Genomic DNA, 57,671 nt, shown 5'->3' with positions numbered 1-57,671 from the left:
GGACATCGACTACGTCAACGCGCACGGCTCGGGCACCAAGCAGAACGACAGGCATGAGACCGCGGCGTTCAAGCGCGGCCTCGGTGACCACGCCCACCGTGTCCCGGTCAGCTCCATCAAGTCGATGATCGGCCATTCGCTGGGCGCGATCGGTTCGATCGAGATCGCCGCGTCGGCGCTGGCCATCGAGCACGACGTGGTGCCGCCGACGGCGAACCTGCACCATCCCGATCCCGAATGCGACCTGGACTACGTGCCGCTGACCGCCCGCGATGTGCGTACCGGCGCGGTGCTCACCGTGGGCAGCGGGTTCGGCGGGTTCCAGAGCGCCATGGTGCTGCGGGCTCCGCGCGGGAGGGGCGGAACATGACCGGGACGGTACTGGTGACCGGCGTCGGTGTGGCCGCGCCCACGGGCCTCGGCACGGCCGACCACTGGACGGCCACCCGCCGGGGACGCGCCGCCATCGATCGCGTCACCAGGTTCGATCCGGAGCGGTACCCGTCGCGGCTGGCCGGCGAGGTGCCCGGCTTCACGGCCGAGGAGCACCTGCCGAGCAGGCTGATCCCGCAGACCGACCACATGACCCGGCTCGCGCTGGTGGCCGCGGACTGGGCGCTGGCCGACGCGGATGTGTCCGAAGGCGACCTGAACGAGTTCGACGTCGGCGTGGTCACGGCGAGTTCGTCGGGCGGCTTCGAGTTCGGCGAGGGCGAGCTGCGGAACCTGTGGAGCAAGGGCGGCCAGTACGTCAGCGCGTACCAGTCGTACGCCTGGTTCTACGCGGTCAACACCGGCCAGATATCCATCCGCCACGGTCTGCGCGGGCCGGGCGGGGTGCTGGTGAGCGACCAGGCCGGCGGGCTGGACGCCATCGCCCAGGCCCGGCGCAGGATCCGCAAGGGCGCCAAGCTGATCGTCTCGGGCGGCGTCGACGCCTCACTCTGCTCCTGGGGCTGGGCGGCCCTGCTGACCAGCGGGCGGCTCAGCGCCGCCGACGACCCCGAGCAGGCCTACCTGCCCTTCGACCCCCGGGCGCGCGGTCATGTGCCGGGCGAGGGAGGCGCCCTGCTCATCCTCGAGGACGCCGCTTCGGCACGCGAGCGCGGTGTGTCCGGCTGGTACGGCGAGATCGCGGGATACGGGGCCACCTTCGACCCGCGGCCGGGCAGCGACCGCGAGCCCGGCCTGCGCAACGCCATCCGGCTGGCACTGCGGGACGCGCGGGCCGAACCCGGCGAGATCGACGCGGTGTTCGCCGACGCCGCCGCGACACCCGAGCTCGACCGCGTCGAGGCCGAGGCGATCGCCGCCGTCCTGGGACCGCGCGCGGTGCCGGTCACCGCCCCCAAGACGATGACCGGGCGGCTCAACTCCGGCGCCGGGCCGCTGGACCTGGCGACCGCGCTGCTGGCGATCCGCGACGGGCTGGTCCCTCCGACCGCCAACGTCGACCCCGATCCCGGATATCCGATCGACCTGGTGGTCGGCGAGCCGCGCCCGCAGGACGTGCGCAGCGCGCTGGTGCTGGCGCGCGGCCAGGGCGGGTTCAACTCCGCCGTCGTCGTCCGCGCCCCGGAGCCGGGTCACGCGCGCGCGCCGTGACCCGTCCACCACGACCCGTTCACCACGAGTCCCCTGCTCACCATGACCCCTCGACGAAAGGAGGAGACGGAGATGAACCAGGCGGAATTCAAGATCGACGATCTCCGGCGCGTGCTGACCGAGGCCGCCGGCACCCCCGAGGAGGTGGATCTGGAGGACGACATCCTCGACATGGAGTTCGACGTCCTCGGCTACGACTCGCTGGCCCTCCAGGAGACCGGCAGCCGCGTCGAGCGCGCGTACGGCATCGAGCTGGAGGACGAGGCGATCGTCGATGCCAGGACTCCCCGCGAGTTCCTGTCGACGGTCAACATGCGGCTCGCGGACATGGACGCGGGCTAGCGAACAGTCCAGCGATTGGAGAGGGCAATGCCGGACAACGGCAAGGCAGGCAACGGCAAGCGGGTGGCCCTGGTCACCGGGGCCACCAGCGGAATCGGGCTCGCCATCGCGCGGACCCTGGGGGCCGCCGGGCACCGGGTGTTCATCTGCTCGCGGACCCCTGAGAACGTCGAGGCGACGGTCAAGGTCCTGCGGGACGAGGGCCACGAGGTGGACGGGGCGGCGTGCGACGTGCGTTCCCGCGACGACGCCGAGGCGTTCGCGCGGACCGCCGCGGAACGGTTCGGACCGGTCGACGTGCTGGTCAACAACGCCGGCCGCAGCGGCGGCGGGCCCACCGCCGACCTCACCGACGAGCTCTGGGAAGACGTCATCGACACCAACCTCAACAGCGTGTTCCTCATGACGAGGGCGGTGCTGAACCAGGGCGGCATGCGGGACGGGAACCGCGGGCGCATCGTCAACATCGCCTCGACGGCCGGGAAGCAGGGCGTGGTCCTGGGTGCCCCGTACTCGGCGTCCAAGCACGGCGTCGTCGGCTTCACCAAGGCGCTCGGCAACGAGCTCGCCAAGACCGGCATCACCGTCAACGCGGTCTGCCCCGGCTATGTCGAGACCCCGCTGGCGCAGGGCGTCCGGCGCGGCTACGCCGCCGCCTGGGACGCCTCCGAGGACGAGATCCTGGAGAGGTTCCAGGCCAAGATCCCGCTCGGCCGGTACTCCACGCCCGAAGAGGTCGCCGGCATGGTCGGCTACCTGGTCTCCGACGGCACCGACTCGGTCACCGCGCAGGCCATCAACGTCTGCGGCGGCCTCGGCAATTTCTGACCGGGCGGCAGGCCCGGCGCCGAACCGTACGCGGGAACCCGTACGCAGGAAGGGAGTGAACGTCATGGCGCCACCGGACACACGCGAGGTGGAGCACGAGATCACGGTGCGCGCGCCGGCCTCGGAGGTCTACCGGCTGATCGCCGAGGTGGAGAACTGGCCGCGCATCTTCCCCCCGACCGTCTACGTCGACCCCGAGGAGCGCCACGGCAAGGACGAGCGGATCCGGATCTGGGCCACCGCCAACGGCGAGGCCAAGAACTGGACCTCCCGCCGGCGGCTCGACCCGGACGCGCTGCGCATCGACTTCCGCCAGGAGGTCTCCAGGCCGCCGGTCGCGGCGATGGGCGGCGCCTGGGTGGTCGAGCCGTCCGCCGACGGCGGTGCGCCGGAGACCCGGGTACGGCTGCTGCACGACTACCGCGCCGAGGACGACGATCCCGAGAAGCTCGCGTGGATCGACCGGGCGGTGGACGGCAACAGCCACGCCGAGCTCGCCGCCCTCAAGGCCCATGCCGAGCTGGACCCGGAAAGCGGCGGGCTGCTGACCTTCAGCGACGAAGTCCGGGTCGACGGGCCGGCCGAGGACGTCTACGACTTCCTCAACGAGGCGCAGCACTGGCCGCGGCGGCTGCCGCACGTAGAGAAGGTGTCCCTGCAGGAGGAGACTCCGGGGCAGCAGTTGCTCACGATGGACACCCGGACCAAGGACGGCTCGGTGCACTCGACCACCTCGGTACGGGTGTGCATGCCGCACACCAGGATCGTCTACAAGCAGATCCACGTTCCCCCGCTGATGACGATGCACACCGGGGAATGGGAGCTGATCCCGGACGACGGCGGTGTGCGGGTCGTCTCCTGGCACACCGTGAAGATCAACGAGGCGAACGTCACGAAGATCCTCGGCGGCGGGGCCGGCCTGCCCGACGCCCGCGACTACGTCCGCAGCGCTCTCAGCGCCAACAGCCTGACCACGCTGCGGCACGCCAAGGAGCACGCGGAGCGGCGGGGCTGACCGGCCATGGCCGAGAAGGCGTCAGGGACGGATCCGGGCACCCGGGTGATCGTCGTCGGTGCGGGACCGGTCGGGCTGATGCTGGCCGGAGAGCTCCGGCTCGGCGGCGCCGGAGTCGTGGTCCTGGAACGGCTGCCGGAACCGACCGGGGAGTCGAGGGCCTCGCAGCTCAACTCCCGCACGATGGAGGTCCTCGACCAGCGAGGGCTGGTCGAGGCACTGGGCGGGACCGAGCCCACCGGCCGGGGCCACTTCGGCGGTCTCGCGCTGGACGCGAGCCGGCTGCCCGGCCGGTATCCCGGCTACTGGAAGATCCCGCAGTTCCGCACCGAGGCGACGCTGAGGACGTGGGCGTCCGGGCTGGGCGCCGACATCCGGGCCGGCCGGGAGGTGCGGGCGCTGGCGGCCGGCGACGACGGGGTCGAGGTCACCGCCGACGGCCCCGGCGGGCCACTGCGGGTGTCCGGGTCCTACCTGGTCGGCTGCGACGGAGCGGACAGCACCGTGCGGCGGCTGGCCGGGATCGGGATGCGGGGCACCGCCGCATCCCGCGAACTGCTGCGCGCGGACGTGGCCGGCCTCGAGATACCCGACCGGCGCTTCGAACGGTTCGAGAACGGCCTGGCCATCGCCGCGCGCCGCGGCGATGGCGTCACCCGGGTGATGCTGCACGAGTTCGGCCGCACGGCCGCCCGCCGCTCCGGCCCCCCGGACTTCGCCGAGGTCGTGTCGGGCTGGGCGCGGATCACCGGCGAGGACATCTCCTCCGGCACGCCGATCTGGGTGGACGCGTTCGACGACGCCAGCCTCCAGGCGACGCGGTACCGCGAGGGCCGGGTCCTGCTGGCCGGGGACTCCGCGCACGTCCAGCTTCCGGCCGGCGGCCAGGCGCTCAACCTGGGGCTCCAGGACGCGGCGAACCTCGGCTGGAAACTGGCCGCGCAGGCCTGCGGCCGGGCCCCGGCCGGCCTGCTGGACACCTACCACGACGAGCGCCACCCGGTGGGCGAGCAGGTGCTCGCCAACGTCCGGGCGCAGGCGCACCTGCTGCTCGGCGGCCCGGAGGTCGAACCGGTGCGCGCGGTGATGCGCGAGATGCTGGCGCTCCCGGAGTGCAACGACCGGCTGGCCGCCACGGTCGGCGGGCTGGACGTCCGCTACGAGGACGGCGGGCACGGACTGGTCGGCGGGCGCATGCCGCACTGCGATCTCGTGACCGGTTCGGAGCACACCAGCACCACCCGGCTGCTGCATCCCGCCAAGGGCGTCCTGGTCGATTTGAGCGGCGAGGACGCCTCCCCGGGCGGCCCCGGATCGCCGCAGGCGATCGCGGCGCACTGGGGTGATCGCGTCCGTGTGGTGCCCGCCAAGACCGGCTCGGACGGCCCGCTGCGCGGTCTCGGCGCCGTGCTGCTGCGCCCTGACGGGCACGTCGCCTGGACGACACCGGACGGGGGCGACCTCCGTGCCGCGCTGAGCCGCTGGTTCGGGCCGCCCGCGACGACATGACCCTCCGATGAGACACCGGAGCTCAACCATGAAGGCACTCGTACTGTCCGGGGGGAAGGGAACGCGGCTGCGCCCCTTCTCCCATTCCCTGGCCAAGCAACTCGTGCCGGTCGCCGGCAGGCCGGTCCTGGTCCACGTCCTGGAGAGGATCCGGGACATCGGCGTCCAGGAGGTCGGCATCATCGTCGGGGACAACGCCGAAGAGATCGTGGAACTGCTCGGCGACGGATCCGCCATGGGCCTGGACATCGTCTATCTCCGCCAGGAGGCCCCCCTCGGCCTCGCGCACTGCGTGGCCGTCGCGGCCGACTTCCTCGGCGACGAGGACTTCGTGATGTACCTCGGCGACAACGTCCTGCCGGACGGCATCGAGACCGCCGCCCGCGACTTCGCCGAGCGCAGGCCCGACGGGCTCGTGCTGGTCACCAAGGTGGCCGACCCCTCGCAGTACGGCATCGCCGAGCTCGGCGCGGACGGCTCCGTGCGGGCCCTGGTGGAGAAGCCCGCCCGGCCGCGCAGCGACCTGGCGATCATCGGGGTCTACTTCCTGACCGCGGCCGTGCACGACGCCGTACGGGCGATCCGGCCGAGCCGGCGCGGCGAACTGGAGATCACCGACGCGCTCCAGCACATGGTCGACGAGGGCAGGCCGGTCACCGTCCAGGAATATGCCGGCTACTGGGCCGACGTCGGCAGCATCGACGTCCTGCTGGACTGCAACCGGACGATGCTGGAACGCCTGGTTCCCGAGGTCCGGGGACGGATCGACGCGGCGAGCGGCGTGCACGGGCCGGTGGTGGTGGAGGCGGGGGCCGAGGTTGCCCGCTCCCATCTGGAGGGCCCGCTGATCGTCGGGTCCGGAACGGTCGTCAGCGGCAGCAGGATCGGGCCGAATGTCGTGGTGGGCCACGGCTGCACCGTCCAGGACGCCGCGCTGGAGGAGTCCCTCCTGCTCGACGGGGCGAACGTGCACGGTGTCCACGGGCTGACCGGCTCCATCATCGGCCGCGGCGCGGAGGTGACGGCCCCGCGCGACGGGGACGGCACCCGCCTGATCGTCGGAGACCATTCACGGGCGGAGGTGGCGGCATGAGGGTCCTGGTCACCGGAGGGGCCGGGTTCGTCGGCTCCTGCTACGTCCGCACGCTGCTGGCCGACGGCTATCCCGGGTTCCGCGGCGCCGAGGTCACCGTGCTCGACAGCCTCACTTATGCCGGCAACCCCGGCAATCTGCCCCTCGACAACCCCCGGCTCACCATGGTCAAGGGCGACATCCGCGACCACGAGCTGCTCAGGCTGCTGCTACCCGGGCACCACGCCGTCGTCCACTTCGCGGCGGCCTCGCACGTCGACCGGTCGCTGACCGACCCGGGCGAGTTCACCAGCACCAACGTCCAGGGCACGCAGATCCTGCTCGACGCCTGCCTGTCCGCCGGAGTACCGAGGGTGCTGCACGTCTCCACCGACGAGGTGTACGGGTCGATCGAGAGCGGCTCGTGGACCGAGCGGGAGCCGCTGCAGCCCAACTCGCCCTACGCCGCGTCCAAGGCGGGCGCCGACCTGGTCGCCCACGCCTACTGGCGGACCCACGGCATGGACGTGCGGATCACCCGCTGCACCAACAACTACGGGCCGTACCAGCATCCGGAGAAGCTGATCCCCCTGTTCACCACCAGCCTGCTGGAGGGCGAGCCGGTCCCGCTGTACGGGGACGGCCGCAACGTGCGGGAGTGGGTGCATGTGGAGGACCACTGCCGGGGCGTCCAGCGGGTCCTCACCCACGGCGCCGAGGGCCAGATCTACAACATCGGCGGCGGCACCCCGCTGACCAACCGGGAGATCACCGCCCGGCTGCTGGAGCTGTGCGGCGCGGACTGGTCCCTGGTCCGCCGGGTGCCCGACCGCAAGGGGCACGATCTGCGGTACGCGATCGACGACTCCAGGATCCGCCGCGAGCTCGGCTACGCGCCGCGCCGGTCGTTCGACGAGGGACTGCGCGAGGTCGTGCGGTGGTACCGGGACAACGCGGGCTGGTGGCGGCCGGCCAGATCCGGAGGTGCGGCGCATGCACCCGCATGAGCGGCCGGCCGGGCTGCGCGCCACGCGGGAGGCGGCCCGCCGGGGCCCGGACCCCGCGGCCACCGACCGCCAGCACGACAAGGGCAAGCTGACCGCGCACGAGCGGCTGGAGCTGCTGCTGGACGACGGCACCTTCACCGAGGTCGAGCCGTTCCGCCGGCACCGCGCCACCGGCTTCGGGCTGGAGGACCGCCGCCCGCACTCCGACGGCGTGGTGACCGGCTGGGGCCTGGTGCACGGCCGCACGGTGTTCGTCTACGCGCAGGACTTCCGGATCTTCGGCGGGGCGCTGGGCGAGGCGCACGCCGCGAAGATCCACAAGCTGATGGACCTGGCGGAGGCCGCCGGAGCACCGGTGGTCGGGCTCAACGACGGCGCCGGCGCGCGGATCCAGGAAGGGGTGACGGCGCTGGCCGGCTACGGCGGGATCTTCCGCCGCAACACCCGCATGTCCGGCGTGGTCCCGCAGATCAGCGTGATGCTCGGGCCGTGCGCCGGCGGCGCGGCGTACTCCCCCGCACTGTCGGACTTCGTGTTCATGGTCGGCGGGATCGCGCAGATGTTCGTCACCGGGCCGGATGTGGTGCAGGCGGTCACCGGCGAACGGGTGTCCCACGACGGCCTCGGCGGCGCGGCCGTGCACGCGGCCACCTCCGGAGTCGCCACCCTGACCTATGAGGACGAGGAGTCATGCCTGCACGACGTCCGTTTCCTGCTGTCCTTGCTGCCCGCCAACAACCGCGAGCTGCCGCCCGACCAGCCGTCCACCGATCCACCGGACCGGACCGGCGACGCCCTGATCGACCTCGTCCCGGCCGACTCCTCCCGCACCTACGACGTCCGTCGCGTGCTCGCGGAGCTGGCCGACGACGGCGAGTTCTTCGAGGTGCAGCCCACCTGGGCGGCGAACCTGGTGTGCGCGCTGGCACGGCTCGGCGGCCAGGTGGTGGGCGTGGTGGCGAACCAGCCCGCACACCTGGCCGGCGTGCTGGACATCCCCGCCAGCGAGAAGGGCGCCGGGTTCGTCTCCTTCTGCGACGCGTTCAACATCCCGCTGGTCTCCCTGGTCGACGTCCCCGGCTTCCTGCCCGGCGTCGACCAGGAGCACGGCGGCATCATCCGGCACGGCGCCAAGCTGCTCTACGCGTACTGCAACGCGACGGTCCCGCGGGTGTCGGTCGTGCTGCGCAAGGCCTACGGCGGCGCCTACATCGTCATGGACTCCCGTTCGATCGGCGCCGACCTGGCCTTCGCCTGGCCGACCAACGAGATCGCGGTGATGGGCGCCGAGGGGGCCGCCGACGTCGTCTTCCGCAGGCAGATCGCCGCGGCCGACGACCCCGCGGCCATGCGGGAACAGAAGACCAAGGAGTACCGGGCCGAGCTGGTCCATCCGTACCACGCGGCCGAGTGCGGCCTGATCGACGACGTCATCGACCCGCGCGACACCCGGCCGGTGCTGATCCGGTCGCTGGAGATGCTCCGCTCCAAGCACGCCGAACTGCCCCAGCGCAAGCACGGTGCCCCGCCGCAGTGAACGTCCGAGCCGACCGAGAGCACGCCCCCGGAGCCGTACGCGAAGGAACGCCCCCTGTGACCCGTCCAGACACCGCCCGTCCCACCCCTCTCATACGGATCGAAAGGGGCGGCGCCCGACCCGAGGACCTGGCCGCGATCGCCGTGGTGCTGCTGCTTCGCGCCCGCCGCGCCGCGGCCGGGCGGGGGCGCGGGCAGGACCGCCGGGCGACGGCCGCGTGGCGGTCCCCCGCGTTCCGGCCGCCGCACAGCTGGCGGGACGGGCGGCGGGCGAGAGAGGTGCGCCATGACACAGCACAAGGTGACGCTGCGGAAGGTCCTGATCGCCAACCGTGGTGAGATCGCGGTACGCATCGCCCGGGCATGCAAGGACGCCGGGATCGCGAGCGCCGCCGTCTACGCCGACCCGGACCGCGGGGCGCCGCACGTGCACGCCGCCGACGAGGCGTACGCGCTCGGGGGCGACACCCCCGCGGCGAGCTACCTCGACGGCGCCAAGGTGATCGAGGCGGCGGCGGCCGTGGGCGCCGACGCGATCCACCCCGGCTACGGCTTCCTGTCCGAGAACGCCGGGTTCGCACAGGCGGTCCTGGACGCGGGCCTGACCTGGATCGGCCCGCCGCCGGAGGCCATCAGCGCGCTCGGCGACAAGGTGTCGGCCCGCCGGATCGCCGAGCGCGCCGGCGCCCCGCTGGTGCCCGGTACGCCCGGCCCGGTGTCGGGCGTGGACGAGGTGCTCGCGTTCGCCGGGCGGCACGGGACGCCGGTCGCGATCAAGGCGGCGTACGGCGGCGGCGGGCGGGGCCTGCGGGTCGCCCGTACCCTGGCGGAGATCCCCGAGCTGTACGAGTCGGCGGTGCGGGAGGCCACCGGCGCCTTCGGCCGCGGTGAGTGCTTCGTTGAGCGCTATCTCGACCGGCCCCGGCACGTGGAGACCCAGTGCCTGGCCGACGCGCACGGCGGGGTCGTGGTGGTCTCGACACGGGACTGCTCGCTGCAACGCCGCCATCAGAAGCTGGTCGAGGAGGCCCCCGCGCCGTTCCTGAGCGAGGAGCAGACCGACCTGCTGCGCGTCTCGTCCGAGGCGATCCTGCGCGAGGCCGGGTATGTGGGGGCGGGCACCTGCGAGTTCCTGGTGGCGGACGGGACGATCTCGTTCCTGGAGGTCAACACCCGGCTGCAGGTCGAGCACCCGGTCACCGAGGAGGTCACCGGCATCGACCTCGTCCGGGAGATGTTCCGCATCGCCGAGGGCGAGCGCATCGGGTACGGCGGCCCGCCGGTGCGCGGGCACTCCATCGAGTTCCGCGTGAACGCCGAGGATCCCGGGCGCGGCTTCCTGCCCGCGCCGGGCACCGTCACCGCCATGCGGGCACCCGCGGGCCCGGGGGTACGGCTCGACAGCGGAGTGCGGCCGGGCTCGGTGATCGGACCGGCCTGGGACCCGCTGCTGGCCAAGCTGATCGTCACCGGCGCGACCCGCGAAGAGGCCCTGCGCCGTGCGGCCCGCGCGCTGGACGAGTTCGAGGTGGAGGGCCTGCCCACGGTCATCCCCTTCCACCGCGCGGTGGTCCGCGATCCCGCCTTCGCCCCGGAGCGGCACGGCTCCGGCGGCCCGCTCGGCGTCCACACCCGGTGGATCGAGACCGAGTTCGGCAACGAGATCGCGCCGCACCCACCGTCACCCGGCGGCGAACCGGATGCGGCGGACGAGCCCCGCGAGACGGTCGTGGTCGAGGTCGACGGCAGACGGCTGGACGTCTCCGTGCCCGCGTCCCTGGGGCCGTCCGCCGGGCAGGCACCCCATCCGGAGGGCGGCGCGGCGAGGCCCCGGCGCGCCTCGCCGCCGGTTCCGGCGACGGGCGGAGGGGAGGTTTCCGGCGAGGCGCTCACCGCGCCGCTGCAGGGAACCGTCGCCAAGGTCGCGGCCGAGAACGGCGCCCGCGTCGACGAGGGCGACCTCATCGCCGTGCTCGAAGCCATGAAGATGGAGCAGCCGCTGTACGCCCACCGGCCGGGCACCGTCGCCGGCCTGACGGCCGAGCCCGGGGCGGCCGTCTCGGCCGGCGACGTCATCTGCGAGATCCGGGATTCGTGATCCGCCTGATCACCTGATCAGGAGCCGTAGGGCGTCCGCGCCCGCGCCTCCCGGAGGGCGCCGGCCCACCAGGCGAGCTGGTCGAGCATGATCTTCGCGGCGCCGTTGCACGTCTCGGGGTCGACGGGGTCGCCCGCGCCGTCGAACCGGTCAGGGTAGTTGTAGAAGCTCACCGAGTCCCTGACGGTGACCGCGTGCAGCTCGGCGAACACCAGGCGGAGCTGCTCCACCGCGCGCAGTCCGCCGGCCACGCCCCCGTAGGAGACGAATCCGACCGGCTTGGCCTGCCATTCGGTGAGGAACCAGTCGATCGCGTTCTTGAGGCTCGCCGGGAAACTGTGGTTGTACTCGGCGGTCACCACCACGTACGCGTCGGCGGCCTCCAGCCGGCGGCCGACGGCCTCCACCTCTGGGGGCCGGTCCGCGGTGAGCACCGCGGGGAGCCGCTCCTCGGCGAGGTCGATGACGTCGATGTCCATGTCCCGCCGCTGGCGGGCCTGCCCGAGGAACCAGCGGGCCGCGGTCGGGCCGAACCGCCCTTCCCTGGTGCTTCCCACGATCACGGCGAGCCGCGTTCTTCCTCCGTTCATGATCTACCTCCTCGATGGGTTCTCGATGGGTTCGGCCGGTCTTCAGATGTGCGCCGCGGTGGCGGCGCGCTCGACGGCCTCGCGGAACTCGGCGGCCACCGTGCGCACGTCCGCGTCCGCCAGGCTCTGGTGCACCGGGAGCAGCAGGGTGCTCTCGGCCGCCCGGTCGGAACCGGGCAGCTCGGCCGCGGACCGGTACGCGGGCACCTTGTGCAGCGGCGGGTAGCGGAACGTGGTGTAGATGCCGCGGTCGAGCAGGTCGGCCGCGACCCGGTCCCTGATCGCCGGGGGCAGCTGCACCCAGTAGAAGTAGCCGGACGTGGTGTGCCCGGCGGGCGGGCGCGGTGGCAGCCGCACCCCGGGGATCCCGGCCAGCAGGTCGTCGTAGGCCTCGACCACGGCCCGGCGCCGGCGCTGGAACTCGGGCAGCCTGCGAAGCTGCACGCCGCCGATGGCGGCCGTGAGGTCGTTGCCGATCATCCGGTGCCCGAAGTCGCGCACGCTGAGCTCCCACCACCGGTGGGGCACCCTGGACGACCTCGACCGGCCGCTGAACTGGTCCAGGCCGTGGTAGGCCAGCGCCCGGACCCGCCGGGCGTGGTCGGGATCGCGCGCGTACAGCATCCCGCCGTCTCCGGTGACGAGGATCTTCATCGCGTCGAAGCTCCACACCGCCAGATCGCCGAAGGTGCCGCACGCCTGGCCGTCGACGGCGGAGGTCACGGCGCAGGCCGCGTCCTCGATCAGCGTGATGCCGCGCTCCCGGCACAGCCGGGCGATCTCGTCGATGGCGCCAGGGTGCCCCCCGTAGTGGAGGGGCAGGACCGCCCTGGTACGCGGTGTCAGGCTGCGCTCGACGTTCTCGGCGGACGGGTTGAGGGTGTGCCGGTCCACATCGCAGAACACCGGCCGGGCGCCGGTCGCGGCCACGGCGTTCGCGGCGCCCACGAAGCTGATGGACGGGAGGACGACATCGTCCTGCGGACCGCAGCCGAGCAGCTCCGTGGCCAGGAAGAGCCCGTCGGTGGCCGAGCTGATGAAGACCACGTTGTCCGCCGGGACACCGATGTGCCGGGCGAACGCCGCCTCGAAATCCTTGGTGCGCGGTCCGTGGCCGAGCCAGTCGCTGTCGAAGACCTCCGCGACGGCGGCCAGCTCCTCCTCGCCCAGGCTGGGCTGGAATACGTTGATCATTTACTTCTCCTCGGGGCTCTCCGGGGACTCGCCGGCGACCGGCGTCCCCTCGCGCGGCCGCCGGTAGAGGGCCCGGCACTCCGCGTAGGACGGCAGCGCGCCGGAGTGTTCGGCGGCTTTCAGGGTCGGCGCGGCGGCGTCCTTGTCCGACAGGACCGGCTCGATGCCGCGCGGCCACTCGATCGCCAGGTCCGGGTCGAGCGGGTGGATCGCATGCTCGCGCCGCGGCGCGTAGCCCTCCGAACACAGGTAGACGACGGTGGCCTCGTCGGTGAGCGCCATGAAGGCGTGCCCGAAGCCCTCGGCCATGTAGACCGCGCGTCCCGACGCGGAGTCCAGCCGTACGGTCTCGGCACGGCCGAACCACGGCGAGCCCGTGCGAAGGTCGACGACGGCGTCCATGACCGCCCCGCTCACGCACATCACGTACTTCGCCTGTCCGGGCGGCACGTCGGCGTAGTGGACGCCGCGCAGCACACCCCGGCGCGAGACCGAGCGGTTCGCCTGGGCGACCCGGAGTGGCCGGCCGGTCGCCTCCGCGAACCCCTCGTCGCGGAACCACTCGTGGAAGGCGCCGCGTTCATCGGTGTGGATGTCGGGCTCCTGGAGCCAGGCGCCCTCCAGGCCGAGCGGTCGCATCCGCCGACCTCCCTTCGTCATGGGCCGTTCGTCACCGGACCGTTCGGTCGAGGTGGTATCGCTGGAACCCGAGCGGCTTCACGCCGGGCATCTCCTGCACCAGGCGCCACTGCGGGCTCTCGGGGTGGGTGTCGTCCATGGCCGCGCGGTGGGCTCGTTCATCGGCCCACTCGGCGTAGTTGAGGACTCGCTTACCGTCCGTGCTGATGTGCAGATGGGCCGACAGTCCGCCGGCGTGCCCCTCGCTCTCCAGCGCCGCGATGACGGCGTCGGACCACTGCCGCGCCACCGTCGCGTCCCGGGTCTCGACGCTGACCGCCACGACGCAGCCCGGGACACGCGAGGTCTCCGGCGCGTGGCTGCGATAGAGGACGTACTCGGTGTACTCGACTCCGAGCGCCCGGAACAGTCCCGCGACGCGCTCGTCTCCCGTCGTCTGCGCGTAGAGCAGGACGCTTTCGCCGTCGACGCTCACGAACCGGCTGAGCGACAGCAGGCCGGGAGTCCGTTCCCGGAGCTCGTCACCGAGCGCGGTGTCGGCGGCGGCCGGCTCCCCGACCAGCACGGCACCGGCGTCATCGCGCGTGACGTCGGGGAGGTCCCCGGAGACGCTCCCGGTGACCGTCCCGCCGGGAGCCTTCTCGGGGGCGTCCTCGGCCCCCTCGGGAGACTGCCCGGCTCCGGGAGGTGCGGCGCGCAGCAGCGCCACGGTGAGCAGGGCCAGGACCGCCGCGATCACAGCGCAGATCAGGGCCACCACTTGCAGGCCGTCGGTGAACGCGTCGCGGGAGACGTCCGTCACCCGGGCCGAGAGATCGGCGGGCAGGCCCTGGGCCACCGAGATCGCGGCGCCGAGCGTGTCCTGCGCGGCCTGTGCGCCCTCGGCCGGGACGCCCGCGGGCAGGGAGTCCTCCACCCGGCCGCGGTAGACGGCGGTGCCGGCGCCGCCCAGGACCGCGATGCCGAGCGCCTGGCCGAGCTCGTTGCCGGACTCGGAGATCCCCGAGGCGGAGCCGGCCCGTTCGGGCGGCGCCGCTGCGACGATCATGTCGGTGCTGAGCGCCACCACCGGGCTGAGGCCGAGGGCGACGACCACGAAGCCGGCCACGACATAGGTCAGGGTGGACCCGTCCGCCAGGCTCAGGACCGCGAAGCCGCCCGCGGCCAGCAGCAGGCCCCCGCCCATCACGTGTGCCGGGCGGATCCGCTGCGCCAGCAGCGGCGCCGTCATGGAGCCCGCCACCAGCGCGAGGGCCGTCGGCACCAGCCACAGCGCCGCCTCCAGGGGCGACAGGGCCAGCACGAGCTGCAGGTACTGAGCGACGAGGAAGAACGTCCCGCCCATGATGAAGACGCCCAGCGCCTGCGCGGCCAGCGCGCCGCTGAAGACGCGGTCGGCGAACAGCCGCACGTCGATCAGCGGATCGGCGAGCCGGACCTGGCGGCGCAGGAACACCGCCCCCACCGCGAGACCGGCCAGGATGGCCGCGGCCGCCGCGGATCCCGGCCCGTACTCGGCGATCTGCTTGAGGCCGTACACGACGGCCAGCACCGCGCCCAGCGAGAGGGCCGCGCTCGGCAGGTCGAGCCGGCCCCCACCCGGATCGCGGTACTCCGGCAGCAGAACGGGACCAGCGGCCAGGAGCGGCACGATCGCCGCCACGCCGGGCAGGAACACCGAGCCCCACCAGAAGTGCTGGAGCAGAACTCCACCCAGCAGCGGGCCCAGCGCGCTGCCCACGGAGAACGCGGTGATCCACACCGCGATGGCGAGCTTCCGCTGCCCGGGATCGTGAAACGCGGCCCTGATCAGCGAAAGCGCGGATGGCAGCACCATCGCCCCGGCGATCCCCAGCAGCGCCCGCGCGCCGATGAGCATCTCCGCGCTCGGCGCCAGCGCGGCGAGCACGGACGCACCGCCGAAGGCCGCCGCGCCCCACAGCAGCAGCCGGCGCCTGCCGATCCGGTCGCCCAGGGTGCCCATCGTGATCAGGAATCCGGCGATCACGAATCCGTACACGTCGGTGATCCAGAGCAGCTGCGCGGCGCCCGGACGCAGGTCCGCGCTCAGCTTCGGGACGGCCAGATGCAGCACGTTCAGGTCGGCGGAGACGACCAGGATGAGCAGCGCGACGACGGCGAGCCCCGCCCACTCGCGCGCTCCGGCGCGGCCGGTTCCCGCCTTCGCGCCTTCGGAGGTGTCCATGCTCATGGGGTTCCCCTAGCGGCGGTGCTCAACGGTGAGGTCCTCCAGGATCGGGACCGCATCGCGCGGTGACGGCGTGGCCGCCAGATCCGCGCGCAGCTCACCGGCCCCCCTCCGGAAGGACGGCTCGTTCAGGATGCGTACGAGCGATTTCTTCACGTCGTCGACGGTGAGCAGGCCGCTCTCGACGGTCGGCATCGACAGCCCGGCGCCCCGGAGCGCGACGTGGTCGCCCACCTCGACCCGCTCCGCGCCCTCGGTCGGGATGACGAGCTGCGGCACCCGCGCGGACACGGCCGCGGCGAACGTGCCGGCGCCGCCGTGATGGATGATCGCCGAGCAGGTCGGCAGGAGCTGGGTGAGCGGCACGTAGTCCACCACCTTGACGTTGGGCGGGACGCGGTCCACCGAGGCGAGCTGCGCGTCGTTCAGCGTGGCCACCATCTCGATGTCGAGGTCGGCCACCATGTCCAGCAGGTCCCCGACGGGAATCCCGTAGTTCTTCGCGAAGAAATGCCGCGAGCTCAGGCCCAGCGTGAGGCAGACCCGGGGGCGGCTCGGCCGCTCGTACAGCCATTCCGGGAGGACGTCCGCACCGGTGTAGGGAACCATCTGGACAGGTACGTAGCGCAGGTCGACGGGCAGCCGCATCCGCGGCGGCATCAGGTCGACGGTCCACTGGCCGACGATCAGTTCCTCGTCGAAGTCGTGGCCCAGCCGCCGCAGGGTCGGCTTCATCATGCTCGCCATCGGGTCCAGGGGGTCCTCGCGCGGCCGGCTTCGCGGACTGTCGAGCCGGTCGAGGCCTTCGAGCCGTTCGAGGAGCCTGCTCCTCGTCCAGCCCATGTGGTCGATGGCCCACAGCACCCGGGCGTGGGCCGCCCCGCATGCGCGCGCCGCGACGGGCGAGGGGAAGGAGAGCGGATCCCAGAGCACCAGGTCGGGGCGCCACGACCGGGCGAACCCGATCAGGTCGTCCACCATCGGCCTGCGATCCGGACCGGGTGGATCCTCGGGGTAGTACAACCCGAACGCGCCCAGGACGTAGTGACCGATCGCGGTTTTGAAGTTGGCGTCTCCGGGGCCGAACGGCAGCGCGTCGACGATGCGCCGCAGCCGCTCGTCCTCGCCGGCCGCGCGCACTGCCCCGGCCAGGTCCTCCTTCTCACCCACGGCCACCGCGGTGAGCCCGGCCTTGACGATCGTGTCGGCCATGTCGGGATGGCTGGCCACGCGGACCTCGTGGCCCGCGCTCTGCAGTGCCCACGCCAGCGGAACGTAGGGATAGAGGTGAGCCGCCGCCGGCATCGTCGTGATCAGAACCTTCATCGTTTCGTGCACTCCGTTCAGGTCGGTCGGGCCGGCGCCCGATGACACCGGCGAGCGCGGCGAGGAACCCCAGGGTTCCGACGGCGGTGATGAGACCGATCGCCGCGTGGTGGCCGTGGGCGGAGGTCGCGGGGAGCGCCAGAGCGGTCAGCCAGACGGCCAGCGCGCCCCCGAGCTGGACCGAGCTCTGGTAGACGCCGCTGACCGGTCCCTTGCGGGATTCGGGCACTCCTGCGGTGGCCTGGATGTGCAGTGCGGCGAAGCACAGCACATACCCGGCCCCCACCAGCAGCACGGTGGGCAGGATGTCCACCAGGTAGGAAGGGGTGCCGTCCAGCCGCAGGAGCAGGGCGTATCCGGCAGGAGGAGCCGCGGCCCCTATGGCGATGAGCCGCGCCGGCCCGTACCGCTCCGCCAGGCGCCCGCTGTACGGGACCGACAGGAGCAGGAGCACGGTGGCGGGCACGAACGCCAGGGCCGTCTGCAGGGCCGTCCAGCCCGCGACCGCCTGCAGGTGCAGGCTGCCCACCAGCAGCAGTCCCCAGAACGACCCGTTGAGCGTGGCGGCCCCCAGGCACGACCGGATCAGCCGCCCCCTGGCGAGCACGCCCCCGTCCCCTTGCCCACTTCGTTTCCTATCGGTCCTCCCTGCCTGCGCGCCGCCGGGGACGCCCGCGTCACGCGGGACGAGGCGGAGGCCGGCCAGGAACAGCACGAGCGCCGCGGGCGCCGGTGCGGCGAGCGTCCACCTCCAGCCGAGCACGGTGGTGAGCACGCCGGACACCACCAGCCCGCAGGTGAACCCGCCGGCCCCGAACAGCGCGTAGACGGACATGGCCCGGGTCCGGGCCGTGCCCTCCGGGAAGGCGGCGGCGATGATGGCCAGCCCGACCGGCGCGGTGAAGGCGGCGCACGCTCCCTTGATGACGCGGGTGGCCATCAGCAGGGGGCCGTCGCCCGCCAGGCCGCCGGTCACCGAGGCCGCCGCGAACACCAGCAACGCCAGGAGGTACGGGCGCCGGCTGCCCACCCGGGCGACGGCCCTTCCCGCGACCAGGATCAACCCTCCGAACGCGAGGGCGAAGCCGCTGATGAGCCAGTGGGAAGAGGCCGGCGGCAGCCCGAGGTCGTCGCCGACCGCGGGCAGCGTCACCGCCGCCGTCGACACTTCGAGCGCGTCGAGCAGCATGGTGCCCGACAGGACGAACAGCAGCGCCCGGCCGGCCGGGTTCAGGGTCGTGGTGGACGGCTCTGTCGTGGCGGTCGGCATGATTCAACTAGCCCAGCAGGGTGCCACCGGTGGCGTCGAGGAAGGCACCGGTGACCCAGCGTCCTTCGGGAGAGGCGAGGAAGCCGACCACATCGGCGACGTCCTCCGGCTGTCCCACGCGGCCGAACGCCGACATCCGGGCCATCTGCTCGACGGCCTCGGGCATCTGGAAGACGGGGCCGCCGTTGTCGGTCAGCCCGGGTGCGACGCTGTTGACGGTGATGTTCCGCGGGCCCAGGTGGCGGGCGTAGTGCAGGCTGATCATCTCGACCGCGCCCTTGGTCATCGCGTACGCGACCTCGTCGGGGTTGGCGAACCGGGTCAGGCCGGAGGAGATGTTGATGATGCGGCCGCCGTCGGGCATGATCTCCAGCGCCCGCTGCACGATGAACAGCGGCGCCCTGGCGTTGACGGCGACCAGCCGGTCGAAGAGCTCCGGCGTGATCTCCTCGGGCGGAACGCCGCCCATGATGCCGGCGTTGTTGACCAGGATATCCAGCCGCGCCCGTCCAGTGGATCTTTCCAGTTCGTCGGTCAGTCCCGCGAACAGCTCGTCCACATCCCCGGGGGTTCCGAATTCGGCCTGGACCGGAAATGCACGGCCACCTGCCCTCCGCACCGCGGAGACCGTTTCCTGCGCAGCCTCCTTATTGGCCGAATAATGTACGGCCACCGTCGCTCCGTCGCGGGACAGACGCTCGGCGACGGCCTTTCCGATTCCCCGGCTGGCGCCGGTCACCAGCGCGGTCTTGTCCGTGAGATCCGCCATGGTCGCTCCTTGTCCTCGTTTCGCGGGCAAGTAAAGGAGAAGCCCACAGCAAGTCAATCAATAGACGGCCCCGAACCGTCAATGGGCGAGCTGTAAGATCGACGTAAGATTACGTAAGATGATTGAGAGCGGCCGCTCGTACGGAATTCAGCCGTGGCCGATCCCGAATCCGACACCGCGCGCCGTCTTGATCCACGAACCCGCGCCGAGCTTGCCGCGCAGGCTGCTGACATGCATGTCGAGCGTCCGGCTCGACCCCACATGGTGGTCGTCCCAGACCTCGGCCATGATCTGTCTTCGAGGAATGATCTTTTCGGGGTGCCTGGCGAGCAGATGAAGGAGATCGAACTCCTTGCGTGTCAAAGTGATCCGGCGCTCGTTCACCCGCACCTCACGCAGATCGGTGTCGATGTGCAGGGAGCCGCGGGAGATCTGCCGTTTCCGGTGGCGGTCCGGGCGGGCGCGCCGCATGACCGCCTCGATGCGGGCGATGAGCTCGCGGAACCCGAGTGGGACCTCCAGGCATTCGCGCTTGTCCAGGCAGTCGTCCGAGCCCGCCTGCAGGACGAGGACCCGGTGGACCCGGTCATCACGGTCGGTGACGACGATGATCGGGGTGTCCCCCTCGTTCCGGATGGCCCGGCATACCTCGAGGCCGTCCAGGTCGGGCAACTCCAGGTCCAGGAGCACGAGGTCGACCCGGTCGTAGTTCCGCAGAGCCTCGGTTCCCGTGTCCACGCTCTCGGCGTCGTATCCATGCCGCCGCAGTCCCGCGGTAATGGAATCGGCGACGGCGGGCTCCTCGTTCACAACTAGTACGCGCATGGTCTGGCCGTGATTTCCCTGTGATTGTGACCCGTCTCCACCGAAATGACCACGATCAGTCATTCGCTGGAAGCGGCCTCCGGTGATCTCCTGCCCGGAACGCTGAATGGGCTCTCCACCGGGGGCCACGGGCCATGGCCGCCTCGGAGGAATGTCAGCACCCGGCTGGACTCCCCTGGGTACAGGGGCATCGGTCGCGGTTCCGCGCCTCGAACGGTCCGCATGGCTTCCCGTCGGTCAATACGATCATGCAAGGTTCCCCGCGTCTTCCGATTTAAACACATGACGACACCGACGCAAACTCGCCACCATGCGCCACTACGATGCACCACTACGCCGAATTGGGCGCTAAGCACCGACGATATCAGCGGCACAGCCGCCCACCCGGCCGAATTGGACCGTGCCAACACGGCATCCATTCAAGGACGACTTCAGCACACTCGATCACCCCGTCCACACGAGCACCGATCTCACCACGGTTCGTCGCCCTGCGAGATGCGGCCCGGCGGACGAACCGGAGGGGCGGGAGCCGCGCGGCTCCCGCCCCTCCGGTTCGGTGTCGGTCAGCGGGCGAAGGCCTGGAGTTCGGCCGCCCGGACCATGCCGGCGCGGGGCGAAGCGGTGGCGCAGTCGGTGCTGGAGCGCGGGTCGTTGTCCTGCTCTCCGGCGTAGGCCGGGGCGCCGGTGCACTGGCTGGAGAGCACCTGCAGGCGCAGGTGCGTCGCGGTGAAGTTCCGCGTGTTGAAGGAACGCAGGGTGATGTCGGGTGCCGTGGGTCGTGGCCGGTCGGCGGGGAAGGCGTCGTCCGGGCTGGTGTAGACGGCGCGGTAGCCGCCGTCCTGCGAGCAGTCGGACTCGGTGGCGTCACAGGCCAGCAGCCGGAAGGAGCGCAGTGCGGTGAACCGGTTCTGGGACGTGTCGGGCCCCTCCGGGTCGCCGTCCACGGTAGGACGCAGCATCGCGCTGACCTGCACCCGGCCGACCCTGACCGGGCGGTCGCCGGCCAGGTCGACGGTCACCTGGCGGTCGGCCACGGGGGCGTCCACCGACTGCCAGTTGGTCGCCTCGGTCTCGTCCAGCAGCGCCTGGTGCGACAGTCCGTCGCCGGTGGCGGTGGCGCCGTTCGCCGCCGCTGCCTGGTTGCGGTGCATCGTGACCGGCAGGGTCCGCCGTGACCCGCCGATCGTGGCGGTGAACTTCTTGTGGCCGAAGCCCTCGCCGACCGCGACGAAGGAGTAGCGGCCGGGCGTCATGGCGAAGGTGGCGCCGAGCGGGGTCGCCGGGTCGGTGTCGGCGACCGGGACGGCGCGGGCCTCGTAGTCGCCCACATAGAGGCGGACCTTCCCGTCCCTGGCGTCGCCTCGGGGCTTGAGCGTGACCTCGGCGTCGCGCGAGACCGGGGAGGCGAAGCTCGGCGTGGGGTCGGCGTCGGCGGGGCCTTCGCTGGCGGCGCCCTCCCCCAGGCCGTGCTGGGCGAAGGCCTTCCAGATCAGGTCCTGGTTCTTGCCGCCGAAGCGGATGACGTCGGCGGCGAGCAGGGCGTCGCGGTGGTCGACATAGCTGACCGCGCCGGTGGCCATGAGCAGCAGCGCGTCGAAGGACAGCTGCGCCCACCGCCGGTTGCCCGGGCATCGGGCCACCGGCACCTCTCCCTCGGCGCACTTGCGCTGCAGTGAGGTGCTCCCGTCGCCGTAGCGCCGCACGAACGCCTGGCGGAGGTCGAACTGGGTGGCGGTCCAGATCTCGCCGTCCGCGTGGACCTGCGGGCCGGTCAGGTCGTAGCCGAGGTCGCTGTAGTTGAGGGGGCTGCGGCTCATGTCGTAGTTGCGGATTCCGGTGCGGGGCTCGCCGGTGACGTAGCCGCCGATGACGTACGGCGTCCGGCCGGGCGCGCGCAGCCCGTACTCGCGCAGGTACTCCATGGCGAGCAGGTCGGAGGTGCTCTCGTTCATGGCGCCGGCCTGCGGGCCGTTCCAGCCGGCGTCCGGTCCGGCGACCATGCGGCCGGAGATGGCGTGCGCGTACTCGTGCCCGATGACGCTCATGTCGAAGTCGCCGTCGACGCACGGGGAGTAGAACGCCCCCGCGATCGGCTGCCACAGGTACATGTTGGTGATGGCGGCGACGCCGTCGGGCGGGGTGATCTGGTTCGCGTTGTCGCGGATGGAGGGGAACCTGGCGCCGGCCTGCGCGTTGCCCTGCTCGGGGTCGCCGCCGAGGCCGCCGCGGTCGCCGTTGTCGACCTGCATGTTCCAGGCCGACTCGGTGAAGCCGAGCCGGTAGGACCAGTCGTGCAGCCGGTTGTGCTGGACGAAGAGGTTGGAGATGGCCGCCTCGACGTCGGCCTCCTGCGGGCTGTCCAGCGTCGCCGGGTCGCACTTGCTGGTGTACCACTGGTTGGCCCACGGGTAGCTGTAGTTGCGGTCCGGCTTGGGCGCGTTGGTGCGCGTGCCGACGGTGAAGGGGTCGTCGCTCGCGCGGTTCTCGTAGGTGCGGGCGGCGTTGCCCAGGCTGGTCGTCGTCGAGGCGCCGGTCCCGGGGTCGGCGTCCCACGGCTTGCCGGTGGAGGGGTCGCCGCCGACGACGGACCGGCAGCCGCGCGCGGGGACGAAGCACCAGGTCTCACGGGTGTCGCGGGACGAGTAGTCGCCGCGCGGGGCCGCGGGGAACACCGACCAGCGCGGGTCGTCCCCGTCTTGGTACCCGTGCCCGTTCTGATGCCCGTGCTGGTGCCGGTCGACGAGGTTCTCCCGCACGAGGACCGCACCGGAGCGGGCGTCGACGTGGGAGGTGACGGCCTTGGGCTCCGCGCCGGAGGAGTCCATGAGGACGACCTGGTAGGCGCTGCGGACGCCCTCGGCGGTGGGGACCGCGACGAGGCGCACCCTGCGGGCCGCCTCGGCGGAGACGGCGATGCCGGCGTCCCGACCGGCCGCGGCCACCGCGTCGTCCTGGGAGAGCGTGGCGGGCGGCGGAGGGTCGTCGTCGCGGGACAGGGTCGAGGTGACCGAGACGACCTCGCCGCCGGTCACGCCGACCGCCACGAGCCCGTCGTGACCGGCGGGAAGGTCGCCGAACCGCTGGCGGAGCAGCACGGCCGCGCCCTCGCCGATGGGGTTGACGGCGACCTTCTCGAGGCCGGCGACGGCGGCGGCGTCCAGGCCGAACAGGTCCTGGTGGCCGGCCAGGTACGCGCGGGCCGCCTTCTCGGGGTCGTCGGCCAGCCCGCCAGCCAGGGGCTCGGCGTCGGTCACCGAGGCGGGCGTGCCGAGCCGGTTCCACCGGACGGTCACGCCGCGGGCGGCCCCCCGCTGCCGGGTGGTGGGAGCCAGGCTGCCGGTGCGGGCGTCCTTGTCGGGCAGTTCGGTGTGCTCGCCGGGGGGCTGCGAGCGGGGAGGGAGTGTTCCGGCCTGTCCGGGGACCGTGAGTCCCGAGGCGAGGAGCGTTCCGGTGACGGCGACCGCGGTCGCGGCGATCCAGCGTGTCCTGGACACCTTTGCCTCCTGGAGGCGGGCGGATGACCCGTGGGGGTGGTGGCCGGTCGAACACCCGGCCGATGTTGAGACAAGCACCCCACCAGAAGTGCAACTAGGGCGATTAAGACACGAAGTACGCATCGGTCAGGGGCGATCATCGCCCTTGACAGTGATCGCTCCCCATGGATGCCGTGACCGGACGGTCGGGACGTCGCCGCTCCGGTGGGACCGGGGCCCCACCGGAGGGCGGCGTGCTCAGTGGCGCTCCAGTTCGACCTTCGGCAGCAGCCTGGCCATCGGCGCCGGCAGCCACCAGGCCCGGCTGCCCATCAGTTCCATCGCCGCCGGAACGATCAGGCAGCGGATGATGACCGCGTCCACGAAGATCGCCACCGCGAAGCCGAACCCGGCCTGCTGGAGCATCCGGTCCGGGCTGAGCGTGAACGCGGCGAAGATCACGATCATGATCGAGCCCGCGGCGGTGATCACCGAGCCGGTGTGCGCCAGTCCCTCCCGCACGGCGTGCGAGGGATCCTTCTGCCCCGAGCGCGTCCACTCCTCGTGCATCCGGGAGATCAGGAAGATCTCGTAGTCCATGGAGAGCCCGAAGACGATGGCGAAGAGCATCACCGGCAGGTACGCCTCGATCGGGCCGCCCTCCATGCCGAACATGCCGTCCTGGAAGACGAGCTTCATCGCGCCGAGCGCGGCGCCGATGCTGAGCAGGTTCAGCACCGCGGCCTTCAGCGGGATGAGCACCGAGCGGAACACCGCCATCAGCAGGAGGACCGAGAGGCCGACGACGATGGCCATGAACAGCGGCATCCGGTCACCGAGCATGGCCGAGTAGTCCTCGAGCGTGGCCGTGGCCCCGCCGACCATGTACTGCGCGCCGCTCTGCGCTGACACCTGCGGCAGAACGTCGTCCCGCAGGGTACCGACGAGTTCGGAGGTCCTCTCGTCCTGCGGCGAGTAGGCGGGGAAGGCCAGGACGGTCGCGGCCTCGCCATCCGGTGTGGGGATCGGTTCCGCGGCCGCCTGGACTCCCGGGGTGTCGTTCAGCGCCGTGGCCGCCGCCGCCGCGGCCTGCGGGCCACCGTCGGTCACCACCAGCAGCGGGCCGTTGAACCCGGGGCCGAAGCCTTCGGACAGCAGATCGTAGGCCTGCCGGCTGGTGCTGCCGGCCGGGTCGCCGCCCGCGTCGGAGAATCCGAGCCGTATCCCCAGCGCCGGAACGGCGAGGGCGCCGAGGATCACCGCGCCCGCCAGCAGGGCGGCCAGCGGACGCCGCTGCACACCGGCGCCGAGCCGCCGCCAGCCGGCGCCGTCATCGGCCTTGCCCTTGGCCTTGCGCCGCTCGGCGCGCCGGGTGAACTGGCGGGCGAAGCGGGGGCCGAAGATCCCGAGCAGCGCGGGCAGCATGGTCAGGGAGGCGAGCATGGTCACCAGCACGGTCAGCGCGACCGAGAGCGCCATGCCCTGGATCGAGCCGATGCCCAGGGCGACGAGGCCGAGCAGGGCCAGCAGGACGGTGCAGCCCGCGAAGAACACCGAACGGCCGGCGGCGTCCATCGCGGTCACGGCGGCCCGCCTCGGATCCGAGCCGCGCACCAGCTCGGCGCGGTACCGCGCGAAGATCAGCAGCGCGTAGTCGATGCCGACGCCGAGGCCGACCAGGATCATCACCGGCGGGGTCCACTCGGCGATCGTGAAGACGTGCGAGGCCACGATGATGCCCCCGACGGTGGAACCCACAGCGAACAGGGCGATCACGATGGGCAGCCCGGCCGCGATGAACGAGCCGAACATCAGGACCAGGATGACCAGCGCGGCCAGGATGCCCGCGCCCTCCGCGGCGCTGGTCCCGCCCTCAGCCAGCAACCGGGCCGCGTCGCCTCCCAGCTCGACCTGGAGCCCGTCGCCCGCGGCCTTCTGGGCGGTGTCGTAGATGCGCTGGGTGTCGGCCTTCGGCATGTCCTGCGACGGGACGTCGAGCGTCACGGCGGCGAAGCCGACCGTGCCGTCCTGGGAGATGGCGCCCCCGCCTTCGTACAGGCTCTGGACCTGGCCCACGTTGTTCAGCCCGGCGACGTCGCGGAGCATGGCCCCCACGCGCTGCTCGACGCCGGGTTCGCGCAGGCCGCCCTCGTCGTGCAGGACGATCTCGATGGTGTCCCCGGCGTGGGCGGCGCCGTGCTCGGCCAGCAGGTCGGCCGCCTGCTGCGACTCGGTTCCGGGCAGGGAGTAGTCGTTGCGGTAGTCGTTGCCCGCGGCCGACGCGGCGGTCCAGACGCCGGCCAGGACGGCCACCCACAGCAGCAGGGCGATCCATCTGCGGCGGTAGGCGAAGCCCGCGACGCGGACGAACACCCCGCTCCGCGTGGGCGGCCTGATGTCCTCATCTCGGTTCAGCTCGGTAGTCGTCATGATCTCTTCCCGGAGGTGTCCTTTGGTGCCACAGGTCGCCCTGGGCATCTGCGCCTTGGTGACGACGCGGCCCGCGAAGGTGTGACGTGGTGTCGGCCGTGTCACACCTGGCCCGGCCGCGTCGTCAACACGGCGTGGATACGACAGATCTGAACGGCGAGGACCTGCTCGCGCGGTCCTTCGAGGCGAACCGGCCGAGACTGCTGCGGGTGGCGTACACGATGACGGGCTCGCTGGTCGAGGCCGAGGACTGCGTCCAGGAGGCGTGGCTGCGGCTGCGCGGGCTCGACGACCCGGCGTCCATCCGCGAACTCGGCGCCTGGCTGACGACCACCGTCAGCAGGCTGGCGCTCGACACCCTGACCAGCGCGCGGGCGCGCCGCGAGAAGTACGTCGGCACCTGGCTGCCCGAGCCGCTGGTCGGGACCGGCTCCGACGACCCGGCCGACCGGGTCACGCTGGACGAGTCGGTGAGCATGGCGCTGCTCGTCGTCCTGGAGCGGCTCTCCCCCGCCGAGCGCACCGCGTTCGTGCTGCACGACGTCTTCGGCGTCCCGTTCCCCGAGATCGCCGAGGTCGTCGGCCGGTCACCGGCGGCGGTACGCCAGCTCGCCTCGAGGGGGCGCCGGCACGTCGAGGGCGGGCGGCCGCGGTCGCCGGCGACGCAGGCCGAGCAGCGGGAGCTGGTCGAGGCGTTCACGGCCGCCTGCCGGGACGGCGACCTGCCGGGGCTCATCGCGCTGCTCGACCCGGACGTCGTGCTCCGCGGCGACGGCGGCGGCAAGGCCCGCACGCTCCAGCACATCGAGCGGGAGGCGGCGCGGGTGGCCCCCATGATCCTGCTCGCCTACGCTCGCGCCGTGGGCCCGGGCCCGCTGGACAGCCTGCCTACCGAGGTCAACGGCGCTCCGGGGCTGGTGGCCCGGGACGCCAACGGCGAACTGTCGGTCGTGGCGTTCACCGTGGACGCCGGGCGCATCACCGCGATCGACATGGTGCGCAATCCGGACAAGCTCGCGATGGTCCCGGACCTGCTCTGAGGTCCGGCGCCGCCGGCGGCGCCGGTCAGCGCGCGGACGGGGCCACGAGCAGCCCTTCCAGGACCCGGGCGGGCGGCGCGCCGCCGTCGCCGAACGGGCGGGCGGCCAAGAGGGTCCGGGCCTCGCCGGGGGCGAGTCCTCCGGAGGTGGTGAGGACCGTTGTGGCGTGGTCTTCGGGGAGGAGGTCCAGGAAGCGGATCGCGGCGGCGGCGCGGGCTTCGCGGGTCAGGGTGCCGTGGACGCGGAGCCGGGCTATGCCGCCGTCGGGGTAGACGTCCAGGCGGACGTGGGTGACCGGCGCCGTGGCCGCCGCGCGGAAGTGGTGCCGGGTGTCCGGTTGCAGTCGGGTCTTCGGCAGGAGATCCGCCTGCGCGTCGCCGTCCATGCCTTTGAGGGACGCCCAGCCGGGGGCGTTGCCCAGGTAGTAGGACGTGTCGATCTCGACGCGGTGGACGTGGGCGTGGCCGGCGAGGGCGACGGTGACGTGGTCGTTGCCGTCGTCGCGGCGGCGGGCGTTCTCCCAGCCGTCGCCCATGAGCCGTGAGCGGCCGGGCAGCAGGATGTTGCGGGGCGAGCTGTAGAATATGTCGGAGCAGTCCACGACGTCCCCGCCGGACTCCAGCGCGGCGAGGTCGACGGTGCCGTCCATGAGGCGGGGGTCGGGCACCGGTTCGCCGTGCACGCGGAACCGCGCGACGCCGCCGTCCGGGTAGATGGTGAGCCGGACGTGCGTGAAGCGCCGGGGGTCGGCGACGGGGAAGGCGTTCTCCGTGTCGCCCTCGATGGGCGACCTGCCGACCAGGGTCTCCCAGGTCGCCCGCCGCAACTCCGCGGGCGAGGGGTAGCCCTCCGCGCTCGTCGCCTCCACCGACGCCTCGGGCGGGTAGTTGCCCTTGAACCACGCGGTGTCGATGATCACGCCGCTGACCACGCCGGGGACCCCGAGCCGCACGATCGCGTGGTCGGCGCCGGGTTCGCGGCGGCGGCGGGTCTCCCAGCCGTCGTAGGTCTTGCCCTTGTGCCCGAAGTCGGCGGCGGAGAAGACGGCGGGCCCGGGCTTGATGAGGTTCTCGCGTTCGGCGAAGAACTCGTCGGTGGCGAAGACGACGCCGGCGGCGAGGTCGCGAGCGGCCAGGTCGGGCAGGGCGGTGAAGCCGGGCGTCATGCTGCTCCTCTCGTCAGGAGCCGGCCGCGCGGCTCCTCGGCGATGTCGACCGGTGCGCCGCGCAGCCAGGTGGCGCGCACGGCGCCGGTCAGCGGGCGGCCGTCATAGGGGGAGATCCGGTTCCGGTGGTGCAGGCGCCGGACGTCCACGGTGAAGGTGTCGTCGGGGGCGAAGACGCAGAAGTCGGCGTGGCGGCCCACCTCGATGCGTCCCTTGCGGAGGAGGCCGGTCTGCTTCGCGGGACGCTCGGCCATCCAGCGGGCCAGGTCGGTGAGCGAGTGACCGCGGCGGCGCGCCTCGGTCCAGACGGCGGGCAGGGCGACCTGGAGGGAAGCGACGCCGCCCCACGCGTCGCCGAAGTCGCCGGTGTCGAGGCACTTCAGTTCGGCCGTGCACGGCGAGTGGTCGGAGACGACCATGTCGATCGTCCCGTCGGCCAGGCCCTGCCACAGCAGCTCGCGGTTGGCCGCCTCGCGGATGGGCGGGCAGCACTTGAACTGGGTGGCGCCGTCGGCGATCTCCTCCGCCGAGAACGCCAGGTAGTGGGGGCAGGTCTCCACGGTGAGCCGGACGCCGTCCCGCCGGGCCGACCGGATCATGGGGAGGGCGTCGGAGCTGGACAGGTGCAGGATGTGCGCACGCGCGCCGGTCGAGCGGGCCAGCCCGATGACCTGGGCGACGGCGAGGTTCTCGGCGCCGCGGGGGCGGGACGCCAGGAAGTCGCGGTACCTGGGGCCGTGCGCGGCCGGCGCCCGCTCGACGGCGCGGGCGTCCTCCGCGTGGACGATCACCGGCGCGCCGAGGTCGCGCAGTTCCCGCATGGCGCGCCGGAGTCCGTCGCCGGTGAGCGGCGGGAACTCCTCGACGCCCGAGTGCAGCAGGAACGCCTTGAAGCCGAACACCCCGGCGTCGTGCAGCTCGCGCAGGTCCGGCAGGTTGCCCGGGACGGCGCCGCCCCAGAATCCGACGTCCACCCAGGTCCTGCCCGCGGCCGTCCGGCGCTTCACGTCGAGCGCGCCGACGGTCACGGTCGGGGGGACGCTGTTCAGCGGCATGTCGACGATCGTGGTGATGCCTCCGGCGGCGGCGGCGCGGGTGGCGGTGGCGAATCCCTCCCACTCCGGGCGGCCGGGGTCGTTGACGTGGACGTGGGAGTCGACCAGGCCGGGCAGCAGCACCTCGTCGTCGCGGAGTTCGACGACCCGGGACGCCCGCAGCGGCGCGTCCGGCGGCTCGATCGCCACGATCACCCCGTCCCTGACCCCGACGCAGCGGGCCCCCTCGCCGGAGCCGGTGACGACCCGCCGGGCGCGGACGAGGAGGTCGAGATCCGTCATGCGCCGCCTCCCCCGGCGGTGACGAGGCCGAAGTCGGCGGCCAGCCGTGCCGCCAGCCGTTCCAGCAGCGGCCCGGCATCGGTCATGCGCCGCCGCGGGTCGGGTTCCAGGCCGGTGATGGTGTAGACGCGGGAGATCCCCGCCGCGGACAGGTCGGCGGCGCCCAGGGTCGTGCGCCCGGCGACGGCGGCGACGGGAACGCCGGCCCGTGCGGCCGCCGCGGCGACCCCGGCGGGGGCCTTGCCGCTGAGGGTCTGCTCGTCCAGCGAGCCCTCGCCGGTGATCACGAGCCCGGCCTCCCGGAGCAGGCCGGCGTAGCCGACGAGGTCGAGGACGATCTCGATGCCGGGACGCGGCGCGGCGTTCAGCAGCGCCAGCGCGGCGAAGCCCACGCCTCCCGCGGCGCCCGCCCCCGGGGCGGCGGAGTGGTCGGTACCGGTGGCGCGGGCCACCCGTTCCGCCCAGCGCGCCAGCGCGCGGTCGAGGAGCGCCACGTCGCCGGGGCCCGCCCCTTTCTGCGGCCCGTAGACCGCCGCCGCGCCCCGCGGGCCCAGCAGAGGGTTGTCGACGTCGCAGGCCAGGATGAACTCCGTCTCGGCGATCCTCGGGTGCAGGCCCCGCAGGTCGACGTCCGCGACGTCGAGCAGGCCCGCTCCCCCGGGCCGGACGCAGCCTCCGCCTTCCCGGCGGACATCGGCTCCGAGCGCCCGCGCGAGGCCGGCGCCCCCGTCGGTGGACGCGCTGCCTCCCACGCCCAGCACGATCGTCCGCACTCCCGCGTCCAGTGCCGCCCGGATGACCTGGCCGGTGCCGTAGGTGCCGGCGCCGAGGGGGTCGAGCCGCCCGCCGGGCAGCCGGGACAGGCCGGAGACGTCGGCCATCTCGACGACGGCGACAGCGCCGCGCCGGGCGAACGCGGTGGCGACCGGCTCCCCGGTGGGCCCGCCGGCGGTCACCGGCACGCGGTCGTACCCCGCGGACAGCGCCGCTTCGAGCGTCCCGTCCCCGCCGTCGGCGACCGGCAGCTCGACGACGTCCAGGCCGGGCGCGGCGGCGCGCAGACCCGCCGCGACGTGCGCGGCGGCCTCGCGGGCGGAGAGGCTGCCCTTGAACTTGTCCGGTGCGGCGATCACATGACTCACGGGAACCTCAGCAGAAGCCGGGGACGGTGAGCCAGGCCTGCCCGGCGTCCGGTGTGTCGTCGCGTGTCACGGTGGCCTCGATGAGGCCGTAGGGACGGTCGGCGGCGATGAACACCTCGCCCGGGTTCTCCATCCCGAACGGCGACAGGTCGACCTCGAAGTGGTGCTTGTTCGGCGCGGAGAAGCGGATCTCGGCGACCTCTGGGTGCCGTTCGAGGACGCCTGCACCCATGGCGTACAGCGACTGCTGCAGGGCGAGGCTGTGCACCTCGGCGAACCCCTCCAGCATCACCGCCCGGATCGAGGCGTGGCGCTCGTCGAAGTCGATGCCCGTGCCTTCGTAGCGCCAGCGGGCCACGAGCGACGTGGCGAGGACGCGGTCGTCGGTCTCGGCGAGGGTGGTGTACTCGTCCTTCAGGAACCCGGTGAACTCCGAACCGGTGGTCTTGGCGATGACGAGGTCCTGTATCCCGGAGACGACCCAGGCCCGGCGACCGGCCCCCTGCCCCGCGACCGTGACGATCGTGGTCCGGGTCTCCCCGCCGCGCTGGACGAAGGAGTGGTCGTGCCCCGCGCCGCCGGACGGGACGCGGTCCCAGGCGTACTCCTCGATCTCGATGCGGGCGCCGTCGACATCGGGGACCTGCGCGACGAAGTGGTCGGCGAGCCTCAGGCCGAACTCCTCGATCGTGCCGATGCCCTCCTTGGCGAAGGCGAACACGGTGTTCTTCTGCGTGTCGGTCGGCAGCACGCCGGACTGGTCGCCGGACTCGTGCGCCGCGGTGAAGTCGCCGCGCAGCGACGTAGACACGTTCAGGTCGCGCACCTCGTGCCGGGCGGTCTCGCGGTGGACGCGGAAGACCCTGATCTGCGCCTTGCCGTACTGGTTGGGGCCCAACACGATGCCCATGGGCTCAGCTCCCTCGGTAGGTGCCTGGAGGCAGGTTAGCCCCCGGCGGCCTCCACGACCCCGCTCAGAGGTCGTTGCCGGCGTAGGAGAGGTTGAAGCTCTTGTTGACCAGCGGGAAGTCGGGGACGATCACGCCGGTCAGAGCGACGGGCAGGGCGGGCCAGTTGAAGAAGGACGGGTCGACGATCTTGGCGCGGGTCAGGGTGCCGTCCCGGGCCAGCTCGACCCGGTGGACGATGGCGCCGCGCCAGCCCTCGACGACGCCGACGCCGGAGACGGGGCCGCCGAGCGGGGAGAGCGGCGGCCAGTAGGTGACGACGCCCGGGGACATGCCGTACGCCAGGTCCTTGATGATCGCGGCGGACACGGCGATCTCCTCGGCGCGGACCTGGAAGCGGGCCAGCACGTCCCCGGTGGTCCGGGTCGCCACGCCGAAGGCGGGCCGCAGGTCGGTGAAGGGGTGGTCGCGGCGGGCGTCGGCGCCGACGCCGCTCGCGCGGGCGACGTAGCCGAGTGCGCCCAGGTCGCGGGCGGCCTGGGCGGGCAGTTCCGCGGTGCCGGTGAAGCGGTCGGCGACCACGGTGTGGGACAGCGCCAGGGCGGCGAGCCCGGCGGCGTCCTCGGCGATGGCGGTGAGCCGCGCGGGGGCGGGGACGGTGCGCAGGACGGCGCCGCCCAGCACGACTCCGCCGCGCAGGAGGCGGTGCCCGGTGACCTCGCGGTTGAGGCGCAGCAGTTGTTCGCGGATGCGGCCGAACTGGGAGTTCAGAACGGAGTGGCCCACGTCGTTGCACAGGGCGCCCAGGTCGGTGACGTGGTTGTAGAGGCGTTCGAGTTCCAGGAGCAGCGTCCGCATCCGCTGTGCCCCCGGGGAGACCTCGACGCCGGCGGCCTCTTCGACGGCCATGCAGAACGCCAAGGCGTGCCCGACGGTGGTGTCGCCGCTGACGCGTTCCGCCAGTGGCAGCGCGTCGGCGGGAGTCCGGCCGTGGAACAGCCTCTCCAGGCCCTTGTGCACGAACCAGAGCCGCGCCTTCAGCTTGAGGATGCTCTCGCCGACGACCGAGAAGCGGAAGTGGCCGGGTTCGATCATCCCCGCGTGGACGGGGCCGACCGGGATCTCGTACACGCCGGGGCCCTCGACGTTGACGAAGGGGTAGGGCCCCTCCGGGTCGCCGAACTCCGGCGCGGGCCCGGCGTCGGCGCGCATCGGATACCAGCCTCGGGGCCAGTGGTGATGCCGGACGAGACGGCGCGGCAGCGGATGGTTCTCGGGGACGATCCCGTACAGGTCGCGCATCTCGCGTTCGAACCGCCCGGCGGGGAAGCTGATCGCGGCGAGGCTCGGGACCGCCGGGGCGTCCGGGTCGAGCCTGACGTGCAGTTCCGTGCGGCGGTCCGGGGACGCGCCGGTGAACAGGTACACGACCCGGAGCGCGCCGGGGTCGTGGTGGGCGGCGGCGAGTGCGAGCCGGTGGCCGCCGTCCAGAAGCGCGGCCGCCCGTGCCGGGAGCGCCCCGGCGTCGATGTCGGCCATCGTGCGGGGCTGTGCGGGCTGGTCGTCCGTACTCATCGGGTCATTTCCTTCAAAAGGCCGTGATGATCTCGGCGGCGGCATCCAGCAGCGGCCGCAGCGGCCATGCGGTGACGCCGATGACGGCGCAGGCGGCGAGCCCGGCGCCCAGTGCCACGGCGAGTGCGAACGGCGGCCGCAGGCCGGCGGGGATCGCGGCCGCTCCGGGACCGTCCGGGCGGGACCCCAGCAGCATCCCGGCCATCCGCGCGGAAACGGCGGCCACGATGAGGAGCGTCAGGACGAGGGCGACCGTCACGGCCCATCCGAGCCCGGCGGCGAACCCCGCGCGGACCATGGCGATCTCGCCGGCGAACAGGGCGAACGGCGGGAGCCCCAGCAGGGCCAGCAGCCCGCCGCCCAGGGCGGCGGCGAGGACCGGGGCCCGGCCGCCCAGCGCGCGCACGGCGTCGATACGGCTGGTGGCCAGGGCTTGGTGGATGCGGCCGGCCGCGAGGAAGGCGACCGACTTGGCCAGCCCGTGGCCGAGGATGTGCAGCAGCACCGCGCCCATGGCCAGGCGCGTCCCGATCGCGGTGCCGAGGGCGAGCAGGCCCATGTGCTCGATGCTGGAGTAGGCGAGCATCCGCTTGAGGTCGCGTTGCCCCAGCAGCAGGGCCGCCGCCACCGCCAGGGAGGCCAGGGCGACGATCAGGAGCAGGGTCCGGGCGAATCCGGTGCCGAGCGCGGCGTCGGAGATCACCTTCACGCGCAGGACGGCGTACAGCGCCACCGACAGCAGCACGCCCGACATCAGCGCGGAGACCGGGGCGGGCGCCTGGCTGTGCGCGTCCGGCAGCCAGGCGTGCAAAGGGGCGAGCCCGGCCTTCGCCCCGAATCCGAGGATCAGCAGCGCCACGGCGATCCGGGTCACGCCGGGATCCAGGGAGCCGGCGTGCTCGGCCAGCCTGACCCAGTCCAGGGCGCCGGACGACGGGACGTGCGCGTGCCGGGCAGCGAAATGCAGCAGGAAGATCCCGAGCAGGGCCAGCGCGATCCCGGCCGAGCAGATCACCACGTACTTCCAGGCCGCCTCGGTGGCGTTACGGGTACGGCGGTGGCCGACGAGGAACGCCGTGACGATCGTGGTCGCCTCCACCGCGACCCACAGCACCCCGAGGCTGGAGGCCAGCACGGCCAGTGCCATCGCGGCCACGAACAATTGCGTCAGCACACCGTAACGGCGCGCGTCGGTGGGGGCGGCGTGGCCCGCCTCCCGCTCGGCGGCCAGGTGGGAGGGGCTCGCGAGCATCGCCAGCAGGGCCACGGCGCCGATCACGATCAGCATGAACGCGGCGAGGGCGTCGGCGCGCAGCAGCCCGCCGAGTCCCGTGCGCGGCCGGTCGGCGGCCAGCACCGCGAGCCGCACCGCCGCGGCCAGCACACCGCCCGCCGCGATCGAGGCCAGCCACGCCGTGCCGCGCCGCCAGCCGAACACGGCGTAGCCGAGGGCGGCCAGCGCGGGCACTCCGACCGGGGCGACCAACAGGATCGTCGTCATCAGTCGCGCAGCTCCCGCAGGTCGTCCAGGTCGCCGTCACCGAACGCGGCGCGGATGCGGGAGGTGAGGACCTGCAGCACCAGGACCGCCAGCAGCACGTCCAGGGACACTCCGAGCTCCACGATGAGCGGCACGCCCGAGGTGGTGAGGAACGCGACGGCGGTGATGCCGTTGTCCATCATCAGGAACCCCGCCACCTGGGACAGCGCGCGGCGCCGGGTGACGAGCACGAAGAAGCCGAGCAGCACCACCGTGAGCGCCACCGGGACGGCGCGGGTGGCCGGGGACGGCGACAGCGCGACAACCGGGCGCGTCACGGCGAACGACAGCAGCGCCAGCAGCGCCGCGGCGACCAGCGAGGACGCCACGTTCACCAGCGGCTCGGTCTCCCGGAACGCGCCCCCGGCCCGCATCGCGCGGCGCAACAGCAGCGGCAGGACCGCGGCGCGCAGGACGGCGATCCCCGCGGCCAGCACGATCGTCTCCACGTGGCTCTCGTGCAGGCCGAGGACGGCGACCAGGGCGGCCAGGGCCGCGCCCTGGACGGCGAACAGCCGGACGATGGCCGCCAGGTCACGCCGCCACAGCGCGAGGATGCCCGACAGCAGCAGCGCGCTGCAGGCCAGGTTGAGAAGCTGCACGTAGAGGGTCTCGCTCATGAGGCGGCCAGGAAGAAGGACGCGGCCACGGCCAGCAGCGCCATCAGGAACGACCCGGCCAGCAGCTCGGGTACGCGGAACATCCGCAGTTTCGCCATGAACACCTCGCCGGCGGCGAGCGCGCCGCCCAGGACGACGACCTTGACGCCGAACGCCGCCACCGCGACCGGGAGCATCAGCGGCGACGTCCCGGCGATGCCCCAGGGCGCGAAGAGGTTGGCGAACAGGCCGAGGAGCACCGTCAGCCGCATAGCCGACGCCCACTCGATCAGCGCCAGGTCCGGCCCGGCGTACTCCAGCACCATCGCCTCGTGGATCATCGTCAGTTCGAGGTGGGTGGACGGGTTGTCCACCGGGATGCGGCCGGTCTCGGCGATGACGACCACGCCCAGCGCCACCGCCGCGAGCAGGCTCACCGGGGAGGCGACCAGCTGCGGCTCGTGCAGGGTGGCGGTGACGATCTCGCCGAGGTTGGTGGAGCCGACCCGCGCCGACAGCGCGAACACCGACAGCAGGATCGTGGGCTCCACCAGCGCCAGCACCACCATCTCGCGGCTGGCGCCCATGCCGCCGAACGCGGTGGCGGTGTCCAGGCCCGCGAGTGCGAGGAACACGGTGCCGAGCGCCAGCAGCGCGGCCACCGCGAACAGGTCGGCGATCCCGTCCAGCGGCGAGGCCGTCGTCACGATCGGGACCACCGCGGCGGCGACCAGCGCCGTGCCGGCCAGAACCAGCGGAGCCACGCGGAACAGCACGCCGGTCCCGTGCGGGGCGACCGGCTCCTTGCGCAGCAGCTTGCGCAGGTCGCGCAAGGGCTGGCCGATGCCCGCGCCGGCCCGTCCCTCAAGGCGGGCCCGGACCTGCCGCATCACCCCGACCAGCAGCGGCGCCCCGAGCGCCACCAGCGCCACCTGGATGACCGCGCCGGCGGCTCCGGCCGCGCTCATCGCGTCACCGCCAGCAGGACCAGCATGCCGACGAACGCGTAGAAGCCGTACCCGACGTAGCGGTGGACGCTGCCGTTGGCCAGGGGACGCGCCGTCCGGCCGATCCAGGCGACCGCCAGCAGCACGGGCCGGTACAGCCGGTGCTCGACCCGGTCGCCGACCCGCGTCCGGTACCGGACTCCGTCGACCAGGTACGCCGATTCCTCGACCGGCGTGACGTCCAGGTCGGTCTCGGGGGCGAGCACGTCGTCGAACACCCGCACCAGCGGTTCGGCGAACGAGGTCGCGGTGTACTCCATCCGCGCGGACGCCGGCCCGGCCCCGCAGTCCCACAGCCGGGCACGGCGACGGGCCCGGCCGGCGGTGACCGCCCGCAACACCCCGATCAGCACAACGACCGCCACCAGCAGCGCGACGGTGATCAGAAGCGGGGACATGGTGCTCGGCATCCCGGCCGGCCGGAGTACGACGGGACCCGTCACGGGGTCGGCGGCCGGTCCGGCCACCGCCGCCGCGACGCCGGCGGCGCGGGAGAGGCCACCGGCCACCGGCCCCGGCGCGAGCGCGGCAGCGAGGCAGCCGAGCGCGGCCAGGACCATTCCGGCGATCATCGCCGGTGGGCTCTCGCGGGCACGCTCGGCGGCGGCGCCGCGCGGACGCGCCAGGAACCCGACGCCGAACGCCTTCACGAACACGGCGATCGCCAGTCCCGCCGACAGCGCCACCACCGCCACCGCGACCGGCATGGTGACGGCGGCGGCCGTCCCGCCCTCGGGCAGCGCGTGGACGAGGCTCTGCAGGAGCAGCCATTCGCTGACGAAGGCGCTGCCCGGCGGCAGCGCCGAGGCCATCAGGGCCCCGATCCCGAACAGCGCGGTCGTGGCCGGCATCGGCGAGCGCAGCCCGCCCAGCGCGTCCAGGTCCCGGGTGCCGGTGGCGCGCAGCACCGAGCCCGCCGCGAGGAACAGCAGCGTCTTGAAGCCCGCGTGGTTGACCACGTGCAGGAGCGCCGCGGTGAGCGCGAGCGCCGCCGTGGTGCGGGCGCCCGACACCGACAGCATGCCCGCCGCACCCACGCCGATCAGTACCAGGCCCATGTTCTCGCAGGTCGAATAGGCCAGGAGCCGTTTCATGTCGGTGGCGACGACCGCCTGGAGAATCCCGTACAGGGCCGACACCGCACCGGCGGCCAGCACCAGCAGCCACCACCACAGGGGTCCGCCGCCGAGCAGGTCCAGCCCCACCCGGACGATCCCGTACACGCCCATGTTCACCATCGCCGCGCTCATCAGCGCGGACACGTGGCTGGGCGCCTCGGGATGGGCGCGGGGCAGCCAGACGTGCAGCGGCACGATGCCCGCCTTCGAGGCGAATCCGGCCAGCGTCGCCACGAACACCACGCTCCGCACGGGCGGGGGCAGGCCGTCCGCGGCCTCGCGCAGCCGGTCGAACGACTCGCCGTGCGACGCGGCGGCGAACGCGGCGAGGCCCGCGAGGATCGCCACCAGCCCCAGGTGGGTCATCACCGCGTACCACAGGCCGGCCTCGGCCGCGGGCGCCCGTCGCCGGTGCTCGGCCACCACCAGCAGCAGCGACGTGACCGCCATGAGCTCCCACGCCAGCAGGAACGTGCTCACGCTCGCCGCCGCGGGCACGAGCAGCATCGCCACCACGAACAGCGGGAGCATGGCCTGCACCGCCCGGCCGTCCAGCCCGTGCCCGCCGCTCGCCGCGCCGTCCGTCCCGTCGCGGCCGGGGCGGGTGTAGCCGATCGCGTACACGGCGGCGCACACGGCCACGGCTCCGGTGACGGCGATGAACAGGCCGCCCAGCGGGTCGATCGTCAGGCGGACCCCGGCCAGGGGCATCAGGTCCGGCAGCCAGGCCGCCCAGGTGTGGCCCGCCATCGCCGCGAGGCCCGCGACGACCGCGGCGGCCCCGGCGGCGGCCGTCCCTCCCCCGGTGACGGCCGGGCGGGCACGGCGCGGCAGCATGGATCCGGCGGCGGCGAGAACCCCGAGACCCAGGGCCGCGCAGAACGCGGCACCGGTCAGAGTCGTCATCGGCCGGTGAGCCCCCGCAGCGCGGCGACGATCGCCTCCGGCTCCGGCGGGCAGCCCGGCACCTCGGCGTCGACCGGGACCACGTCGCCGACCGCACCCACCACGCCGTACGCGCCGGCGAACACCCCGCACCCGCGGGCGCAGTCGCCCAGCGCCACGACGACCTTCGGCTCCGGCACCGCCTCGTGGGTGCGCCGGAGCGCCATCTGCATGTTGCGCGTCACCGGCCCGGTCACCAGCAGCGCGTCGGCGTGCCGGGGCGATGCCACCAGCCGCGCCCCGTACCGCTCGGCGTCGTGGACGGGTCCGAACGCCGAGGCGATCTCGACCTCGCAGCCGTTGCACGACCCGGCGTCCACGTGGCGGATCTGGACCGACCCCCGCAGCCCGGCGGCGCGCTCGGGCGCGGCGCCCTCGGGACGCGCGGGCGGCTCCTCGGCGACCCGCCCGGTCCTCACGATCTTGCGGAGTAGATCCTTCACCCGGTTCCCCGACGTTGCGACGGCTGAGCTGCTGACCCGCGCGGCGGACATCTGACCTCCTGCGCAATTGCCAATATTAGCAATCAATAAGCGTGCGACGGACAGGGCAGCACCGGGGCGGCGGCCGATGCCGGACGGCTACCCGGACGGGCGCCCCCGGCCGGTCGTCGCACGGTCGGTCGTCCCACGGTCGGCGCGCAGGTCGTCCAGCAGTTCGGCCTGCCCTGCCAGCACCCCGGTGAGGATCGACCGCGCGACGACGAGCAGGTCGGCGACCTGCGGGCTGGTCAGTGAGTAGATGACCGTCGTCCCCTCCTTGCGGGAGACGACGAGCCCGGCCCGGCGGAGCACGGCGAGTTGCTGGGACAGGTGCGCCGCCTCGATCCCGACCTCCGGCAGCATCTCGGCGACCGCGTGGTCGCGCTCGCTCAGCAGCTCCAGCACCCGGATGCGGGCCGGATGCCCCAGAGTCTTGAAGAACTCGGCCTTGAGCTGGTAAAGCGGCGTGCTCATGGCAGGCGGCCCCTCACAGGGTTCTCCCGCGGCGACCGGCCCGTGGTCACACGAGGACCACACGGCGGCGCCCTGCGGGACGGATCATTGGTTCACCGGGTCAGCAGTTGCCAATTCTAGCAACTCCGCAACCAGGTTCCGGTATCGGCCGCACGGCGGATCGGCCGAGCCACCCGGCCTCCCGCCGTTCATGGCAGAATGGAAACGCTGTTTCCCTCTGGAGGTTGCCCGTGCGGTATCTGATCATCGGCTGTGGCCATATCGGCACGGAGCTGGCGCGGCGCTGGACGTCCGCCGGTCACCAGGTCACCGGCACCACCACCTCGCCCGGACGGGTCGAGAAGCTCCGCGAGATCTGCACGGACGCGGCCGTCCTGCGCGGGGCCGACCTCGACGCCGTCACACGCGCCGCCGAGGGCGCCGACGCGATCGTCCTGACGGTCAGCCCGCGGCTCCAGCGGTCGTTCGACGCGGCGCAGCGCGTCGCCGAGTACGCCGACACGCTCACCGCGAGCGCCCGGACGGCCGTCACCGCGCATCCGCGGGTGGTGTTCACCAGTTCGTCCTCGGTCTACGGGGCAGGCGAGGGCGCCCTCATCGACGAGGAGACCCCGACGACCACCGACAGCGACGCCTCCCCGCGCAACTTCGTCGCCGCCGAGCAGGCCGTGCTGGCCTCGCCGCGCGGCGCCGTCGTGCGGATCCCCGACGTCTACGGCCACCCGGACGACATCGACTACCCGACCCGGGTGAAGTTCGCGCACGACGTCCTCGGCGGCAGCGTCCCCTTCTCCGCGGACGCCCTGCTGTACCGCGTCGACTACCGCGACGCCGCCGCCGCGATCGACTTCGTCGTGACCCAGGGCCTGACCGGCGTGTACAACGCCGTCCCGGACGAGACCGTGCCGCCGACGAACGCGGCGGCCTTCGCGGAGATCTGCGCGGCCGCGGGCCTGCCCGGCCTCACCTACCGCGGCGAGATCAGGACCCCGTCCGTCCCCGTCACCTCCGCGAAGCTGCGCGCGGCCGGCTTCGCCTTCTCCCACCCGGCCGCGGCGCCTGCCGGGTGAGGCGGTAGGTCACATGCCCGCGGGAGACCCCTGGTACCGCCGCCAGGAGGCCGGGGTGGCGCGGCACGGGCCGCCCCTGTGGACGTCCAAGGCGCCCGCGGCCACGTCGAGGCTGATCGTCGCGAGGGTTTCCCAGCGGGCCCGGGACGGGTCGCCGGTCGTGGGGTGCGCGCAGACCGGGGCGTCTCCGGGAGCGTGACCGACCAGGGCCTCGGCCCGCTGCTGGGCGGTCGGCGCCGACAGCGTGCGCGTGCGGGAACGCAGGTGGCCGAGGCGGGCGAGGGAGCCGGGGAGTTCGTCGCCGCCCGCCTCGCCGGCCGCGAGCGCCGGATCCTCGAAGTGGTTGGTGTGCAGGAGGGTTCCGGCCGCGTCCGCCGGGATCACGCCGACCCCGTCCGGGCAGATCTCCAGGGTGGCGGCCCGTCCGCGCCTGCCGTCGTAGGTCACCACGGTGATCGCGGTGGACGCGGAGGTGCGGGCCGAGCGGGCGATGCGCTCGGCGTCCTCCAGCGTCTCCGCCTCGTCCAGGATGCAGCGCGCGATCACGTGGACCGGAACGCCGGTCGCGCCGCCGTCGGAGGCGTGCCCCAGGATGTTGAAGTGCACGCCGAGCCCGGCGCCGTTGACGCCGATCTTGGCGAGGGCGCCGAACTCGGTGAAGGTCCGCACGCGGTGGCCGGGGCTCGGCTCGTAGGTCCACACGACGGGGACGTCGCGCATCGCGTCGTGCCAGTCCCAGGTCTGGACGGTGCGGGGCGGTGCGCCGCCCGGGAGGACCACGGCCGTGCTGCACTCGCTCCGGACCGGCGCGTTCAGGGCGGCGAGGATCTCGGTGCGGGCGCTGACGGACGCGACCCGCCAGGTTTCCAGGCCCGCGCCGGCGGCGATGGCGCCGATCTCGGCGCCGAGCGACGGCGCCCACGCGGCCGTCTGCGCGAGGGCCTCCTCGCTCAGTGCGCGCACCCGCGCGGCGCCGCCGCCGAGGGTCGCGAACAGCTCCATGTAGCCGGTGTGCGTGGCGGCGATCTCGGTCTTCCAGCGCGCGCCGAAAGCCCGGCCGCGCTGGGTGGGTCCGGAGCGCGCGGAGACGAATTCGGGGAAGGTCACATCTCTCTCCTCGGGTCACCTTCGTTCATCATGCCCGCGGGAGGCGGGAGCAGCAGCGCCGGAATCGGAACGTCCAGCGCGCGGCTCAGGGCGAGCAGCTCGTCGGCGTCGAACCGGCGGGGCGGGGTGAAGGTCTCGGCGCTCTCGATCTGGTCGGCGGTCCAGGTGGTGCCGGTGAGCGCGGTGAGGGTGTCGGCGAGCGCCGTCCTCGGCAGGTTCCGGACGCGCCGCCACTGGCCGATGTTCGCGGCGACGATCTCGTTCATCGTGGTCGGGTTCATCGTGGTCGTGGTCGTGGCGCGCGACGCGGGCAGGGCGAGCGGCAGCGTGACGGCGGCCACGGCGCGGCGCGGCGCGCGCCTGCTCGCGAGTCCCCTGACCACGGTCACGGGCAGGGCCAGTGCGAGCAGGATCGGCACCGCCCACGGGTAGGCGGAGGTGTGGGCGGTGAATCGGGCGGGACGGTCGATGCCGGTGAGTTCGCCGACGACCGTGTACCGGCCGAACGCCGGGCCCGGTAGCTCGGCCTTGACGTGGAAGGTGCGTTCCTCGCCGGGGGCGAGCGTCCCGATCTTGGGAGCGTCCAGTACTCCGGTGGGCTCGCTGCCACGGCCGGCCGCCATGGTGAGGGGCGGGTCGGTGACCGGCGCCTCGCCGCTGTTGCGCACGGTGAAGGCGACCGTCCGCTCCGCCGGGCCGCCGAGCCACGCGAGGGACGGGCCCCCGCCGCTCACCCGGACCCCGGAGACGGTGAGGTCGCGGGCCGGAGCGGCGGACGCGGTGCGGCGCTGCGCCGCCGTGAGCGTCGGAACGCCCTCGATCTTCAGCGGGACGGTGCGGGCCTTCCCGCCGGAGACGGGGCGGGCGGAGATGACGCAGGGGCAGCCGATCGGCGGCTTCACGACCGTGACCATCACCGTCGCGCGGCCCTGGTCGTTCACGAACGTCGTGGCCGCCGCCGCGACCGCGCAGTCCGCGGAGCCGCGATCGGCGCCGTTGCCGCACAGCTCGACCAGCACGTTCCCGGACGGCCAGGCGGCGAGGTCGACGGTGACGGTCTGCCCCACCCGCGCCGCGGCGCGGTCGACCTCGACGGCCGGGCCGGGGGCGGCCCCGGGGGCTGTGAGGGCGAGCGCCGGGACGGCGAGCGCCCCGGCCAGGAACGCCATCATGACCGGCTCCGGCGGCGGCGCAGCAGGTAGAGGGCGGCGACGGCGACCACCAGGGCGGCGAGAGCCGGCCAGGGGGTGGCCCACCATCCGGCGGTCCGGACGGTCGGGCGCGCCGCGGCCGGGCCGGTCTCCATCGCGTCGACCGGCGTCAGCCGGAGGGACGCGGTGAGCGGCCCGGCGGGGAACACGCCGCGGACCCGGTCGGTGAAGGTGTAGGCGTTGCCCGGCAGCAGTTCGGGCACCCGGCGGGTGGCCGGGCTGCCGAGACCGGTGCCGAACGGGCCGGTCACGCCGATCCGCGTGGTGGCGGCGAGCCGCACGTTGCCGGCGTTGCGGATCCGGTAGGTGACCTTGACTCCGCCGGTGCCGAACACGGGCCTGTCGGGATCGACCTTCAGCGACTCCACCTGGAGCGAGGAGGACAGGGCCCCGTTCACCCGGGCGTAGACGCGCGCGGCCACGCGGCGGTCGACGTTGACGCGCTGCCCCTGCGCGCCGGTGGTCTGCTCGGCGACGGCGGCGATCACACCGCCGGAGTGGTCGCCGGGGGTGGCGCCGGACGGCACGGACAGCGTGAACGGCAGCCGCACCGACTTGCCCGCCTCGACGGTCCGGGTCGGGGCGCCCTTCACCGAGATCCAGGTGCCGACGTCGGCGGCCTGCCGGTCGGCGGTGAGGAGGGCGAACGAGCCGTCCCCGGTGTTGAAGGCGTCCGTGGCGTAGACGCGGAAGGTGAGCGGGCGGTCGCTCATGTTGGTGATCACCACGTCGTCGCGTACGCGCTGCCCCGGGGACAGCGTGTAGACGAAATAGTCACGCCGGGACTGGCCCTTGACCCCGGCGGGCTTGACCGACCAGGCGAGCCCGCCGTCCGGCGCCGCCGCGGCGGGCGCGGCGGGCATGGCAGGCATGGCGGGCGCGGCGGCGTGTGCCGGGACGGTGGTGAAGGCGACCAGCGCGATCACCGCCGCCGGAAGGGCCCCGCCACGGAAAGCGTTCATCAGTTGGGCTCCGCGTACTCTTCTGTGCGGGGCGGGGTGGGGATGCTTCGACCATTCCCACCCCGCCTCTTCTCCGTCCTGGGGGACGAAGTCTCTGTTCTCTAGGAGAGGGTCAGGGTGAGCGTCGCGGTGTAGTCGCCCGGCGAGGTCCCGGCCGGGACGCTCAGGTCGAGCCCGGCGCCCGCCTGGAACACGCCGCCGCTGCTGCCGGGGGCCGACGACGCCAGCGTCCGGGCCGCACCGAGCGAGCCTTCCTGGCCCGGGGCCACCGCGCCCTGCGAGCCGTCATCGACGACCTGGGCGTTCGGGGTCCAGGCCAGGTTGCCCTTCGGGATCGTCGCGCCCTGGGCGTGGCTGAAGTCGGTCACCTCACCGACGAGGTTCCAGCCCGCCTGGGTGCCGCGCGCGTCGGTGACCGTGGCGTCGCGCAGCTCGCCGGTGGAGTTCTCGCCCGGCGCGACCGTGCTCAGCTGAGCGGTGTCGCCTTCCAGGGAGAGGGTGAGGGCGCCGTTGTTCACCTTGGTGTTGAGCGTCTGCTCTCCCGTGCCCGAGGGGTCCGGGTCACCGGGATCGCCCGGGTCACCGGGGTCTCCCGGGTCGGGGTTCTCGCCGCCGGTGAACGTCACGGGGCTGAAGGTGTCCTGGCCGCGGTCGGGGACGCCGTGCGCGGCCATCGTGATGACATAGCACTGCGTCTTCAGGCAGTCGTGGAACACGCCGTTGCCGTCGGTGTACTGCGCCTTGACGCCGGGGAGCGTGACGTTGAACGTCCCGTCGGCGTTCATCTTGTCCTGGCCGGACGTGGGGGTCCCGTTCTTGTGCACCCACTTGGACGCCTGGAAGGTGCCGGCGTTGGTGGCGTAGTCGGCGTTCTTCGGCCCGAACACGACGTAGACGCCGAAGCCGTTGTTGGCGTTGGCGTCGAAACCGCTGCCCTGGACGGTGAGGTCCTGGCCCGCCGGGTCGGCCCCGGTGGCCGGGGCGACGGTCGTGGCGGGGCCGGCGGCGAACGCCGGTGCCACGCCCATCCCGATGGTGATCAGTCCCGCGGCGGCGATGACCGCGCCGCCGCGGGTGATCCGTGTGGTCACGTGTTTCATTGCTTCCTCTCCCGTGGAGATCGAAGATAAGAACTTAGGTAAGCCTTACCTAAGTCGAGGACCCTAGCGGAGTTTTGGCGGGGTTCCTGAGGCGGGATCGCGGCGGCGCCGGGCGTACCGTCCCGGCCTGCGGCGCGACACGGACCGGGCGACCAGGACGGCCGCCGCAGCAAAGGCGGTGACGGCCCAGAAGGGCCACGGGGAGCGGGCCTCACCGCCGGAGACCGTCTGCTCGAACGCGCTCGCCGGCGAAGCGCCGGCCAGGGAGGCGCCGTCCGGCGTCGCCGACGCGCCCGGCGCCCCGGACGGGCCGGCGGCGGACGCGCCCGGGGCGCCCGGCGTCGCCGCGCCCGAGCCGGACGCCCCGGCGCCCGCGCCTCCCCCACCGGACCCGCCGGACCCCGTCGAGCCCGGCGCGCCGCCCGAGCCCGAGCCCGCACCGCCGCCGGAGGCGGCGCCCTTGAAGCGGACCGGCGTGAACGAGTCCTGGCTGCGATCGGGCACGCCGTGCGCCGCCATCGTGATCACATAGCACTGCGTCCTCAGGCAGTCGACCTTCTTGCCGTCGCCGTCGGTGTACTTCGCCTTCACCGACAGGCTCACCGAGAAGCCGCCGGACGCGCTCATCGGCGCCTGCCCGCCACCGCCGCCCGCTCCGCCGGGATGCACCCACTTCGCGGCCAGGAAGCCGTTGGAGTTCGTCACCCAGTCGGCGTTGCGCGGCCCGAAGACGACGTACACGCCGAACTTGTTGTTCTTGGCCGCGTCGAAGCCGGAGCCGCGGACGGTGATCGTCTGCCCGCCCGGGTCGAGACCGCTCGTCGGAGACACCCGCACCGACGCCGCGAAGGCGGGCTGCGGTGCGATCACGAGGAGGCCGAGGGCGGTCCCGGCGACGATCGCGCTCCGCCGGCGCACGCCGCGGAGGGGTCTGAAGTTAGGCAAGGCTCACCTCTTAAAAGTTAGGCAAGGCTAAGCTAATGTATTGCCGGATCTTGGTAAAGGCCCTGGTGGGCCGCAAAATTCGCCTCCGAGGGACTGACACCCGATGCACGTAGCACGCACAGCCGCCCGACCGACCCTTACGCTCGCCCTGGCGGCCGCCGCCTGCCTGGCGCTCGCCCCCGCCGCGCTCGCGGACGCCGGCAAGGCCACCGGACAGGGCGGGCAGACCCTCACCGTCTCGGAAGTGGACGGCCTGCCCGCGGAGGGCACCACGGTCCAGGTCCAGGGCTCAGGATTCGACCCCGGCAAGGGCATCTACGTCGCGTTGTGCAAGGACAACGGCCCAGGCAAGGCCCCCACGCCCTGCGGCGGCGGAGCCGACATGTCCGGTGAGGCCGGGGCATCGCAGTGGGTCTCGTCCAACCCGCCCCCCTACGGGAAGTCGCTGGCGGTCCCGTACGGGCCGGGCGGCACCTTCGACGTGAAGGTCAGCGTCGGGGCCGCGCTGTCCGACTCGGTCGACTGCGCCGAGGTCCGCTGCGCCATGGTCGCCCGGGCCGACCACACGCGAAGCGGCGACAGGTCGCAGGACGTCCGGGTGCCGGTGACGTTCGGCGGCGGCAGCGGCGGCGTCCCGGTGTGGGCGTGGGCCGCGGGCGGCGCCGGCGGGGCCGCCGTGATCGGCGCCGGCGTGCTGCTCGTCCTGCGCCGCCGCCGTACCGCCGCCGAACCGTCCGGAGCCGCCGCGTGACCCGGACGCCCCGGAGCGGAACCGGGCGGCGGGCCATCGCGCTCGCCCTGGGCGGCGCGCTGCTGCTCAGCGGCTGCGGCCTGGGAACGGCCGGGATGACCGCGAGCGGCTCCGACCCCGCCGCCCGCTGCGGGCCGAGCAGCGTCCCCGCGCCCAAGGGGAACCCCGAGCCCGTCAAGGCGGCCGAGCCCGAACTGCCGGTGACCGTGCGTTCCGCCGACGGCGCCGACGTGACGGTCCGCGACGCGCGGCGCGTCCTCGCCGTCAACCTGTACGGCTCGCTGGCCGAGATCGTGTACTCGCTCGGCCTGGGCGACCGGCTCGTCGGGCGCGACGTCTCCACCACGTTCCCCGCCGCCAAGGGGCTCCCCCTGGCCACCGGGCAGGGACACGACCTGTCCGCCGAAGGGGTGCTCAAGCTGGACCCGTCCGTCGTGATCGCCGACACCAGCATCGGGCCGCCGGAGGTGCTGGACCAGCTGCGGCAGTCCGGCGTGCCGGTGGTGCTCGTGGACGACCGGCAGACGCTCCCGGCGGTGGGCGACCACATCCGCGCGGTGGCGGACGCGCTGGGCGTGCCGGGCGCGGGACGGAAGCTCGCCGCCCGGGTGGACGGCGAGATCAAGGCCGCCGCGAAGTCCGCGTCCGGCACGCTCCGGGTCGCCTTCCTCTACCTGCGGGGCAGCGCGGGCGTCTACCTGATCGGCGGCGAGGGCGCCGGGTCGGACGCGATGATCGAGGCGATCGGCGCGACCGACGCGGGCACGGCCATCGGCCTGTCCGGCTTCCGGCCGCTCACCAGCGAAGGGCTCATCAACGCCGCACCCGACGTGCTCCTGGTCATGACCGCCGGGCTGGAGTCGGTCGACGGCGTCTCCGGACTGCTCAAGCTGCCCGGCGTCGCGCAGACCCCGGCCGGGCGGAACCGGCGGATCGTGGACGTCGCGGACGGCACGCTGCTCACCTTCGGCTCGCGCACCGGAGAGACGATCTCCGCGCTCGCCACCGCCGTGCACCGGACGTGCTGATGGAGACGGCACCCACGGAAAAGACCGTGTCCACGAAGAAGAACGCGTCCACGAAGAAGAACGGGCAGCCGTCCGACGCCGAGCAGCGCGGGCACCGGCGGGTCCGCGGACCGGTCCTGATCGGCGTCCTATTCGTGGCCCTGGTGGTCCTGGCGTTCGCCGCCGCCGGCGCCGGGCAGGTCAACATCCCGCCCGACCAGGTCATCGGGTCGATCCTGCACCGGATCGGCCTCGACATCGGCCCGCGGCCCACCGCCGCGCAGGGCGACAACGCGCTGTGGATCGTGCGGTTCCCGCGCGTCGCGCTGGCCGTCCTCGCGGGCGCCGCACTGGGCGCGTCCGGCGCCGTCATGCAGGGCGTGTTCGGCAACCCGCTCGCCGAGCCGGCCGTCATCGGCGTCTCGTGGGGCGCCGCGGTCGGCGCCGCCACCGTCATCACGTTCGGGCTGACCCTCTTCGGCAACTGGACGATCGTGGCCGCCGCGTTCGCGTGCGGCCTGCTCACCACACTGCTGGTGTACGCGATGTCGCGGTCGGCGGGCCGGACCGAGGTCGTCACGCTGCTGCTCACCGGCATCGCGATCAACGCGGTGGCGAGCGCGCTGCTCGGCCTGCTCATGTTCGCGGCCGGCAACGACGCCCTGCGCGCCATCACGACCTGGAACCTCGGCAGCCTGGCGGGCGCGAACTGGGGCGCGGTCGCGACCGTCGCGCCGCTGACCGCCGTCGGCCTGGTCGTCGCGTTCGCCTGCGCGCGGCGCCTCGACCTGCTCTCGCTCGGCGAGCGCACCGCCCGCCACCTCGGCGTGGACGTGGAGCGGCTGCGCTTCACCGCGATCATCGTCATCGCGCTGCTGACCTCGTCCGCCGTCGCGTTCGCCGGCGTCATCTCCTTCGTCGGGCTGGTCGTCCCGCACCTGATCCGGATGGCGGCGGGCCCCGGGCACCGGACGCTGATCCCGGCGAGCGCGCTCGGCGGCGCGGTCGTGCTCGTCGGCGCGGACCTGATCGCCCGGACCGCGATCCCCTACCAGGAACTTCCGCTCGGCGTCCTCACCGCGGTGGTCGGCGGCCCGTTCTTCTTCTGGCTGCTGCGCCGCGCCCGCAACAGCTCGGGAGGCTGGGCATGATCGGCCTGCGTGCCCGGCGGCCGGAGCCGCCGCGTCCCGTCCCGGCCGGTTCGGCGGCGATCGAGGTGCGCGGGCTGAGCGTGGAGCGCGGCGCCCGGACGGTCCTGACCGGCGTCGATCTGACCGTCCGTGCCGGTGAGGTGCTGGCGCTCGTCGGCCCGAACGGCGCCGGGAAGTCGACGCTGCTCGGGGCGGTCGGCGGGGACGTCGCCTCCACCGGGGACGTCACGGTGGACGGCACGCCGCTCTCCGCGTGGAGCCACGCCGAGCTGGCGATGCGGCGGGCGATCCTGCTCCAGCGGCAGACCGTGTCGTTCCCGTTCAGCGTCGCCCAGGTCGTCGAGATGGGCCGGGCCCCCTGGGCGGGGACGCCGCTGGAGGACGACGACGAGGCCGCCGTGGCCGAGGCGATGCGCCAGACCGACACCTCGGCCTTCGCGCAGCGCCCCTACCCGCAACTGTCGGGCGGCGAGCAGGCCAGGGTCGCGCTGGCCCGCGTCCTCGCGCAGCGGACCGGCGCCCTGCTGCTGGACGAGCCGACCGCCTCCCTCGACCTGCACCACCAGGAACTGGTCTTCGGCGTCGTGCGGGAACGCGCCGCGGCGGGCGCCGCCGTGGTCGTGGTCGTGCACGACCTCGGTCTCGCCGCCGCGCACGCCGACCGCGTCGCGGTGCTCGCCGCCGGCCGCCTGGCCGCCTGCGGCCCGCCCGGCGACGTCCTCACCGCCGGGCTGCTCAGCGACGTCTACCGGCACGACGTCGAGGTCTTCCCGCATCCGCGCACCGGCCGCCCGCTGGTCCTCCCGCACCGCCCCGCGTCCGGGTGATGGCCGCCCCCGGGTGAAACCTGGCAACGTTGAACCGGACTCCGCTGGTTCGACGTGCTGTGGGTGTCGCGTCAGCGACGGGGGGACCGGACCTGGGAGGACGTGCTGACCACCGATAGCCGCCTGGAGCGGGCGGAAGACGAGCGTGTCGAGGAAGAGCGCGTCGACGGCGGGGCCGCGGAGCCGGGTCGCCGGGGGCGGTGGCGGTGGCGGCTGGTCGCGGGCCGGGCGGTCACCGCCGCGGCGTTCCTGTTCGTGCTGGCCGCGCTCGTCGCGCCGGTCGAGTCGTCCCGGCTGACACCGGCGGCGTTCGCGCGGATCCCCGTGGAGGGAGTCGCCGGCGTCGCGCTGATCCTCGCCGCGCCGGCGAGGATCAGACGGTACGTGGCCGGGATCGCGGGGGCGGTCCTGGGGGTCCTGTCCGTGCTGAAGGTCATGGACATCGGTTTCGAGGCGGTGATGTTCCGGCCGTTCGACCTCGTCCTCGACTGGCCGCTGCTCAGTCCCGCCGTCGAGTTCGTCGAGGGGTCGGCCGGGCGGGCCGGGGCGATCGGTGCGGTGATCCTGGCGATCGCGCTGGCCATCGCCGTGGTCGCGCTCATGTCGCTGTCGGCGCTGCGGCTCGGCGGCGTCGCCGCCCGCCACCGCAGGACGGCGGCCGGCTCGGCCGCCGTCCTGGGTCTCGTCTGGGTCGTGTGCGCCGCGCTGGGGCTCCAGCTCGTCAAGGGGGTGCCGGTCGCGTCCCGGGATACCGCCGTCCTCGCCTACGACCACACGCTGCAGGTGCGGTCCAGCCTGAACGACGGGGAGGAGTTCGCCAGGGCCGCCGCCGTCGACGCCTTCCGCGACACGCCGCCCGGCAAGCTGCTGACCGGGCTGCGCGGCAAGGACGTCGTCCTGGCGTTCGTGGAGAGCTACGGGCGTTCGGCGGTGGAGGGACCCGAGTACGCGCCGCAGATCGGTTCCGTGCTGGACGCGGGCACGCGGCGTCTGGGCGAGGCCGGGTTCTCCGCCCGCAGCGGCTGGCTCGGCTCCCCCACGGCGGGCGGGGGCAGCTGGCTGGCGCACGCCACCCTGCTGTCGGGCCTGTGGGTCGACAACGAGCAGCGCTACCGCACCCTCGTCAACAGCGACCGCTTCACCCTCAACCGCGCGTTCCACCGCGCCGACTCGCGGACGGTCGCGCTCATGCCGGCCATCACCCGGGCGTGGCCGGAGGGCGGGTTCTACGGTTACGACAAGGTGTACGACAACCGCAACCTCGGGTACCGGGGGCCGCGCTTCAGCTTCGCCACGATGCCCGACCAGTACACGCTGTCGGTCCTCCAGCGCACCGAACTCGCGGCGGACGACCGTGCCCCGGTGATGGCGGAGACGGCCCTCGTGTCGAGCCACGCGCCGTGGGCGTCCATCCCCGAGATGGTCCCGTGGGACGAGGTCGGCGACGGGTCGGTCTTCCAGGGCATGGGCAAGGGCTACGACGCGCCGTGGCCCCCGGCCGGGCGGATCCGCACCGAGTACCGCAAGTCCGTCGAGTACTCGCTGAACGCGCTCGTCTCCTTCATGGAGACCTACGGCGACGACGACACCGTGCTCGTCTTCCTCGGCGACCACCAGCCCGCGCCGGTGCTCACCGGTCCGGGCGCGAGCCGGGACGTGCCGATCACGATCGTCGCCAAGGACGAGGCGGTCCTGGAGCGGATCTCCGGCTGGGGCTGGCAGGACGGCCTCAAGCCCGCGAAGGACACCCCGGTCTGGCCGATGAACGCCTTCCGCGACCGGTTCCTCACGGCTTTCGGCGGCTGACCCGATTGGCGGGGCGGCATTCCGGGAATGGTCAGTGATGATCAGCTCCGCAGGTGCCGACCCACCTCCCCGCCAACTCCTGTGGAGGCTTCCCGATGCCGTACCCACCCCTGCGGCGCCATTCCCGCACGCCCCGGAAAGCACACCGTCCCAAGCTCGTCACGGCGGTGTGCACCGCCCTGTTCACGACGGGCCTGTTCATCACGGGCGCGCTGCCCACCACCGCCGCCGCCTCGTCACCGCCACCGCCCCCGCCCGGCTGGAGCCTGGTGTGGAGCGACGACTTCGACGGGGCCGCCGGTTCGCCGCCGTCCCCGCAGAACTGGATCACCGACACCGGCCACGGATATCCCGGCGGCCCGCCCAACTGGGGCACCGGGGAGATCCAGCGGTACACCGCCGACCCCGCGAACGTGAGCCTGGACGGCACCGGAAACCTGAGGATCACCCCGCTCAAGGGGGCGTCCGGGGAATGGACGTCGTCCCGCATCGAGACGCGGCGGACGGACTTCAAACCGGCCGAAGGCCGCATTCTGCGGATCGAGGGACGGCTCCAGATGCCGAATGTCACCGGCGCCGAGGCGCTCGGCTACTGGCCCGCCTTCTGGGCCCTCGGCTCCCCTTACCGCGGCAATTACCAGAACTGGCCGTCCATCGGTGAGTTCGACATCATGGAGAACGTCAACGGGATCAATTCGGTCTGGGGCGTCCTGCACTGCGGAACGAACCCGGGCGGCCCCTGCAACGAGACCAGCGGGATCGGCGCCGACCGCGCCTGCCCCGGCCCGGCATGCCAGTCCGCGATGCACACCTACGGGTTCGAGTGGGACCGCAGCGTGTCCCCGAACCAGCTGCGCTGGTACGTCGACGGCCAGCAGTACCACAGCGTCGGCGAAGACCGGATCGGCGCCGCCGCGTGGAACGACATGACCGGCCACGGAGGCTACTTCCTGCTGCTGAACGTCGCGATGGGCGGCGCGTTCCCGAACGGCGTCGCGGGTCACGCCACTCCGACGGCGTCCACGGTGCCGGGCCGCTCCATGCTCGTCGACTACGTCGCCGTCTGGCAGAGCGGCGCCACGGCCGGGAGGCGATGACGATGCGCCTCTCCGGAAAGGGATTCCGCCGTCTCGCGGTCGTCCTGGCGGGCGTGCTCGCCCTCGCCCCGCTGTCGCCGGTGCGGGCCGCCGCGCCGGACGTGCTGCCGCTGAACGTCACCAACGATTCGGGACGCGCCGGTCAGGTGCATCTCTACGTGGTCGGCGTGAACACGAGCACCGGGCGGCTCGGCTACGTCGACGCGTCCGGAACGTTCACGCCGTGGCCGGCCGGGTCGATCCCGCCGAGTCCCGCCCCGGACGTCTCGATCGGCGGCCCCGCGAACGGCGCCACCACGACGCTGCGCATCCCGCGCGGCCTCTCGGGACGCGTGTACTTCTCGTTCGGGGAGAAGATCGGTTTCTTCCTCACGCCGACCGGGCTCGTGCAGCCGGCGCCGTGGAATCCGGGCGACGCCAACCACGACGTCCTCTTCGACTGGAGCGAGTTCACCTACAACGACGACGGGCTGTGGCTCAACAGCTCGCAGGTCGACATGTTCAGCGTCCCGCACTCCGTGGCGGTCACGAACGCGGCGGGGACGACGACGCGGACGGGTGTGCTCGTCCCGGACGGACGCGAACGCATCTTCAACGCGATCCAGGGCCAGGCCGGAGACTGGTCCAACCTGATCACCACGCGGCCGGACGGGCTGCGGCTGCGCGTGCTGTCACCGGCCAAGGGCATCGGCGCGGGCGTTTTCGATCCCGGGTACCTCGACGGCTACATCGGCAGCGCGTGGGACACCTACAGATCGCAGACGCTGACCGTCGTGCCGTTCCAGCACGAGCCGGGCAAGCGGTTCACCGGCCGGACCGACGCGAACGGCGTCATGCGGTTCACCGACGGCACGGGCACCGTCGTGGCCTCGTTCCAGAAACCCGCGACCAAGGACGTGTTCGGCTGCGACGGCCGTCTCCACGCCCCCAACGACGGCGTGGTGGGCCCGATCGCGCGGACGCTGTGCGCCGCGCTCCACCGCTCGACGCTCGGATACCTGCACACCCAGCCCACCTACGACCCGGGCCGGTTCTACACGCGGGAGATCACCAACCACTATTCGCGGATCGTCCACGCGAACATGGCCGACGGCAGGGCCTACGGATTCCCGTTCGACGACGTCGGCGGGTTCGAGTCCCTCGTCCACGACGGCGACCCCGCCTCCGCGGCGATCGGCCTGACCCCGTGGTGACAGGCCGAGTGGTGACAGGCCGAGTGGTGACAGGCCGAGTGGTGACAGGCCCCGTGGTGACAGGCGCCGGGGTGGGGCGAGTCGTGGTGGCATGACCCGTCCCGGTGCGAGGGTGGTCGGTGTGACCTCGCTGTCCGCCGAGCCCGGACGGCCGCCGGCGTCTCCCCGCGAGACGCCGGCGGGCCGTTTCCGGGTGCTGCGACGGCACCGGAGGTGGCCGGTCGCCCTCGCCGTGGCGGCGCTGCTGGCCCAGATGGCGGCCGCCATGCTCGCCACGGCCGTCCGGCAGTCCCCGACCATCGACGAGCCGGTGTACGTGGGGACGGGCGTCGTCTACCTGTACGAGCACGACCTGCGTCACAACCCTGAGCATCCCCCGCTGGGCAAGCTGCTCATCGCCGCCGGGCCCGCACTCGCCGGCGCGCAGTTCGACGGCGCCTTCGCCGGAGACCAGCAGCAGGTCGGGCAGCACCTCCTGTACGCGTCGGGCAACGACGCGCAGCGGGTCCTCCTGGCGGCGCGGATCCCGGTCATCGTCCTGACGCTGCTGTTCGGGTTGGTCGTCTTCGCCTTCGCCCGCGACCTCGCCGGCCCGCTCGGCGGGGTCGCCGCGCTCGCCCTGTACGCGTTCTCCCCCGACGTCGTCGCGCACGGATCGCTCGCCACGCTCGACGTCCCCATGGCCGGGTTCCTGCTGACGGCGGTGTGGCTGCTGTGGCGGGCGCGGCGGCGACCGCGGCTCTGCCTGCCGGCGGCCGGGGCGGCGCTCGGCGCGGCGGTGGCGACCAAGATGAGCGCGCTACCGGCGGTCCCGGTCCTGCTGGGCCTGACGGTCCTGTCCGTGTGGGCGTTCGGGCGGGCACGCGGCCCCGGTCGCGCGGGACGCCTGATCGCGGTGTGCGCCGTGTCGGCGGCCGGGGTCGCGCTGGTGGCCGTGGCGGTGGTCTGGGTGAGCTACCTGGCCGTCGACCCCCGGCTGCGCTGGACGGCGCCCGCCGGCGTGCCGTCCATCGGCGGGCCGCGCGGCCTCGCGATCGACTGGCTGCCGTTCCCAGAACCGTTCCGGGACGGGATGCGCGTCCAGTTCGGCTTCGAGGACCTGCGGTGGACCGGCTTCCTGTTCGGCCGCGTCTACCTGGGCTCCCTCTGGTACTACCTCCCCGCCGCCCTGCTGGTGAAGACACCGCTCGGGATGCTCGCGCTGTGGGCGGCGGGGATCGCCGCGCTCCTGGCGGTGCCCCGGCTCCGTCCCGCCGCGCCGTACGTTCTCGTCCCCGCGGCCGTGATGCTGGCCGCGGCCATGACCGGTGCCCGCGACCTCGGCGTCCGGTACGCCATCTTCGTCCCGATGTTCCTGGCCGTCGCCGCGGCCGGCGCGACCCTCGTCCGATGGCGGTGGACACCGGCCGCCGCGGGGGCGCTCGTGCTTTTCGTCGCGGTCAGTTCGCTGCGGACGTTCCCGTACTACCTGCCCTACTCCAACGAGGCGTTCGGCGGCCCGTCCGAGACCCGCCTGCACCTGCACGACTCGAACGCCGACTGGGGCCAGGACCTCGGCCGCCTCGCCGACCGGCTCCGGGACCGGTACCCGGGCGAGAAGGTCTGGCTGGCGTACAAGGGCAGCGGAATCCCGTCCTACTACGGCATCGAGGCGTCCGACCCGCTCCTCGCGCCGCCCGGCGAGGTCCGCGGGCTGCTGGTGGTGTCGAACAGCTGGATCGCCAAGTCGGACCCGCGGCTGACCCCGCTGATCGCCACCGGCGAGCGGATCGACGGGGTCGGCCACTCCATCACCATCTTCCGCCGCCCGTAGCTCCGCGGTCAGCGGCGGTGGGAGTGGGCGCGGGACCAGAGCGCCGTCCAGCCGCCGGCGGCGAGCCAGGACGCGGGGACGCGCAGGCCGTGCGCGGTGATCTCGTCCCAGAAGACGGCGGTGTCGGCGCCGAGTTCGCCGGCCAGGGGCATCGCGCGGCCCCACGAGCCGTCGTCGAGCGCGGTGGCCGGGTAACCGGGGACCGCGGTCTCGTCCGGCGCGGTCACGGGAGCCAGCTCGATGTCCGGGGCGTCGCAGGTCACCGTGATGGCGAGCGCGCAGAGGAGCGGCTCGGTCGCGCGCCGGGCGAGGCCGCGGGCGATGGCCGGGTCGTCCTGGACGGCGAGCCGCCCGATCGCCCGGCGGGTCCGGCGCGCCGCCAGGTCGAGGTTGTAGGCGTCGGCGATGGCCGGAAGCCCGATGAGCCTGCGCAGGGTCTTCGGGAGCGGCGGTTCCGCCAGGAGGAGCGGGAGCTGGTCGAATCGGTCGCGCAGGGCCGGGTCCAGGCCTTCCAGCGCCGCGCCGAGCGGGCGGTTCCCGGTCGCCGCCCAGAGCCCGGCGAGGTCGGCCGGGCCCGAGCCGAGCACCCGCCGGACGGCGGAGGCCAGCTGGGCGGCGCCCATCCGGCGCAGCCGGACCGGCGCGGCGTCCGGCGGCACCGCGGCGAGGGCGGCGAAGACGTCGAGGACGTCGGAGGGTGTGGCGGCCCAGGCCCGCTGCGCGAGCTTTCCCAGCGCCGGGCCCACGTCCTCGACCAGGCGGGGAGCGGCACGGCGCCGGGCCGGCCGGACCGGCGCGAGCTCGTCCGGCACCTCGTGCCCCGGGGCGGGCTCCACCGCGACGGCACCGGGCAGCGCGGCGACCCAGTCCCGGAACCGCCGCTCCAGCTCCTCGTCCGGCTCGTCGTTGAACCTCGCCGCGATCTCGCTGACCCGCCACCCCCGCGACGCGGGCCGCAACGGCGACAGCTCGGCGTTGGCGACGAGCATCCCGTGCCTGCCGTAGAGGCCGACGAGGCCGGCACGGCCCTTGCGCGCGTCCTCGATGTAGTCGGGGCCGGCGATGCAGTTGCCCATGTAGTCGGACCATTCGGCCAGGTCGCGGGCACTGCGCGCGACCTTGACGCGGACACCGGCACCCGGGACCGACGTTCCGTCCCGTGCGAGCAGCGGCGCCGGGACGGCGAAGTCGCCGGTCAGCGCCTCGGCGATCGCGGTGGCCGACAGGAGCCCGGCGGTGAGGCCGGGCCAGGTCCGGGCGCCGCGCGGCGGGACGCCGCCGAGCGCGGCGAGCTGCGCGGCGCCGGAGGCCGCCAGCGTGATCGAGTCCGGCCGCGGCGCCGGCGGTTCGGCACCGGGATCGGGCTGCGGGTCGTGGTCGAGCCAGGGCGCCCCGGTGCCGGGGGTGCCCTTCGCCCTGTCATGCCCGTGCAGGCGGGCGAGCGCGTCGACCAGGTCGGCGTACCACAGCAGGTCGCCCACCGTCTCCACGGCGGCCGGGTCCGCTCCGGGGGCGAGGCGCTCGTGGAGCGGCGCGGCGTCCGCCAGGAGCTTCGACGACCAGGGCGGGATGCCTGCCCATTCGTCCGGGGCCCGCCCGTACCCGGCCGCCTCGCGCCAGTCCCCCAGCCCCGCCGCCGCCCACTCGCGCAGCGTCCCGTCGCGGACCCCGAGCATGTCGTCCATGACCCGCTCGATGTCCTCGATCACCAGGAGGGCGTAGGCGCGGGCCGACGTGAGGCGGGGCTTGAAGTAGGTGGCGAACCTCGCCTCATCCGGAAGCCCGCCGGACACCCCGCGGTCGATGCCGCGGACGTGCGCGGCCGGGCGCGCCGGAAGGCCGGTGAGGCCGGGCACGCGCCGCGCCGAGGCGGTCGCGGCCCCGTCGGCGACCTGTGCCACCGCCGCCCGCAGGAGGGGGACCGAGCGTTCCAGCCCGTCCCGCGGCCCGTGGTCGGCGACCGCCGTCGCGGTCCGCAGCAGAGCGGTGGCGCCGAGCGCGTCCTGGAAGAGCCGGTCGAGGCGGTCGCGCCAGTACCCCTCGGGCGGCGTCCACCGGGCGGCGTCGGCGACGGACGGGTTGTCCGCCGTGCCGTACGCCCGTCTCAGCAGCCGCAGGATCTGCTCGTCGTCGTCATGGCGGCGCCGCTCGCGCAGGTCGGGGACCCGGTCGCGGCGGCCCTGCGTCGCCAGCCGCCGCTCGCGCCGCGCGATCCCCTCGTGGTGCTCGAGGACCCGCTCCCACAGGTCCAGGAGGAGGTCGAGCCTGCGAGGACGCGGCACCGGCTCGAACACCTGCCGCAGGTACCGCCCGAGCACCGAGGGCAGGCCGCCCGGAATGACGTCCGCGTCACGGGGCGCGTCCAGCGCGAGGACTCGTTCCAGCTGCTCGGGCCCGAGCACGTCACTGGCCGCCACCGCCAGATGAAGCGCCGCCCACCGTCCCTCCTCCGCGGCCCGCCCGGCCGCCGCGCCCACCCGCCTGGTGACCGCGGGCCCGAACAGCGCCACGAGGAACCCGGCCCGCTCCCCCAGGCGCCCCGCGTCGCGCAGGCCCACGACC

General features: G+C 73.4%; 47 protein-coding genes (1 of these 47 running past the window's edge). 20 read left to right on the top strand and 27 right to left on the bottom strand.

Annotation, left to right across the window (positions count from 1 at the left end):
* The 10 genes from E1285_RS04520 to E1285_RS04470 form a co-directional block, all read left to right on the top strand.
* Positions 1-370: the 3' end of a beta-ketoacyl-[acyl-carrier-protein] synthase family protein gene (locus tag E1285_RS04520; protein WP_132148316.1), read on the top strand. Its footprint begins 902 nt before the window's first position; the window shows 370 of its 1,272 coding nt (coding positions 903-1,272); its start codon lies off the left edge, out of view; it ends in the stop codon at positions 368-370.
* A complete protein-coding gene (locus tag E1285_RS04515; RefSeq protein WP_132148314.1) occupies positions 367-1,605 on the top strand; it encodes a ketosynthase chain-length factor in 1,239 nt (412 codons plus the stop codon). Before E1285_RS04520 ends, E1285_RS04515 begins: the two co-directional genes overlap by 4 nt.
* Before the next feature lie 72 nt (positions 1,606-1,677).
* Positions 1,678-1,947 (top strand): acyl carrier protein, encoded by a 270-nt coding sequence (locus tag E1285_RS04510; RefSeq protein WP_132148312.1) that lies wholly within the window; start codon positions 1,678-1,680, stop codon positions 1,945-1,947.
* Positions 1,948-1,974: 27 nt separating this feature from the next.
* Positions 1,975-2,775 (top strand): SDR family NAD(P)-dependent oxidoreductase, encoded by an 801-nt coding sequence (locus E1285_RS04505; protein ID WP_132148310.1) that lies wholly within the window; start codon positions 1,975-1,977, stop codon positions 2,773-2,775.
* 64 nt (positions 2,776-2,839) lie between these two features.
* Positions 2,840-3,790, top strand: a complete 951-nt coding sequence (locus tag E1285_RS04500; RefSeq protein WP_132148308.1) for an aromatase/cyclase — start codon at positions 2,840-2,842, stop codon at positions 3,788-3,790.
* 6 nt (positions 3,791-3,796) lie between these two features.
* Positions 3,797-5,299 (top strand): FAD-dependent monooxygenase, encoded by a 1,503-nt coding sequence (locus E1285_RS04495; RefSeq protein ID WP_132148306.1) that lies wholly within the window; start codon positions 3,797-3,799, stop codon positions 5,297-5,299.
* 28 nt (positions 5,300-5,327) lie between these two features.
* Positions 5,328-6,392: a glucose-1-phosphate thymidylyltransferase gene (locus tag E1285_RS04490; protein WP_132148304.1), complete on the top strand. Its 1,065-nt coding sequence runs from the start codon at positions 5,328-5,330 to the stop codon at positions 6,390-6,392.
* Complete coding sequence (gene rfbB, locus E1285_RS04485; protein WP_132148302.1) at positions 6,389-7,378, top strand: dTDP-glucose 4,6-dehydratase; 990 nt, start codon at positions 6,389-6,391, stop codon at positions 7,376-7,378. The genes E1285_RS04490 and rfbB overlap by 4 nt, the downstream gene beginning before the upstream one ends.
* Complete coding sequence (locus tag E1285_RS04480) at positions 7,365-8,915, top strand: acyl-CoA carboxylase subunit beta (protein ID WP_132148300.1); 1,551 nt, start codon at positions 7,365-7,367, stop codon at positions 8,913-8,915. Before rfbB ends, E1285_RS04480 begins: the two co-directional genes overlap by 14 nt.
* 306 nt (positions 8,916-9,221) lie before the next feature.
* Positions 9,222-11,012: a biotin carboxylase N-terminal domain-containing protein gene (locus E1285_RS04470; protein ID WP_132148364.1), complete on the top strand. Its 1,791-nt coding sequence runs from the start codon at positions 9,222-9,224 to the stop codon at positions 11,010-11,012.
* A 17-nt stretch (positions 11,013-11,029) separates the two neighbouring features.
* On the opposite strand, the gene E1285_RS04465 is transcribed toward E1285_RS04470, so the two are convergent.
* The 10 genes from E1285_RS04465 to E1285_RS04420 all read right to left on the bottom strand — a co-directional run bounded on the left by E1285_RS04465 (position 11,030) and on the right by E1285_RS04420 (position 25,737).
* Positions 11,030-11,602: an NAD(P)H-dependent oxidoreductase gene (locus tag E1285_RS04465; protein WP_132148296.1), complete on the bottom strand. Its 573-nt coding sequence runs from the start codon at positions 11,600-11,602 to the stop codon at positions 11,030-11,032.
* 42 nt (positions 11,603-11,644) lie between these two features.
* The gene (locus E1285_RS04460; protein WP_132148294.1) at positions 11,645-12,796 is read right to left on the bottom strand and encodes a DegT/DnrJ/EryC1/StrS family aminotransferase; all 1,152 of its coding nucleotides are present in this window, start codon (positions 12,794-12,796) and stop codon (positions 11,645-11,647) included.
* Positions 12,797-13,435 (bottom strand): dTDP-4-dehydrorhamnose 3,5-epimerase, encoded by a 639-nt coding sequence (gene rfbC, locus E1285_RS04455; protein ID WP_132148292.1) that lies wholly within the window; start codon positions 13,433-13,435, stop codon positions 12,797-12,799.
* A 31-nt stretch (positions 13,436-13,466) separates the two neighbouring features.
* Complete coding sequence (locus E1285_RS04450) at positions 13,467-15,647, bottom strand: MFS transporter (RefSeq protein ID WP_207946394.1); 2,181 nt, start codon at positions 15,645-15,647, stop codon at positions 13,467-13,469.
* 9 nt (positions 15,648-15,656) lie between these two features.
* Positions 15,657-16,913, bottom strand: coding sequence for a nucleotide disphospho-sugar-binding domain-containing protein (locus E1285_RS04445; RefSeq protein WP_243722556.1), 1,257 nt, complete (start codon positions 16,911-16,913; stop codon positions 15,657-15,659).
* Positions 16,807-18,240 (bottom strand): MFS transporter, encoded by a 1,434-nt coding sequence (locus E1285_RS04440; RefSeq protein WP_207946393.1) that lies wholly within the window; start codon positions 18,238-18,240, stop codon positions 16,807-16,809. Before E1285_RS04440 ends, E1285_RS04445 begins: the two co-directional genes overlap by 107 nt.
* Before the next feature lie 7 nt (positions 18,241-18,247).
* Complete coding sequence (locus E1285_RS04435; RefSeq protein WP_132148287.1) at positions 18,248-19,009, bottom strand: SDR family oxidoreductase; 762 nt, start codon at positions 19,007-19,009, stop codon at positions 18,248-18,250.
* Between the two features lie 147 nt (positions 19,010-19,156).
* Positions 19,157-19,834 (bottom strand): response regulator transcription factor, encoded by a 678-nt coding sequence (locus E1285_RS04430; protein WP_207946392.1) that lies wholly within the window; start codon positions 19,832-19,834, stop codon positions 19,157-19,159.
* A 563-nt stretch (positions 19,835-20,397) separates the two neighbouring features.
* Complete coding sequence (locus tag E1285_RS04425) at positions 20,398-23,328, bottom strand: M36 family metallopeptidase (protein ID WP_243722555.1); 2,931 nt, start codon at positions 23,326-23,328, stop codon at positions 20,398-20,400.
* A gap of 237 nt (positions 23,329-23,565) precedes the next feature.
* Positions 23,566-25,737, bottom strand: a complete 2,172-nt coding sequence (locus E1285_RS04420) for an MMPL family transporter (protein ID WP_207946390.1) — start codon at positions 25,735-25,737, stop codon at positions 23,566-23,568.
* 134 nt (positions 25,738-25,871) lie between these two features.
* Here E1285_RS04420 and sigJ point away from each other — a divergent pair, with 134 nt between their 5' ends.
* The gene (sigJ, locus tag E1285_RS04415) at positions 25,872-26,777 is read left to right on the top strand and encodes an RNA polymerase sigma factor SigJ (protein ID WP_243722554.1); all 906 of its coding nucleotides are present in this window, start codon (positions 25,872-25,874) and stop codon (positions 26,775-26,777) included.
* 25 nt (positions 26,778-26,802) lie between these two features.
* Here sigJ and alc read toward each other — a convergent pair whose 3' ends face one another.
* The 11 genes from alc to E1285_RS04360 form a co-directional block, all read right to left on the bottom strand.
* Positions 26,803-27,942: an allantoicase gene (gene alc, locus E1285_RS04410; RefSeq protein WP_132148283.1), complete on the bottom strand. Its 1,140-nt coding sequence runs from the start codon at positions 27,940-27,942 to the stop codon at positions 26,803-26,805.
* A complete protein-coding gene (gene allB, locus E1285_RS04405; RefSeq protein ID WP_132148281.1) occupies positions 27,939-29,279 on the bottom strand; it encodes an allantoinase AllB in 1,341 nt (446 codons plus the stop codon). Before allB ends, alc begins: the two co-directional genes overlap by 4 nt.
* Positions 29,276-30,421, bottom strand: coding sequence for a glycerate kinase (locus E1285_RS04400; protein ID WP_132148279.1), 1,146 nt, complete (start codon positions 30,419-30,421; stop codon positions 29,276-29,278). The genes allB and E1285_RS04400 overlap by 4 nt, the downstream gene beginning before the upstream one ends.
* Positions 30,422-30,428: 7 nt before the next feature.
* A complete protein-coding gene (pucL, locus tag E1285_RS04395; RefSeq protein ID WP_132148277.1) occupies positions 30,429-31,331 on the bottom strand; it encodes a factor-independent urate hydroxylase in 903 nt (300 codons plus the stop codon).
* Between the two features lie 64 nt (positions 31,332-31,395).
* Entirely contained in the window at positions 31,396-32,904 is a 1,509-nt protein-coding gene (locus E1285_RS04390; protein WP_132148275.1) for an NADH-quinone oxidoreductase subunit C, read from the bottom strand.
* Positions 32,905-32,917: 13 nt separating this feature from the next.
* Complete coding sequence (locus E1285_RS04385) at positions 32,918-34,405, bottom strand: proton-conducting transporter membrane subunit (RefSeq protein ID WP_132148273.1); 1,488 nt, start codon at positions 34,403-34,405, stop codon at positions 32,918-32,920.
* Complete coding sequence (locus E1285_RS04380; protein ID WP_132148271.1) at positions 34,405-35,064, bottom strand: hypothetical protein; 660 nt, start codon at positions 35,062-35,064, stop codon at positions 34,405-34,407. The genes E1285_RS04385 and E1285_RS04380 overlap by 1 nt, the downstream gene beginning before the upstream one ends.
* The gene (locus E1285_RS04375; RefSeq protein WP_132148269.1) at positions 35,061-36,011 is read right to left on the bottom strand and encodes an NADH-quinone oxidoreductase subunit H; all 951 of its coding nucleotides are present in this window, start codon (positions 36,009-36,011) and stop codon (positions 35,061-35,063) included. Before E1285_RS04375 ends, E1285_RS04380 begins: the two co-directional genes overlap by 4 nt.
* The gene (locus E1285_RS04370; protein ID WP_132148267.1) at positions 36,008-38,074 is read right to left on the bottom strand and encodes a proton-conducting transporter membrane subunit; all 2,067 of its coding nucleotides are present in this window, start codon (positions 38,072-38,074) and stop codon (positions 36,008-36,010) included. The genes E1285_RS04375 and E1285_RS04370 overlap by 4 nt, the downstream gene beginning before the upstream one ends.
* Complete coding sequence (nuoB, locus tag E1285_RS04365; RefSeq protein ID WP_243722553.1) at positions 38,071-38,556, bottom strand: NADH-quinone oxidoreductase subunit NuoB; 486 nt, start codon at positions 38,554-38,556, stop codon at positions 38,071-38,073. Before nuoB ends, E1285_RS04370 begins: the two co-directional genes overlap by 4 nt.
* Before the next feature lie 138 nt (positions 38,557-38,694).
* The gene (locus E1285_RS04360; RefSeq protein WP_132148263.1) at positions 38,695-39,069 is read right to left on the bottom strand and encodes a metalloregulator ArsR/SmtB family transcription factor; all 375 of its coding nucleotides are present in this window, start codon (positions 39,067-39,069) and stop codon (positions 38,695-38,697) included.
* A gap of 230 nt (positions 39,070-39,299) precedes the next feature.
* On the opposite strand from E1285_RS04360, the gene E1285_RS04355 reads away from it, so the two are divergent.
* On the top strand, positions 39,300-40,139 hold the full coding sequence (locus tag E1285_RS04355) for an NAD-dependent epimerase/dehydratase family protein (RefSeq protein ID WP_165966452.1): 840 nt from the start codon (positions 39,300-39,302) through the stop codon (positions 40,137-40,139).
* Positions 40,140-40,148: 9 nt separating this feature from the next.
* On the opposite strand, the gene E1285_RS04350 is transcribed toward E1285_RS04355, so the two are convergent.
* The 5 genes from E1285_RS04350 to E1285_RS04330 form a co-directional block, all read right to left on the bottom strand.
* Positions 40,149-41,246: a C45 family peptidase gene (locus tag E1285_RS04350; RefSeq protein WP_207946389.1), complete on the bottom strand. Its 1,098-nt coding sequence runs from the start codon at positions 41,244-41,246 to the stop codon at positions 40,149-40,151.
* Complete coding sequence (locus tag E1285_RS04345) at positions 41,243-42,418, bottom strand: hypothetical protein (RefSeq protein WP_132148259.1); 1,176 nt, start codon at positions 42,416-42,418, stop codon at positions 41,243-41,245. Before E1285_RS04345 ends, E1285_RS04350 begins: the two co-directional genes overlap by 4 nt.
* Positions 42,415-43,419 (bottom strand): DUF916 domain-containing protein, encoded by a 1,005-nt coding sequence (locus tag E1285_RS04340; RefSeq protein WP_132148257.1) that lies wholly within the window; start codon positions 43,417-43,419, stop codon positions 42,415-42,417. Before E1285_RS04340 ends, E1285_RS04345 begins: the two co-directional genes overlap by 4 nt.
* A 101-nt stretch (positions 43,420-43,520) precedes the next feature.
* Complete coding sequence (locus E1285_RS04335) at positions 43,521-44,519, bottom strand: WxL domain-containing protein (protein ID WP_132148255.1); 999 nt, start codon at positions 44,517-44,519, stop codon at positions 43,521-43,523.
* 63 nt (positions 44,520-44,582) lie between these two features.
* Positions 44,583-45,464: an IPT/TIG domain-containing protein gene (locus E1285_RS04330; RefSeq protein ID WP_243722552.1), complete on the bottom strand. Its 882-nt coding sequence runs from the start codon at positions 45,462-45,464 to the stop codon at positions 44,583-44,585.
* 103 nt (positions 45,465-45,567) lie between these two features.
* Here E1285_RS04330 and E1285_RS04325 point away from each other — a divergent pair, with 103 nt between their 5' ends.
* The 8 genes from E1285_RS04325 (at position 45,568) to E1285_RS04290 (ending at position 55,109) form a co-directional block, all read left to right on the top strand.
* A complete protein-coding gene (locus E1285_RS04325; protein ID WP_243722551.1) occupies positions 45,568-46,215 on the top strand; it encodes a hypothetical protein in 648 nt (215 codons plus the stop codon).
* Positions 46,212-47,243, top strand: coding sequence for an ABC transporter substrate-binding protein (locus E1285_RS04320; protein ID WP_243722550.1), 1,032 nt, complete (start codon positions 46,212-46,214; stop codon positions 47,241-47,243). The genes E1285_RS04325 and E1285_RS04320 overlap by 4 nt, the downstream gene beginning before the upstream one ends.
* A gap of 26 nt (positions 47,244-47,269) precedes the next feature.
* On the top strand, positions 47,270-48,373 hold the full coding sequence (locus tag E1285_RS04315; protein WP_243722549.1) for an iron ABC transporter permease: 1,104 nt from the start codon (positions 47,270-47,272) through the stop codon (positions 48,371-48,373).
* Entirely contained in the window at positions 48,370-49,200 is an 831-nt protein-coding gene (locus tag E1285_RS04310) for a heme ABC transporter ATP-binding protein (protein WP_132148251.1), read from the top strand. Before E1285_RS04315 ends, E1285_RS04310 begins: the two co-directional genes overlap by 4 nt.
* 102 nt (positions 49,201-49,302) lie before the next feature.
* On the top strand, positions 49,303-51,006 hold the full coding sequence (locus E1285_RS04305; protein ID WP_243722548.1) for a sulfatase: 1,704 nt from the start codon (positions 49,303-49,305) through the stop codon (positions 51,004-51,006).
* Between the two features lie 95 nt (positions 51,007-51,101).
* Positions 51,102-52,103, top strand: a complete 1,002-nt coding sequence (locus tag E1285_RS04300; RefSeq protein WP_132148249.1) for a glycoside hydrolase family 16 protein — start codon at positions 51,102-51,104, stop codon at positions 52,101-52,103.
* Between the two features lie 2 nt (positions 52,104-52,105).
* Positions 52,106-53,296, top strand: a complete 1,191-nt coding sequence (locus tag E1285_RS04295) for a beta-1,3-glucanase family protein (RefSeq protein ID WP_132148247.1) — start codon at positions 52,106-52,108, stop codon at positions 53,294-53,296.
* Between the two features lie 121 nt (positions 53,297-53,417).
* Positions 53,418-55,109, top strand: coding sequence for a phospholipid carrier-dependent glycosyltransferase (locus E1285_RS04290; RefSeq protein ID WP_207946388.1), 1,692 nt, complete (start codon positions 53,418-53,420; stop codon positions 55,107-55,109).
* Positions 55,110-55,117: 8 nt separating this feature from the next.
* Here E1285_RS04290 and E1285_RS45315 read toward each other — a convergent pair.
* A partial coding sequence (locus E1285_RS45315) for a hypothetical protein (RefSeq protein ID WP_165966451.1) occupies positions 55,118-57,671 on the bottom strand: 2,554 nt, incomplete at its 5' end.

Origin of the sequence: Actinomadura sp. 7K507 (genome assembly GCF_004348425.1) — a bacterium.
In the GTDB taxonomy this organism is placed as follows: Bacteria; Actinomycetota; Actinomycetes; order Streptosporangiales; family Streptosporangiaceae; genus Spirillospora.
Note: the sequence above shows the minus strand (reverse complement) of the source record. Positions and strands in the feature narration are given on the sequence as shown.

Bases quoted from the DNA above. Each gene is read 5' to 3' on its own strand.
- E1285_RS04380 (WP_132148271.1), bottom strand. From the start codon at position 35,064: ATGAGCGAGACCCTCTACGTGCAGCTTCTCAACCTGGCCTGCAGCGCG.
- E1285_RS04460 (WP_132148294.1), bottom strand. From the start codon at position 12,796: ATGATCAACGTATTCCAGCCCAGCCTGGGCGAGGAGGAGCTGGCCGCC.
- E1285_RS04490 (WP_132148304.1), top strand. From the start codon at position 5,328: ATGAAGGCACTCGTACTGTCCGGGGGGAAGGGAACGCGGCTGCGCCCC.
- E1285_RS04310 (WP_132148251.1), top strand. From the start codon at position 48,370: ATGATCGGCCTGCGTGCCCGGCGGCCGGAGCCGCCGCGTCCCGTCCCG.
- E1285_RS04480 (WP_132148300.1), top strand. From the start codon at position 7,365: ATGCACCCGCATGAGCGGCCGGCCGGGCTGCGCGCCACGCGGGAGGCG.
- E1285_RS04440 (WP_207946393.1), bottom strand. From the start codon at position 18,240: ATGCCGACCGCCACGACAGAGCCGTCCACCACGACCCTGAACCCGGCC.
- E1285_RS04515 (WP_132148314.1), top strand. From the start codon at position 367: ATGACCGGGACGGTACTGGTGACCGGCGTCGGTGTGGCCGCGCCCACG.
- E1285_RS04340 (WP_132148257.1), bottom strand. From the start codon at position 43,419: ATGAACGCTTTCCGTGGCGGGGCCCTTCCGGCGGCGGTGATCGCGCTG.
- E1285_RS04385 (WP_132148273.1), bottom strand. From the start codon at position 34,405: ATGACGACGATCCTGTTGGTCGCCCCGGTCGGAGTGCCCGCGCTGGCC.
- E1285_RS04420 (WP_207946390.1), bottom strand. From the start codon at position 25,737: ATGACGACTACCGAGCTGAACCGAGATGAGGACATCAGGCCGCCCACG.
- E1285_RS04360 (WP_132148263.1), bottom strand. From the start codon at position 39,069: ATGAGCACGCCGCTTTACCAGCTCAAGGCCGAGTTCTTCAAGACTCTG.
- rfbC (WP_132148292.1), bottom strand. From the start codon at position 13,435: ATGCGACCGCTCGGCCTGGAGGGCGCCTGGCTCCAGGAGCCCGACATC.
- E1285_RS04505 (WP_132148310.1), top strand. From the start codon at position 1,975: ATGCCGGACAACGGCAAGGCAGGCAACGGCAAGCGGGTGGCCCTGGTC.
- E1285_RS04430 (WP_207946392.1), bottom strand. From the start codon at position 19,834: ATGCGCGTACTAGTTGTGAACGAGGAGCCCGCCGTCGCCGATTCCATT.
- E1285_RS04450 (WP_207946394.1), bottom strand. From the start codon at position 15,647: ATGAGCATGGACACCTCCGAAGGCGCGAAGGCGGGAACCGGCCGCGCC.
- rfbB (WP_132148302.1), top strand. From the start codon at position 6,389: ATGAGGGTCCTGGTCACCGGAGGGGCCGGGTTCGTCGGCTCCTGCTAC.
- E1285_RS04335 (WP_132148255.1), bottom strand. From the start codon at position 44,519: ATGAAACACGTGACCACACGGATCACCCGCGGCGGCGCGGTCATCGCC.
- E1285_RS04495 (WP_132148306.1), top strand. From the start codon at position 3,797: ATGGCCGAGAAGGCGTCAGGGACGGATCCGGGCACCCGGGTGATCGTC.
- E1285_RS04390 (WP_132148275.1), bottom strand. From the start codon at position 32,904: ATGAGTACGGACGACCAGCCCGCACAGCCCCGCACGATGGCCGACATC.
- E1285_RS04300 (WP_132148249.1), top strand. From the start codon at position 51,102: ATGCCGTACCCACCCCTGCGGCGCCATTCCCGCACGCCCCGGAAAGCA.
- E1285_RS04325 (WP_243722551.1), top strand. From the start codon at position 45,568: ATGCACGTAGCACGCACAGCCGCCCGACCGACCCTTACGCTCGCCCTG.
- E1285_RS04510 (WP_132148312.1), top strand. From the start codon at position 1,678: ATGAACCAGGCGGAATTCAAGATCGACGATCTCCGGCGCGTGCTGACC.
- E1285_RS04295 (WP_132148247.1), top strand. From the start codon at position 52,106: ATGCGCCTCTCCGGAAAGGGATTCCGCCGTCTCGCGGTCGTCCTGGCG.
- pucL (WP_132148277.1), bottom strand. From the start codon at position 31,331: ATGGGCATCGTGTTGGGCCCCAACCAGTACGGCAAGGCGCAGATCAGG.
- E1285_RS04345 (WP_132148259.1), bottom strand. From the start codon at position 42,418: ATGATGGCGTTCCTGGCCGGGGCGCTCGCCGTCCCGGCGCTCGCCCTC.
- E1285_RS04370 (WP_132148267.1), bottom strand. From the start codon at position 38,074: ATGACGACTCTGACCGGTGCCGCGTTCTGCGCGGCCCTGGGTCTCGGG.
- allB (WP_132148281.1), bottom strand. From the start codon at position 29,279: ATGACGGATCTCGACCTCCTCGTCCGCGCCCGGCGGGTCGTCACCGGC.
- E1285_RS04500 (WP_132148308.1), top strand. From the start codon at position 2,840: ATGGCGCCACCGGACACACGCGAGGTGGAGCACGAGATCACGGTGCGC.
- alc (WP_132148283.1), bottom strand. From the start codon at position 27,942: ATGACGCCCGGCTTCACCGCCCTGCCCGACCTGGCCGCTCGCGACCTC.
- E1285_RS04465 (WP_132148296.1), bottom strand. From the start codon at position 11,602: ATGAACGGAGGAAGAACGCGGCTCGCCGTGATCGTGGGAAGCACCAGG.
- E1285_RS04375 (WP_132148269.1), bottom strand. From the start codon at position 36,011: ATGAGCGCGGCCGGAGCCGCCGGCGCGGTCATCCAGGTGGCGCTGGTG.
- E1285_RS04435 (WP_132148287.1), bottom strand. From the start codon at position 19,009: ATGGCGGATCTCACGGACAAGACCGCGCTGGTGACCGGCGCCAGCCGG.